This window comes from Clostridium sp. 1001271st1 H5 (genome assembly GCF_005845215.1).
Classification (GTDB): domain Bacteria; phylum Bacillota; class Clostridia; order Lachnospirales; family Lachnospiraceae; genus Enterocloster.
On sequence record NZ_SPHO01000002.1, the window covers coordinates 115,343 to 173,013 of the forward strand.

The window sequence follows — 57,671 nt, forward strand, 5'->3', positions numbered from 1 at the left end:
CGCCGTATTCCCGGGCAGTGGCCGCTGCCCTGTTAAGACCCAGGCCGTGAAGCTGGCCATCCTGTTTGCGGGAAACCAGGGCGCCGTTTCTGACACGGGGAGGCGCTGCTGCCGGGTTGGACAGGTCTATGAAGAGCATTTCCTTTGCCTTCCTCATTTTAAAGAGAATCCAGCCCTGGCCTTCCGGCACTTGGCGGGCTGCTTCGAAGGCATTGTCAAGGAGGTTGGCAAAGAGGCTGCATATATCCTGGTCCTTCATGGGGCGCAAATCAACGGCGTCAGCCTGTACGGTAAACCCTATATGGAACTGGCTGCAGCGGTTCCGGGTATGATTCAGCAGTACATCCAGGGTGGAGGCGCCGGTCCAGATGGAGGGAGACAGGCGTTCCAGGGGAATGCCCAGCTGGCTGATATACTGTTGCGCTTCCTGGTATTTTCCCTCCTTCAGCATGGTATCCATGACCAGAAGGTGGTTCTTCATATCATGGGAAAGGGACTGCTGCTCAGTCTGAAGCTGCTTGACCATCTCATATTCCTGGCGCACCATCTGGTCCTTCAGTTCCAGGATGCTTCTGAGTTCGTGCTCCTTCATGTAATTGGAATAGAAGAGCAGGAGAAAGATGAAGCACAGCACCATGATAAGGCACAGGATATAAAAGCTTACAAGGGACACCGCATAAAACAGATTTACCTGAAACAGCACCACGGTGGTCATACAGATAAAAAATACAAACCAGAGAGTGGATATCATTGGGTCCATGCCCAGCCCGTCCATGGTCCGGACAGAACCCACCAGAATCAGGGAAAGGATGAAAAACGGTACTTTTCCTCTGACGCGGTCCGGCAGAAACAGTCCCACAAATCCGTAGCAAAGCCATGCTTCGATAAAGTCCGAGAGTACTTCAAACATCTGATATATGGATTGATACCATTGGTTCATCGTCATAGCATTTCCCTCCAATACCTGGTTATGGCCTCCCGCGTCTCCTTCAGCCGGTTCCGGCTGACCGGAAGGACCCTGCCGTTGTCCAGGTAAATCTGCTCGTCCTCCAGCTTATCCACATGGAACAGGTTCACGATATATCCCCGTTCCACCATGAGAAAGCTGCCACTGCCGCCGGTTACTCCGGCTGGAATTGCATTCAGCTCCTCCAATACCTGGGCCAGGGGTTTGCGGACAGGAACCTCACCGCTCCTGGCAGCCATGACAGAGTTTTTCTGTTGCTTATACACATAGAAGATATCCTCCAGAGCTATTTTCTGGACCCGCCTGGGGGATTCAATGATATAAGCATCAGACGAATTCCGCTTCAGAATCTGGACGGCATCCTTAAGGGCCAGGGGCAGACAGGTTTCCATCTCCGTTTTTGGGATGTAACGGAAAACAGACAGCTCATACGCCTTAACCGCATATTGTGTGTGGGAGGTAATAAATATAATCAGGGCCATGGGAAGATGGCGGCGGAGGGATGCGGCCAGGCTCATCCCGTCCCCTTCCGGCATTTCAATGTCCAGCAGCAGAAGGTCAAAGTGCGCGCCTTCCTCCACATCGTAAAGCAGCTGGCCGCTGCTGGTGTAAAAAGATGTCTCCGGCGGCTGGGAAATGTCTCTGGCATGGTTTGTAATAATATGATTCATCTGCTCTACAAAGCAGCGTTCATCGTCACAGACAGCAATTCGTATCATACATGGACTCCTTAATTCCTGACAGCTCGTTTTATGATTTCCCTGCTGATATCCTGTACCTGGCCGGAGCAGGTGTAGGAATCATCGCCGTACAGGAAACGGTGCAGTTCCTCCACATTGGATTCCAGGGTACTGGGAATGACTACGTTTCCGATTTTTCCCAGGCTTGCACCTGTCAGATCAAAGGGAAAACCAGCCGTATCGCTGATGCGGTAATTCTTTAAATTGTATGCAATATCCAGCATCTCATCCTCGCTGAGGCTTGTCATAACCTGGGGCAGTACGGTTCCCACTACCTGGACCAATGTGGCAATATCAGCCTGCCGGGCCTTTTCAAATACCTGTTCAACAACAATCCGCTGCCGCTCGGTCCGTTTAAAGTCAGTGTCCATCATCCTGAGCCGCATATAGGCAACCGACTGGACGCCGTCCAAATGCTGCATGCCGGGTCCGTCCAGATGGGTGGAAGGGATTCCGGTGGTGTCCACGGTTTCTGTGATGAAGGCATTGATATAATAGAATTCCTCCTTGGACAGTTTTATGTCCACGCCGCCCAGCAGGTTGATGGCATCAGCCGCACCTTTCCAGTTAAAGGATACGAAGTCCTCCACCTTCATGTCCAGGTTTGTGTTGATGGCAGATATATTTCCTGAGGGCCCCTGGAGGAAATAGGATTGGTTCAGCTTTCCGTAGCCGCTGTTTGCAGTGTCGTTCATAAGGAAGGTGTCTCGGTATAAGGATACAAGGCGTATTTCCCCTGTATCCCGGTTAATGGAGCACAGCATCTGTACGTCCGCATTACTTTCTTTGCCAAGATTTCCGTTGCGGCTGTCCACGCCAAAGACGGCAATGGTCCAGTATCCGCCCAGTTTTTCCCGGGTCTGTATGTCCAGGTTCTCATTGGTCATGGCAGAGGCCAGCTCCGGTTCGTCCTCCGGCCGGATAATGGTAAGGGAGCCGGCCGTCTTTGTGATATAGAGAAGGCCGGAGCAGAGTGCAAAGAGCAGTGTGGACAGCAGCATGATGCCTGCTTTTTTCAATATGGATTTCCAGTTAAAGTTCATGGGTACAGCTCCTTTCGGTGAGAGTGATGCGGGTTCCCGGTTCGCCGCTGACCTCAGTACTGATGGTTCTATTATAGCATTGAATGGGGAGAAGTGTTGGTTTTGTCCGCCAATGGAAGGATTTGGGGCCTGAATGTGTAATCAGCCATCGGAGGGAAGAGTCCGGAATAACTGTATCTGATATCAAGATATTTGAAATAAACATAAAAATGTTGACAACAAATATGAAACAGCTTATTATAAATCATATACCATTAAAAATTCACGTTAAAGAAGGGGTGTTTGACATGAAAATTGTTGTTCTGGACGGGTACACGGAAAACCCAGGGGACCTTAGCTGGGAAGGGCTTAAGGATTTGGGGGAGCTTACGGTCTATGACAGGACTCCTGTGGGGGATGCGGGAGAAATCATAAAGAGGATTGGCGATGCCCAGGCTGTCTTTACCAACAAGACGCCTCTTACAAAGGAAGTGTTTGAGGCATGCGGCCATATCCGCTTTGTGGGGGTGCTGGCTACCGGATATAATGTGGTGGACTGTGATGCAGCGTCAGCCAGGGGGATTCCTGTATGCAATATCCCTTCCTACGGGACGGATGCAGTTGCCCAGTATACCATTGCACTGCTTTTGGAAATCTGCCATCATATCGGCCATCACAGCCAGGCTGTCCGTGAAGGCAGGTGGGAGAGCTGTCCGGACTGGTGTTTCTGGGATTATCCGCTGATTGAGCTGGCGGGAAAGACCATGGGCATCATAGGATTTGGGCGGATTGGGCAGGGAACGGCCCGCATTGCCCAGGCCCTTGGCATGAAGGTCCTGGCCTATGATGCTTACCGGAATGAGGCCCTGGAAAATGAAAACTGCCGTTACGCTGATTTGGATGAATTGTACCGTATGTCCGATGTGATAGCCCTTCACTGTCCTCTGTTTCCCGATACCGCGGGAATGATTAACAGGGATTCCATTGCAAAGATGAAGGACGGGGTAATCATCCTCAATGACTCCAGAGGCCCTCTGATTGTGGAAGAGGATTTGAAGGAGGCGCTGAATTCCGGCAAAGTGGGGGCTGCCGGCTTGGACGTGGTGTCCACTGAGCCTATCCGGGGAGATAACCCCCTGCTCCAGGCAAGGAACTGCTTTATTACGCCCCATATTGCCTGGGCTCCCAGGGAGAGCAGGCAGCGGCTGATGGACATAGCAGTGTCGAACCTGAAGTCATTTATGGACGGAAGTCCTGTAAATGTTGTGAACAAGCAGGTTACGGGAAAGTAAGATGTGAACAAACAAATGATTGGAAAAGATCTGCAGACGGTAAAATGCATCCGCCTGCAGGTCTTTTTTGTTGTATAAACAGATATTAAATCTTTGAAACAAAAGTAAATATGATTAAAACAAATAAAAAATGTTGATTTTAATAAAAAATAGTGATATTATAATTACATAAAATAGTCAGGAGGGCGAATGATGAAAGCATTGGCAAAGTTTGGCCGTCCCAGTGATTTCGGGACCTACAGGCTGATTGACATTCCGGAGCCGGAATGCGGCGACGATGATATCATCCTGGAAGTAAAGGCAGCTGCAATCTGCGGGGCGGATATGAAGCATTACAAAGTGGATAATGGTTCGGATGAATTCGGCTCTGTCCGCGGCCATGAGTTTGCCGGAGAGATTGTCCGGGTGGGTAAGAATGTGAAGGACTGGAGGCCGGGACAGCGGATTGTATCGGACAATACAGGGCATGTGTGCGGCAGATGCCCGGCCTGCGAACGGGGAGATTATCTTCTTTGTTCGGAAAAGGTTAACCTGGGCCTGGGATACGGGTACAGCGGAGGCTTCACAAAGTACTGCAGGATTCCGGGGGAGATACTTGCCATTCACAAGAGAGCTGTCTGGGAGATTCCCCAGGGGCTTACATATGAGGAAGCGGCTGTGATGGACCCAATCTGTAATGCGTATAAGGCCATTGCCCAGCGTTCCGGCCTCCTGCCGGGAGAGAACGTGGTCATATTCGGAACAGGGCCTCTGGGGCTGTTCTCCGTGCAGATTGCAAAATTAATGGGAGCCCTCCATATTGTGGTGGTCGGCCTGGAGGAGGACGTAAAGGTCCGGTTCGGTGTGGCCAGGCAGCTGGGAGCCACGGCAGTGGTGAACGGTTCCGCTGAGGACGTGGTGGAACGCTGCCGTGAGATATGCGGAGGCCGGGACAGCATCGGTCTGGTGGTGGACTGCGCCGGCGCTAATATATGCCTGAAGCAGGCCATTGAGATGGTGCGCTGCAACGGGGAAATCGTCCGGGTCGGCATGGGATTTAATCCCCTGGGATTTTCCATCAATGATATATCCATGAAGGCGGTATCCATCATCGGACACATGGCGTATGACGCCACCTCATGGAGGAACGCCCTTAACCTTCTGGAGGCCGGCCGGATTCAGGTAAAACCCATGATTACGCACAGGCTGGGCCTTTCCCAGTGGGAGGAAGGGTTTGAGGCCATGGCAAATAAAGAGGCAATCAAGGTCATCCTGACTTATGATTTTGACTGAAGCCGAAAGGACGGGGAGAAATGAAGAATACGGAAGCGATTTTAGTTACGCCCGGAGTCATGCGGATTGAAGAATGCCCTGTGCCGGTTCCGGCAGGGAATGAGGTTCTGATTAAGGTGGAATATGTGGGAATCTGCGGCTCGGATGTGCACGGATTTGAGTGCGGACCCTTCATACCGCCAAAGGACCCTTCGCAGAAAATCGGGCTGGGACATGAGTTTTCAGGCACCGTGGTGTCGGCAGGGGCTGATGTGACACGGTTCAAGGCGGGCGACCGCGTACTATGTGAACCGGGGATTCCCTGCGGCAAATGCGAATACTGTCTGGGGGGACACTATAACCTTTGTCCCCAGGTGGATTTTATGGCAACCCAGCCTAACTACAAAGGCGCCCTTACCAATTACCTGGTGCACCCGGAAAGCTTTACATACCACCTGCCGGACCATATGGACATGGTGGAAGGAGCGCTGGTGGAGCCTGCGGCGGTGGGGATGCATGCGGCGGAGCTGGCCGGGGTAAAGCCCGGAAAAAAGGTCCTTATACTGGGAGCCGGCTGCATTGGGCTCATGACGCTTCAGGCCTGTGTTCTCATGGGAGCGGACCGGATTGTGGTGGTTGACGTAATTGCCGGCCGGCTGGAGAAAGCACTGCAGCTGGGAGCGTGGCATGTGATTGACGGAAGGGAAGAGGATACGGTAGACCGCAGCCGGGAATTGTTGGGCGGGGACGGGGCTGACATTGTCTTTGAGACAGCCGGCAGCAGGGTGACTGCCATGCAGGCACTGGCATCTGTCAGAAGAGGCGGTGAGGTCATGATAGTGGGAACCATACCGGGGGAGACGCCTGTGGACTTCCTTAAAATCAACCGTGAGGTGAAGGTGCAGACCGTTTTCCGGTATGCCAATAATTTCCCCATGACCATCCAGGCCATATCATCAGGAAGATTCGACGTGCTGACCATGGTGACGGATGAATACGCTTATGAGGATGTGCAAAAGGCCTTTGAGGAATCCATAAGCCGCAAAGCGGAAATCATTAAGGGCGTCATTAGAATCAGCGGTTAAACCAGATTGTATTAGGAAAGGAATGAGGTATCAATATGTTAGTATCGACAAAGGACATGTTAGTAAAGGCACAGAAGGAGCACTATGCAGTTGCCAACTTCTGTATATGGAATGTGGAAATGCTCTCTGGCGTTATGAAGGCCTGCGAGAAGCTTCAGTCCCCGGTCATCCTGTCATTTGGAAGCGGATTCCTTGTGAACACGGACATAAACCATTTTGTGAACATGATGCGTTCCTATGCAACTCAGACCTCGCTGCCCTGCTCCATCCACTGGGACCACGGACGCAGCTTTGAGATTGTGAGCCATGCCATTGACATCGGTTATAATTCCCTGATGATAGACGGTTCAGCCTACAGCTTTGAGGAGAACATAAGGATGACAAAGGAAGTGGTGGATAAGTTCCATCCCATGTGCATTCCCGTGGAAGCAGAGCTGGGACATGTGGGCGCTGAGACAGACTATGAAGAGGCGCTGAACCACTATATGTATACGGACCCGTCCCAGGCAGCGGAGTTTGTGGAAAAGACAGGGATTGATTCCCTGGCAGTGGCCATCGGCAACCAGCATGGCGCCTATACGGCTCCGCCAAGGATTAATTTTGAAATCTTGGAAAAGGTCCGCGGGGACGTATCCATACCCCTGGTGCTTCACGGCGCATCCGGCATAGGGGATGAGGACATCCGTCATGCCATAAGCCTGGGAATCACCAAAATCAACATCCATACAGAGCTCTGCGAGGCTGCCGTGTCGGCAATCGAGGCACATGAAAAGGGAGAAGGATATCAGGCCCTTAACATACGTGTCCGGGACGCGGTCCAGAAGCGGGCGGAAGAAAAGATTCTGCTGTTTGGCAGCAACGGAAAGGCGGAGGGATGGTTTGAAAAATAGTGAATGGGGTGAAAGGCAGGGGGATGCGCTGGAGCGCGGGGAATGCTGTGAGGTGGTAATCGTGGGCGCTGCCCATACGGATTTGCAGCTTTATCCGGTGGGAAAGGATGTGCTGGACACTGCATCCTACTCTGTAAAGCAGATGGTGCTTACAGTGGGCGGCGATGCCTTAAATGAGGCCACGGTCATAACACGTCTGGGCCACAGGGTCAGGCTGGTGAGCTGCGTGGGAGACGATGTCATCGGTTCCCTGGTGCTGGAGCATTGCAGAAAGAACAACATTGGCACCGAATACATCAAGGTGGACAGCAGCAAGGTCACTTCCATCAATGTGGGCCTTATACGGGAGGATGGGGAACGGACATTTATTAACAACAAAAGCGGAAGCATCTGGACCTTCTGTCCGGAGGATGTGGAGAAAGAGTCCGTATCCCATGGAAGAATCCTGTCCTTTGCCAGCATTTTCAACAATCCCCTTTTGGATGAGGACCTGATGATTCCTCTTTTTGAGAGGGCCAGGGAAAAGGGCATGTTAATCTGCGCCGATATTGTGGGCTGCAAAAGAGGAGAACGTCTGGAAGACATACAGAAGGCCCTTTCCTACGTGGACTACTTTTTCCCCAACTATGCAGAGGCGGCGGAGATTACCGGCAGGCAGGAGCTGGAAGAGATAGCGGAAACCCTGCTTAACTGCGGGGTCAGGAACGTAATCATCAAGATTGGAAAAAGGGGATGCTACATCAGGAACAGGGAGGAATCCTTTACTGTTCCCGCATTTTCCGGTACGCAGTGCGTGGACACCACAGGCGCTGGCGATAACTTTGCATCGGGCTTCATATGCGGCCTGCTGGAGGGGAAGGGACTTAAGGAGTGCGCACAGTTTGCCAACTGCACTGCTTCGGTATCCGTGGAGTGCGTTGGCGCCACCACGGGAGTGCAGGACAGGAAACAGGTGGAAGCCCGTTATCAGGAATATTTGAAAATGGAGAGATGAGTATGAAGACAATAAAGATAGGTACACTGGATAAGCCGGTATCAAGAATCGGACTGGGCACATGGGCAATTGGCGGCGGTCCTGCCTGGGGCGGGGATAAGTCAAAGGATGAATCCATTGCCACTATCCGGAAATGCCCTGAGCTGGGAGTGAATCTTATTGATACGGCGCCGGGCTATAACTTCGGACAGAGCGAGCGGATCGTGGGGGAGGCCCTGAAGGGCATGGACCGGGAGAAGGCAGTGGTCATGACAAAATTCGGAATTGTCTGGACCAGGGAAGGCGCCCTGTTTAATAAGGTGGGGGATGTCCAGCTCTATAAAAACCTTTCAAGGGAATCCATTCTGGAGGAAATTGATTTGAGCCTGGAGCGTCTGGGAACCAGCTATATTGATATCTATATGTCGCACTGGCAGGCGGTGGAGCCATATTACACCCCGATTTCCGAAACAATGGATTTGTTGGCTGAGCTAAAGGAAAAAGGAAAAATCAGGGCCGTGGGAGCTGCCAATGTGACGGTATCCCAGGTGGAGGAATACATAAAGCACGGAGGTCTTGATATTGTACAGGCGAAATACAGCGTGCTGGACCGGGCTGTGGAGGATGAGCTTCTTCCCCTGTGCAGGGAGAACGGCATTGTGCTGCAGGCCTATTCACCGCTGGAAATGGGGCTTTTAAGCGGAGCCCTGCCCCGGGATTATAAGCCTGTGGGCGCCCAGTGCAATAAAAAATGGTTCCAGCCTGAGAACATGCCCAGGGTTATGGACTTCCTGGACCAGCTGGAGCCAATGTGCAGGAAATATGACTGTGCGGTGGCTGATTTGGCCATGGCATGGGTTCTGGCCCAGGGAGATAAGGTGATTCTTCTGAGCGGCGCCACAACCGAAGAACAGATTAGAAAGAACACCAGGGCGGACGAGCTGGAGCTGGATTCCGGGGATGTGGCGGCCATCAGGGAGATGGCGGAGGCCCTTGATTCATAACTTTCCTTGCAATTCCTGCATGGTTGTTTTATAATGAAATCGAGGAAAACCGTTTATTTATAAGGTTTTTTGCCAGTAAGACATGTGGAGGAACAAAGTGTGGCACAGAAAGGTCGATTAGAACAGATAAGACAGATTGTACGTCTGGAGAAGAAGGTAGTTGTTGCCAATCTGAGCAACCAATTTGGGGTTACTCCGGAGACGATACGGCGTGATTTGGAAAAATTGGAGGAGGAAGGGCTTGTAGTCAGGACGTATGGCGGGGCTGTTTTAAATCAGACAGAATCTTTTGAGAAGATTGATTTTGTGAAACGTTCGGAGACAAATGTTGAGGAGAAAAGGGCAATTGCAGGCATTGTTTCTGAGATGGTTCCCCCTAATGCAAGCATTGGGTGCGATGCCAGTTCAACGGTTATGGAGACGCTTAAGTATCTCGGTGAAAGGGAGGATATCCTGGTCCTGACGAATTCGGTTAAAGTCATCCGGGAGATGGAGAGGAGCCGTTTTGGAATCCTGTCCACGGGCGGGCGCGTTAACCGCCAGTCCTATTCCATGCAGGGCGGCGTTGCCCGGAGCACCATACAGGAATACCATCTGGACATGGTATTTATCAGCTGCAAGGGGATGAGCATGGAAGGCGGGATATTTGACTCCCATGAATTGGAGGCGGATGTGAAGAAGTCCCTGATTGAACGGGGGCATAAGGTCTATCTTCTGGCCGACCACTCCAAGTTTGGCCGTGTGGCGTTTATGAAGCTTACTGACCTGGACCAGATTGATGTGGTGGTCACGGACCAGAAGCCGTCGGATGAATGGATGCGGCTGTTCAGCAGGAATCACGTAGAGGTATACTATCCATAATTGCAGGCTGATTATGTTAATTGAATGAGTTGACAGAGGGCGTTTTTGTGATTTTCACAAAGACGTCCTTTTGTTGTGCGCAAAAATACAAAGAAAAGAAGAAGGGATGGTCGATTTTCTTTTAGAAACAAAGAAAATATACTTAAAAGATAAGTTTAGTCTGAAAAAAATCCGAAAAACATAAAAATATACCACATTAAAATCCTAAAACAAATAAAAAATCTTTGAAACAAACAAAAATGCTTGCTATTTAGAAAAGAATATGGTAATATTGAATAAAATAAATAACAAAACAACAAACAAGGAGGATAACGGTGAATGAGTATGTTCATGCAGGCCTTATTTGAAGGCATTATTAATGGCTCGACCCTGGCGCTGGTAGCCATGGGCATTGCCCTGGTATGGGGGGTTATGGGAATCCTGAGTTTCACCCAGGGTGAATTCCTGATGATTGCAATGTTTTGTTCCTTTTATCTGAATCTGTATTTCGGACTTGACCCAATCGTTTCTCTTCCTATTTGTATGGCAATCATGTTTGGCATTGGCTTCATTGTGTATAAGCTGATTATTGCCAGGGCTTTGAGGGGACCGGTTCTCTCCCAGCGTCTGATTACATTCGCGCTGAGTATGGTGCTGGTGAACCTGGCCCTCCTGCTGTTCAGCGGCGATTTTAAGACCATACCGGAAGTGGCTGTCAGCGGGTCCATTGATTTGGGATTCATGGTGCTGAGCAAACAGAAAATCGTACCATTTGTCATCTCTGTCTGTGTGGCGGGCTTTATGTTCCTGTTCCTCAACAAGACCCGTACCGGAAAAGCCATCCGGGCCACCTCCATGAACAAGACAGCCGCCGGGCTGGTGGGTATCAACCCGGAAAAGACATATGCCCTTGCATTTGGCCTGTCGGCCGCCATAGCAGGAGCAGCGGGATGCGCGCTGACCTACTTTTACTACATTTATCCCAATGTGGGAGCCAATTTCCAGCTGTTCGGATTCATCGCCGTTGTAATGGGAGGCTTCGGAAGTATACCGGGCGCTTTCTTCGGAGGGCTGATTATGGGCCTGGCGGACTCCTTCACAGGCGTTTATATGAACACGGCGTTTAAGTATGTGGGTATCTGCGTGGTGTTCCTGCTGCTGGTTCAGTTCAAACCAAAAGGACTGTTTGGAGGTAAATAAATATGAAAAAGACATTGCGTGATAATAAGAGATGGTTCATAGGATTGGGAATCGGAGTGCTGGCGGCAATTATTTTCCCCCAGGTGGTAAGAATCCGGTTTGTATGGAACCTGCTGTCCCTGATTCTGGTCTGGGCAATCGTGGGAATGGGCTGGAACGTAATCGGAGGATACTGCGGCCAGGTTTCCAACGGACACAGCCTGTTCTACGGCATAGGAGCCTATACGGTGGGACTTTCCGTTTCCTATTTTAAAATCAGCCCCTGGATTTCCATCTGGATTGGGGCGGGGATTTCCATGCTCATTGCCTTTATCGTGGGCAAGCCCCTCCTCAGGCTGAAGGGCCATGTATTCGCCATATCCACCATGGCCCTGGCGGAATGTACCAGAATCATATTTATTAACTGGAAATGGTGCGGAGGCGCTACCGGCGTTTACATCTATTCCAAGGGCGTAAATGAATGGGCCTTCATGCAGTTTAAGAATCCCCTTAACTATTACTATGTGTTCCTTATCTTTACCGTTGCTGTCCTGGTGCTGATTAAATGCCTGGACAAATCCAAGTTTTTCTATTACCTGCGCACCATAAAAGGAAACGAGATGGCGGCGGAAAGCGTTGGCATCAATGCAGCGTCCTATAAAATCAAGGCTTATATGCTCAGCGCGGCCATTGTAAGCATTGGGGGAAGCTTATATGCACAGTTCATTTTATACATAGACCCATCCATGCTTATGACCCTGAATGTCTCGATGATGATTGTGCTTACGGCCGTCATGGGAGGCGTGGGAACGGTCCTGGGACCGGTTCTGGGAGCAATCGTGCTCACCAGCATATCGGAGTACTCCAGGGTGTATCTGGGGCAATACGGAGGACTGGACATGATTCTTTACGGAACACTGGTCATCCTGATTGTTCTCTTTATTCCGGGAGGCATCCTTTCTATCCTGGAGGGAAGATATGAGCGGATAGTCTCTTATCTCAGGAATAAGAAAAAGAGCAGTGTGGCAGGAGGCTGAATATGGGAAAAATAATAGAGATTAAGAATGCTACCAAGCGTTTCGGGGGACTTGTGGCAAATGAGGCGGTTACCTTTGATGTGGAGGAGGGGGAGATTGTGGGTGTGGTGGGACCCAACGGAGCAGGCAAGACCACCCTGTTCAACTCCATAAGCGGCGCCCATACCCTGACGGAAGGCAGTGTTATTTTTAAGGGTAAGGACATCACCAGCATGAAGCCTTATGATATATGCAAGCTGGGAATCGGAAGGACCTTCCAGATTCCGCAGTCCTTAAACGATATGATGGTCTATGAAAATGTTCTGGTGGGAGCCCTGTGCAAGCGGCACAACATTGAGGAGGCCATGGAGCATGTGGACCGGATTCTGGAGCTGTGCGGGATGCTGGATATGAAGTATGTATATGCCGGCAAGCTGAATGTCCCCCAGAAAAAGCGCCTGGAGATTGCAAGGGCCATGGCCACGGACCCGGAGCTTCTGCTGCTGGACGAGACAATGGCGGGCCTGACAGCCACTGAGCGAAAGGATGCAGTCAATCTGATTAAGAAGATTAATACCATGGGCGTCGCCATATTGACCATTGAACATAATATGGACGTGGTCATGAATGTGTCCAGGCGGGTGGTGGTGCTGGTATCGGGCAAGGTACTTGTGGTCGGCTCGCCGGATGAGGTTACATCGAATCAGGAAGTAATCAATGCGTACCTGGGAGGAGGAGCAAAGAAGGATGAGTGATGAGAGGTTATTGGAAGTAGTTGACCTGCAGGCAGGTTATAACGGTATGGCTGTTGTGCACGATGTGTCCTTCAGCGTGCGGGAAGGCGAAATCCTGGCCATCCTTGGTTCAAACGGTTCAGGCAAAACCACTACCCTCAGGGCCATCACAGGAACCATTAAGCCCATGGGCGGCTCCATACGCTATAAAGGAGAGGACATCACGGGCATGCCCCCCTTCAAGCTGGTCAGCAAGGGAATCGCGATGGTGCCTGAAGGCAGAATGCTGTTCGGCGGCATGACGGTGGAGGATAACCTTCTGATGGGAGCCTATTTGAACCAGGATAAGAAGGCCATACAGGAACGTCTGAAGCTGGTCTATGAACTGTTCCCCAGGGTGGAGGAGAGAAAGAAGCAGACGGCCAGCACTCTTTCCGGAGGCGAGCAGCAGATGGTGGCAATTGCCAGGGGGCTGATGTCGGACCCCAAGCTGCTGATACTGGATGAGCCTTCCCTTGGCCTGATGCCCAAGCTGGTGCAGGAGATATTCAAGTTCGTGAAGGAAATTGCGGATATCGGCATCACGGTAATCATTGTGGAACAAAATGCAGTGGATACACTGGCGCTGTGCGATTACGCCTTTGTCATACAGAACGGGGAATCGGTAATCGAAGGCAGGGGAGAGGACCTGCTGAGCAATGAGGATGTAAAACGGGCCTACCTTGGCGGCTGATGCGGCAGGAGGTTTTCACGCAGGAGGGAAGCATATGAAGGATTCCTTGTATGCGGCGGCTGATATCGGGGCCACAGGAATCAAGATGGCGGCGGCTGTGTACGACGGCAGCAGGCTGAGGATAACGGATACATACTCAGAGCCAAACCTTCCCAAGGTGAAGGACGGCCATGAGTTTGCCGACATTGGGCACATGCTTAAGACCATAAGGGACGGACTGGGCTGGTTCGGAGAGAACGGTCAGTTTGTTTCCCTGGGAATCGACACCTACGGAAACGGCTACGGCATACTGGACCGTGAAGGAAAACTGATTCAGGAGCCGTATCATTACCGGGACCGGAGAATCGAAGGAATCATGGACCAGGTCCACCGCTGCTTCACGGACTGGCAGCTATATGAACAGATGGGGAATTATCCGGTAAAAACCAGGGCCCTGTTCCATCTTTACCGGGATGTGCTGGACCATTCGCCCAACATTCAGAGGGGGGAGCGGTTCCTGCCCTTATCCAGTCTGCTGGAATACCTGATAACAGGCCGGGCCGCCACAGAGAGAACCATAGCGTCTGTCCTGTATCTTCTGGAACAGGACGGGGAGCAGTGGAATTATGAGGTATTCAGAAAGCTTGGCATTCCGGAAAAATTATTCGGCCCCCTGTCCGAGCCGGGGACGGGAAAGGGAAGCATAACCCGTTCGTTTGCGGCCGGGGCCGGCATAACAGGTGTGCCGGTGGTCAGTGTGGCCGGCCATGACACGGAATCAGCCCTTATAGCTGCGCCGGGGCTGGATGAGACAAAGGCGTTTGTCAGCCTGGGCACATCCTTTATCTTCGGGGCAAGGGTGGCTGCGCCGGTGGTAAACCGGGAAACCTTCAATGACAGGTTCAAGAACATGAGAGGGGCCGGAGGGACCTACTCACTGTGCAAGGATTTCCCGGGATTCTGGATACTGGAGCGCTGCATGGAGCAGTGGAGGAAACAGGCGCCGGGGCTGGACTACGATGCAGTGTGCATGGCAGCGGCAGGGATAAAGGATAACCGGACCTTTATTGACATAAGCGATGACCGGTTCCGGGTGTCAGGCAGCAATCTGCCGGAAACCATCAGGGAGTACTGCCGGGAGACAGGGCAGAAGTGTGTGGAGGGCATTGGGGAAACCGGCCGGTGCCTGTTTGAGAGCTACGCCCTGTACCTGAAATGGAACATCAGGAGATTGTCGCATATAACAGGGGTGGCATACCGGGAGCTGGTTGCGGTGAACGGGGGAGTAAGGAACAGGCTGCTGATGCAGATGCTGGCGGACGCAGCCGGCATTGCGGTGATGGCGGGAAGCCCACTGGCTTCTGTGGGGGGAAATCTCCTGATGCAGCTGTATGCAGCAGGCGAGGCAGGGTCCCTGTGGGAGCTGGGACAGATTGCATCCGCTACTTGGGAGCCTGTTGTATATGAAAGCAGTCATTCCGGGCATTGGGATGAATGGCTGCAGGAGGTGGAACACAGAGGTTTATTTGGGGGCATGATTACTAAGTGTTCATAAACTAAGTGCTCATAACGAGGAGGAAAAATGATGGACAGTCGAATTAAAACAGAGGTAATGGACGAAATCATGGAGATTGGGGCGTCTATGGAGGACATGGGATTGGTCAATACATTTGAGGGGAACCTTTCCATTAAGGACGGGGACCTGCTCTATATTACGCCCGGCAGGACCAGCAAGAAAAAGCTTACCCATGACAATATCTGCGTGTTTGATGAGAGTACCGGGGAGAAGCTTTGGGGCGGCAGGCCGTCTTCGGAGACTAAGATGCACCGCGGCGCTTATACGGTGAAGGAAGGGCTTCACGGGGTTATCCATTGCCATGCCCCCTATCTGACCGCCCATGCAGTGACCCATGTGCCGCTGGACTTTAAATGTCATCCAGAGCTTCTGTTTCATTTTAAGGATATACCGGTTGCCCCTTATGGGATGCCGGGGTCGGATGAAATCATTGAGAATGCAAGGCCCTATCTGCTTCACAGAAACCTGGTGCTGATGGCTAACCACGGTGTACTGAGCATTGCCTCCAGCCTGGCACTGGCATGCCAGAGGGTGGTTGCGGCTGAAAAGTTTGCAAGGGTTATGTGCATTGCAAGGCAGATTGGAGAACCTGTGGATATCCCTGAGACAGAAATATACCGTCTGCTGGGAAGAGAATTAGAGCTGTAAGCAGGTGGGAATATGATGTATACAAATTTAAACCCCAGGACCATGGGACTGAACCATCATCCGTATGAGGATTTGCTTGCAGCGGCAGGCAGGTGCGGGTTCGGCGGCATCGAGGTCCCTGCCCATGCCTTTGGAAGCGTGGAGAAGGCAAAAGAGGCGGGAAAGGCGCTGGCGGACCGCGGCATGAAGTGGGGGCTGATGATGGGGCCGTGCGACATGTTCCTGGTGGGGGATGAGGAATTCGACAAGGCCCTGGAACAGTGGGCCAGGTGGCTTGAACGGGCCGGGGCAGCGGGGTGCTGCCGGGCATACAACCATTTCTGGCCCGGAAATGATGAACGTGATTTTGAGGAGAATTTTGAATGGCATCACAAACGCCTTCAGAGGATTTATCACATCATGAAGGAGAACGGATTCCAATATGGCCTGGAATTCATGGGAGCCAGGACCGTGTGCAGTAAGTTCCGTTACCCTTTTATACGGACCATCAGCGGCACCATGGCTTTGGCGGACAGTGTAAGCCGCGATATAGGGTTTGTATTTGACTGTATCCACTGGTATACATCCGGAGCCGGGAAGGATGACCTGTATCTGTATCTGAACAATATAGAACGGGTGGTAAACCTGCACCTGGACGACGCGTACCCGGGAAGAGGGCCGGACCAGCAGGAGGACAGGGAGAGGGCTATGCCGAACCAGTGGGGAATCATTGATTCCACGGCCATTGTACGGGCGTTTCATGAGAAGGGCTATGAAGGTCCTGTCATCGTGGAGCCCATGGCCCCCACCACAGAACGTTATGAAACCATGAAATTGGAGGAAGCAGTACAGGAAGCAGCGCTGTGCCTGAATGGGGTATTACAGGAAGCCGGCGTCTTCATATAAGAAAACTATTAAAAACAGGGAGGTTATACAAATGTACAAAAAGATTTTAGCAGCAGCATTAGCAGCGACCATGGTATTGGGACTGGCAGCATGCGGTGGCTCCGCGGGCAGCAGTGCGGCCCCGTCCTCTCAGGCGAAGGAATCGTCTGCGGCGCCCGCAGGCTCCACAGGGGAGAGCACCACGGCACAGGCAGAGGGAACCGATGCGCCCACTGTGATTAAGGTTGGATTCCTTACCCCGCTTTCCGGCAACAATGCAACCTATGGCGCCCAGTGCAAGGCCGCAGGACAGATGATTGCGGATGTAATCAACGAGGAGCATCCGGAGATGGCCATGGCCCTGGCAAAGACAGCCGGAATTCCTGCCCTGGGCGGCGCTAAGATTGAGCTTGTGTTTGCTGATTCCAAGGGAGACCCCACCACCGCCACATCAGAGGCCAAACGTCTGATTACAGAAGAGGGAATTGTGGCGCTTACCGGCCAGTACACCAGCGCTATCACCAAAGCGGTAGCTGTTGTGACGGAAACCTATGGCATCCCCCTTCTGACAGCTGGTTCATCTCCTTCACTGACAACACCGGAGACAGGACTTGAGTGGTATTTCAGGTTTGGTCCCAATGATACATACTATATCCGCGATTCCTTTGAATTCATCAAGCAGCTGAATGAAGACCAGGATGCAGGCCTTAAGACGGTGGCCCTTGTATCTGAGGATACGGAGTTCGGCGCCAATATCAGAATTGAGGAAGAGAGAATGGCCCAGGAATACGGCATTGAGGTGGTTGAGAATATTACATATTCCTCATCTGCAACCAATGTATCATCCGAGGTCATGAAAATCAAGGCAGCCAATCCCGACGTAATCATGATGTCCTCCTATGCTTCCGATGCAATCCTGTATCTGAAGACATTCAAGGAGCAGAATTACGTACCCAAGATGCTGCTGGGACAGCGCGGCGGATTTGTCCAGACTGATTTCCTGGATGCAATGGGCAAGGATACGGAATTTATTTATACCACAGGCGGATGGTCCGCTGACATTGATACGGACACAAGCAGGCAGCTGATTGAGCTTTATAAGCAGTACACACCTGACGGCGCGGACTTAAGCGAAGGCCACTGCAAGGATATGATTAATGTGCTTCTCATTGCCCTGGGCATCAACCAGGCGAAAACCACGGAGCCGGAGGCCCTGAATCAGGCGCTGAGGAACCTGGAAGTGGATACCTCCACCCTGCCGATTCCGTGGAATGCAATCACCATGGATGAATACGGCCAGAATACGTCCGCCAATGCGTTTGTGCTGCAGATGAGGGACGGCAAGTACCAGACCGTTTATCCTTCTGATTATGCAGCAATTGAGCCGGTTCTTCCTATGCCTGCCTGGAATGAAAGATAAGGGGTAACAGACTATGTTGAGAACGCTGGACGAATTATTGCCCAAATATATAGAGGCTGATGCAGCTGTAGGCGCTTTTAACCTTGCCCTTTTTCCGGACACAAGGGTCCTGATTGAAGCGGCCGAGGAAATGAATGCCCCTGTCATCCTGCAAATCAGTCCTGTGGTGGCAGAATTTATGGGATATGATTACTGGGGTATGGTTGCGGGGGAAATGGCCCGCAGGTCAACGGCAGACGTGGTCCTGCACCTGGACCATGCCAACAGGGTGGAACCTATCTGGAAAGCCCTGGACGCTGGTTTTTCTTCGGTCATGTTTGACGGCTCCCAGCTTCCCTTTGAGGATAATGTGCGTATCACCAACCAGGTGGTAAAGCGGGCGGAGCGCTACAACGCTTCCGTGGAGGCGGAGATTGGGTCCGTGGCCTATCTTGGAAGGGACAGCCACAAGGACCAGCTTACTGACCCTAAGGAGGCTGCTGCGTTTGCAGATGCCTCGGGCTGCGGCTGCCTGGCCGTATCCGTGGGCACCACCCATATGATGCGCACCCAGACTGCCAATATACAGTATGACCTTCTGGAGAACATTCAGAATGAAGTTAAGGTGCCCCTTGTGATTCACGGCTCCACAGGACTGCCGGACGACCAGCTGATTAAGATGCGCGGATACCACGTGTGCAAGGTCAATATAGGAACAGCCCTCAGGATTGCATTTGACAGGGGACTCAGGGCGGAACTGGCGGAACGGCCCAATGATTATATCTATATAGATCTTCTGAAGAGGCCGCTGGAGGACGAGAAACAGGTAGTCAGGAGAAAAATGGAACTATTAGGCTTTTAATAAAGTGTTTATGGCATCCGGCAGTCAGGCATTCTGGCTGCCGGATATCCATAATGAAAGGTGTGAATGACAATGGTTTTAAAAGACAGGCTGGACCACCTGAGAGGGATTGTCAGGACTGAGAAAAAGGTAAAGGTGACAGAGCTGAGCCAGAGATTCGATGTGACGGAGGAAACCATACGCCGTGATTTGGAACGGCTGGAGCTGGAAGGCCTTATTACGCGGACCCATGGAGGGGCGGTGCTGAAGGTGGAAAATATGTTTGACAGGCTGGGGTATATACACAGGAGCAGGACCAATGTGGAAGAAAAGAAAAAGATTGCGCAGATTGTGGCATCCATCATCCCCATGCAGGCAACGCTTTTTGCCGATGCCAGCTCCACGGTGATGGAAGCCCTTACCCTGATGGCTGACCGGGAGGACATTACCGTACTCACGAATTCCATCCCGGTCTTAAGCTCCCTGAACCAGTCCGGGCTTAACATCATGTCCACCGGAGGAGCAAACAACCGGGTATCCTGCTCCCTCCAGGGAATCATAGCCAGAAGCACCATCATGAATTACCATGTGGATTTTGTCCTGACCAGCTGCAAGGGATTAAAACTGGAGGAGGGCGCCTATGATTCCAGGGAAGGGGAGACTGAGATAAAGCAGCTCATGATTTCCAGAGGGCAGAGAACCATCATGATGGCGGACCATTCCAAGTTTGACAGGACTTCGTTTGTAAAGTACTGTAATTTCCAGCAGATAGACATACTGGTAACGGACAGGCGGCCGGCGGATGAATGGATGGAGCTGTTTGAGGAATATCAGATTCACGTCCTGTATCCGGAGGCGGAGGATGTATATATAAAAGAAACAGGAAACAGCTGATAAATAAGCTGTCCCTGTTCTGATTGGTTTTATTGTGCGCGGAGCTTTTCCACGGCATCCCTGATGCGGCTGCAGGCTTCCACCAGGTTTTCATAGCTGCTTGCATAAGACAGGCGGAGGTATCCTTCTCCGGCCGCGCCAAAGGCAGTTCCGGGAACCAGGGCCACCTTTGCCTCTTCCAGGAGATACTCTGCCATTTCCATGGCGCTTTTTCCCAACTCCTTGATATTGATGAAAAGATAGAAGGCTCCCTTGGGCTTATTGCAGCTTAGTCCGTCAATCCGGTTGATGGCTTCCACCACATAGTCCCGCCGTCTCTGGTACTCGGCCAGCATTTTCTGCACATCCGGTTCAGCCTGTTCAAGGGCGGTGATGCCCGCTTCCTGTACAAAGGAAGACGCGCAGGTGTTGATGTGCTGGTGAAGGCGGACCGATGCGGCAATAATGTCCTTGGGAGCAGCCATATAACCCAGGCGCCATCCTGTCATGGAATATGCTTTGGAAAAGCCGTTCAGGGTTATGGTGCGTTCCTTCATTCCCGGAAGAGATGCGATACTGACATGCTGTTCGCCGTCAAATACCAGTTTTTCATATATCTCATCTGACATGACATACAAATCGTGCCGGATTGCGATGTCCGCCAGCTTTTCCAGGGTTTCCCTTCCAAGGACGCCTCCCGTGGGATTGTTGGGGGAGATAATGACAATCATTTTTGTCCGGTCCGTGATTTTGCTTTCCAGTTCCTCCATGTCAATCTGGTAGTCATTTTCCTGCTTCAGGGTATAGGGCACTGCCTTGGCGCCGAAGTATTCAGGCACATGGATGTAATTGAGCCATACAGGGTCGGGAATCAGGACCTCGTCCCCTTCCGCCAGGTAAGCGCCGAAGGCATCAAAGGTTCCCTCGCCCACGCCCACCGTAATCAGGATTTCGGAAGGGTCGTAATCAATGTGATTCTCTTCCCGGAGTTTTTTGGCAACAGCGGTGCGAAGCTCCATGGAGCCGTAATTTGAGGTGTAGAATACATTTCCTTTTTCCAGGCTCTTATAGGCAGCTTCCTTGATTACCTGGGGCGTATCAAAATCAGGGCGTCCCAGTTCCAGATGGATGACATGTTCTCCGCGGGCATCCATCTGGGTTGCCTTTTCCATTACCACTCTTATGCCGGAAAAGGGCATGTGTTCCATACGTTCGGCAGTTGTAAGCATATATAAACCCTCCAATCATCTGTGAATCATTAACTGATAATTGGATTATAAACGGAAAACATATATATTTCTAATGAATTATTTCAATGTATAATATAGAAAATTTTTATATATAACAGTCACCCCATATCTCCCCCAGATGGAGGGAGGATTTGACCTGGCAGAGGTATTCGCCCAGGGCCTGCTCAAAGTAATCCACGGCTGTCTGGGTGGCGGAGCTGGGAAAGCGGTGTTTGATTTTATAGCATACCCTGTCGGGCGGCGGATTCTTCAGTTCGCTGACATAGAGGCGCCTGTAATGGTACAGCTCATTGATAACGGATTCAGGGGCAATCATCCAGCTCCTCTTATCGGTCCATACGTGATTGAGGAGGGTGATGGTGTCCACGATGATGCGGGGTCTGGAATACCCTGTAAGCCACTGGTCATGCCAGATTTGGAAGTTGGCATCCCAGTTCAGGAACAATTCCAGGGAGGGGTCCAGTTCATCGGTGTGAATCAGCGACTTGCGTATGGCCGGCTGGTCTGACTGCACCAGGTACAGCCGTTCCTGATAAATGCGCTCTGAAAGAATGTTCTTATAGTGCAGGTGGTAGTACACAAACCCGATGTCAATGTCGTGGCGGTCCAGTATGCTGTAGAGCTCCGAGGACTGATGGGTATGGATGTCCAGGTCAATGGGGCAGTCCGATGTCTCCATCTGCCGGTAGAAGCCTGCAAAAAGGGCGATATTCAGGCTGTCCGTGCATCCGATGGACAGCAGGGTGCTGTCCCTGTCCCGGGCCAGTGCCTGGGTTTCCTTCCACAGGGATATGTACCGCTCCGCAATGGATACGAACTCACTGCCTTTGGAGGTGAGCTCAACATTTTTAAATCCCTTTTTGCGGACAATCAGCGGGAACCCCAGCTCCTTTTCAAGGGACTTTAGCCTGTGGCTTACGGTGGGCTGGCTGAGAAACAGGATATCCGCTGTTTTTGTGATGCTTTTTGTGTTGACGATGGTGAGGAAGGTTTCAATTTCAGACAGGTCCATAGGCAGCTCCTTAAATATAGATTTTATTAATATTATATACTAATATTATTCATTTTTCAATCGTTATCACTTGTGTTATCCTAGGCGTGTAGGAAACATTTTCAGGCCAGAAACTGGATGCAGTTTATGACTTACAAAATTATGGAGAGAAGGAGAAGGTATATGGCAAATGTAGGGTGCAGAATCAGAAAAGAGTTTGAGAGGCCGGACAGGAAATTGGTTGAGGCGTTTAAGGATATTCCGGTGGCGAATATTGACGACTGCATGAACCGGATTGGGGCGGTTGATTCCCAGCTGAAGCCCATGAATAAGGCCAGGCTTCTTGGGACCGCATTTACGGTAAAGGCACCGGCAGGGGATAACCTGATGTTCCACAAGGCCCTTGATATGGCAAAGCCGGGAGATGTGCTTGTGATTGCCACATTTGGCAGCCAGAGCAGGTCGCTGTGCGGTGAAATCATGACACGGTACGCCATGTCCAGGGGGCTGGCAGGCTTTGTGGTGGACGGATGTATCCGCGACAGTGCGGAAATCGGGGAGATACCGGATTTTCCGGTATATGCAAAGGGAGTGACGCCCAACGGGCCGTATAAAAATGGACCCGGGGAAATCAATTTCCCTGTATCCTGCGGAAATCAGGTCATCTGCCCGGGAGATATCCTGGTAGGGGACGGGGACGGCCTTTTGGTTATCAAGCCTGAGGAAGCGGCTGGTCTGGCGGAGAGAGCTAAGAAAGTAAGCCAGGATGAGACAAAGCAGTTTGCCAGCATTGCAGCCGGAACCGGCCTGAACCGGGACTGGGTGGACGCAAAACTTGAGAGCATAGGCGTGGAGTACGTGGACTGATTTGTGACTGTGGAGACTGTACAGTTGCATTGATTTAAAAATAGGAGCAGTGATGCTATGAATGGTGCTGTGTTGCGGTTATGCGGAGACTGTGGGGTTACAGTAGAATTTGAGAATGAGATATCCATTGAGACAAACAGAAAAGTTATTGCCCTTAAGTACCGGATTGAGGGGGAGCATGTTCCGGGAATAAGAGAACTGGTCCCGTCATACCGTTCCCTGCTGATTCACTATGACCCTTTAAGGATACCATATGACAAGCTGGAACGCCTGGTGGAGGAATGGACCGGCAGTATGGGGGAGATTGACCTGCCAAAGCCGGTGATAACCGAGATACCGGTCCTCTACGAGGGGGAGGATATCCTGGAGATAGCCAGGATTGAGAAAAAGACAGTGGATGAAATCATAAAAATTCACAGCCAGAGCGATTACTTTGTATATATGCTGGGATTTGCTCCGGGACATCCCTATACGGCCAGGTTTGAGAATCCTTTTTCCTTCAGGCGCAGGGAGAGCCCAAGGGTCCGCATACCCGGGGGCAGCATCGTGGTGCAGCAGGGACTCAGCGATATCATACCCTTTGACCAGCCCTGCGGCTGGAACATCATCGGCATGACCCCCATAAAGGTGTGCGACTACAGGAAGGAAAATCCCTTCCTGCTCAGGGCAGGACAGTGGATTCGCCATATTCCCGTAAGCCGGGCCCGGTATGAGGAGATTAAGGCCCAGGCAGACGCCGGAACCTATGTCTGCCGGACGTACGTGAAGGAGGCGTAGCTTATGGGTATGGTGATTGTGAATCCGGGAATCTATACAACGGTGCAGGACGAAGGAAGGTTCGGATACGAACAGTTTGGGGTATCCCCGGCAGGCCCCATGGATAAACGGTCATTCCATATAGCCAATCTCCTGGTGGGCAATGACATGGGGGAGGCAGGACTGGAAATGACGTTTACTGGGGCGGAAATCCGGTTTACGGGACCGGCTGTCATAGCCCTTGCAGGGGCGGATATGGGTCCTCTGTTTAACGGGGCTCCGGTGTGTATGTACCGGGCGTTTTCGGCAGAGGCGGGAGATGTGCTCAGAATGCAGTCAGCTTCCGGCGGCTGCCGGACCTATCTGGCGGCTGCCGGGGGCCTGGATATTCCTGTGGTAATGGGAAGCAGGTCCACGCTTGTAAAGAACGGAATCGGAGGATACCAGGGGCGGCCTCTGAAAAAGGGGGATGAAATCGGACTCCGGCAGAACCTGGATACCATAGAAAACCTGCCGGCAAGATGGATGCAGGCAGAATACAGCCAGGCTGGATGCCGTCTGGTACGGGTGGTTGAAGGCCCCCAGGATGACTGCTTTACCAGGAAAGGACGGGAGGATTTCTTTGGAGGGACTTATAAGGTGACCGGGGAATCGGACCGCATGGGTTACAGGCTGGAGGGCCCCTGTCCGGAGCATGTGGCGGACGGCAATATTATTTCAGACGGCATTGTCATGGGTTCTGTCCAGGTGCCTACATCAGGACAGCCCATAGTGATGATGGCTGACTGCCAGTCCATTGGCGGCTATGCGAAGATAGCCACTGTCATAACAGCCGACCTGCCTGTAATCGGCCAGTGCAGGGCCGGAGATGAGATACGGTTTGTGCCTGTGGATATTGTGCAGGCACAGCAGGCGTATGCGGCATATTACAGGGAAATGGAACAGCTTAAGGCGAAGCTGGAGACGCCCGTGGCCTACCGCCCGCCCAGGCTGTTTCAGGTAAATGTGGGCGGGACCTCCTTTCAGGTGAAGGTGGAAGAACACAGTTAGGGTCAGCAGCCAGGGGAAGCAGTCAGAATAGAGTCAGGGAGGAGACGGAGCATGTATCAGATTGACTTAAACAGCGATATGGGGGAGAGCTTTGGGGCATATACCATTGGGAATGACGATGAAATCATAAAATACGTCACATCTGCCAATGTTGCCTGCGGCTGGCACGGAGGGGACCCCATGGTTATGGACAGGGTGGTGAAAGCAGCAGCAGAGAGGAATGTGGCTGTGGGCGCCCACCCGGGTTATCCTGACCTCATGGGATTCGGCAGGCGGAAGATGGTATTAAAGCCCTCCGAAATCAAAAACTACGTAAAGTATCAGGTGGGCGCGCTTATGGCCTTTACTGCCGGCTGCGGCATGAAGCTTCAGCATGTGGCCCCCCACGGGGCGCTGGGCAATCTGTGCCAGTATGACAGGGAGGTATCCAGGGCCGTCTGCCAGGCGGTATATGAGATAGACCCGTCCATACGGATTTATTACTGCGCGGGCGCGGTTCTGGGGGAGGAGGCCGGGAAAATGGGCCTTCAGGCCCTGTCGGAAATATTTGCGGACCGGGCCTACATGGATGACCTGTCCCTGGTTCCCAGAGGCACCAAAGGGGCCATGATTACAGATGAGGACGAGGCTATCAGGCGGTGCGTTAAAATGATTAAAGAGGGAAAGGTCACGTCCGTCAATGGAAAGGAACTGGACATAAAGGGGGACACGCTCTGTGTCCACGGGGACGGGGCAAAGGCGCTGGCCTTTGTCAGCAGAATCCGAACAGCGTTTGAAGCAGAAGGTATTCAAATAAACAATTTTATGGGAGGCAGGTCATGAATAAGAACACGTATAATCCATACGAAAATATGCTGGCGGTACTGGATGAGGCGGCATCCAGGCTGGGGTTAAAGGAAGCAGATTACATAACCCTGCGTTATCCGGAGCGGGAAATGATTGTATCCATTCCAGTGAGGATGGATAATGGCGAGATGAAGGTATTTGAAGGATACCGGGTACAGCACAACAGTGCCAGAGGCCCTTATAAGGGGGGAATCCGCTTCCATCAGAACTCGGATTTGGATGAGGTAAAGGCGCTGGCGGCCTGGATGTCATTTAAATGCGCAATCGTCAACATCCCCTACGGCGGGGCAAAGGGAGGAATCAAGGTGGACCCCTCCAAGCTGTCCAGGGATGAGCTGATTCGCCTGACCAGAAGATATACCACCAGGATACTGCCGATTATAGGGCCTGACCAGGATATACCTGCCCCGGATGTAAATACCAACGGCGAGGTAATGGGCTGGATTATGGATACATACAGCATGTTCAAGGGACACAGCGTTCCCGGTGTTGTCACCGGAAAGCCCATTGAGATTGGCGGCTCCATCGGAAGGACGGAAGCAACAGGACGAGGCGTGACCATCATTACCCGCCAGTGCCTGGAGCACCTGGGCATGAGCTACGAGAATTCCACCTATGCCATCCAGGGCATGGGAAATGTAGGAGGCACCGCAGCCCAGATACTGTATGATAAGGGATGCAGGATAGTGGCTGTCAGCGACTATTCCGGCGGTGTTTACAATGAAGACGGACTGGATATCCCTGCTATCCGGGCATTCCTGTCGGACAAGACAAAGGCCCTGATTGATTATGTGTCAGATAATGTGGAACACATAACCAATGACCAGGTTATCACCTGCTGCTGCGATGTGCTGATTCCCGCTGCATTGGAGAACCAGATAACCGGCGATAACGCAGCCGGCGTCCGGGCCAGGGTGATTATTGAAGCAGCCAACGGTCCTACTACCGTGGAAGCGGATAAGATACTGGAGGAAAAAGGCGTGGTGGTTGTGCCGGATATCCTGGCCAATGCAGGCGGCGTGGTTGTATCCTATTTTGAGTGGGTTCAGAATATCCAGAGCATGGCCTGGGATTTGGAGGAAGTGAACCGGACCCTTAAGAAAATTATGAACAAGGCCTATGACGAGGTGGACGCCATGTCAAAGAATAACAAAGTAACCATGCGCATGGGCGCCTATATGGTGGCAATTAACCGCATTTGTACCGCGGGTAAGATGAGAGGCGGGCCCATCTCCATGGCGTAGAAGAAAATCCCCGGACTGGAAATTAAAAAGGAACCCCCTGGAATGGTTTTTTCGGGGGTTCCTTTTTAACTGCTTCGGATTTATCCTGATTAAGACAGCTTCAGCGCCCATTCCCTGCAATCCCACACATCCGTAGCCAGTCCCTCAAAAAATTCAGGTTCATGGCAGATTAAGAGGATGCTGCCCTTATATGCCTTCAGAGCCCGCTTCAGCTCCTCCTTTGCATCCACATCCAGATGGTTGGTGGGCTCGTCAAGAAGAAGTACATTGGACTCGCGGTTAATCAGCTTACACAGCCGGACCTTGGCCTGTTCGCCTCCGCTGAGCACCCTGACCTGGCTTTCAATGTGTTCCGTGGTCAGGCCGCATTTTGCCAGGGCGGAGCGGACCTGGTACTGGGTATAGGCAGGGAATTCCGCCCATATTTCCTGAAGGCAGGTGGTGGTGTTGCCGGGGGCCATCTCCTGCTCAAAGTAGCCGATGGACAGGTAGTCTCCCAGCTCCACGGTGCCGCCAAGGGCAGGCGTAAGGCCCAGGATGCTTTTCAGCAGCGTGGTTTTGCCGATGCCGTTGGCTCCTACCAGCACGATTTTCTGTCCTCTTTCCATCACCAGGTTAAGAGGGCGCGACAGCGGCTCGTCATAGCCAATGATTAAATCCTTTGTCTCAAATATATACTTTCCCGGAGTGCGGGCCTCCAGAAAATGAAATTCCGGCTTGGGTTTTTCCCTGGCAAGTTCAATGACATCCATCTTATCCAGCTTTTTCTGGCGGGACATGGCCATGTTTCTGGTGGCCACCCTGGCCTTGTTCCTGGCCACAAAATCCTCCAGCTCCGCAATCTCCTGCTGTTGGCGCTTATAGGCAGCCTCCAGCTGGGATTTCTTAACCGCGTATACCTCCTGGAATTTGTCATAATCCCCCACATAGCGGTCCAGCCTCTGGTTTTCCATATGGTAAATCAGGTTGATAACACTGTTGAGGAAGGGAATGTCATGGGAAATGAGAATAAAGGCATTCTCATACTCCTGCAGGTAGCGCCTCAGCCAGTCAATATGCTGTACGTCCAGATAGTTGGTAGGCTCGTCCAGAAGCAGGATATCCGGCTTCTCCAGCAGAAGCTTGCCCAGGAGCACCTTTGTGCGCTGGCCGCCGGACAGCTCCGTCACATCCTTGTCCAGGCCAATCTCAGAAAGGCCCAGGGCCCGTCCCACCTCCTCCACCTTGGAATCAATAATATAGAAATCATGGGCCATGAGAAGGTCCTGTATGGTTCCCAGCTCCTCCATCATGGTGTTCATTTCGTCCTCGGCGGCTTCTCCCATCTTATCGCAGATATGGTTCATGTGTTCTTCCATCTCAAAGAGAAATGCGAAGGCGCTCTTTAACACATCCCGTATGGTCATGCCTTTTTCCAGCACTGCGTGCTGGTCCAGATACCCGACCCTTACGTTTTTGGCCCATTCCACCCTGCCCTCATCGGGCATGAGCTTGCCGGTAATAATGTTCATGAAGGTGGATTTGCCTTCCCCGTTGGCTCCGATAAGGCCAATGTGCTCGCCCTTTAACAGGCGGAAGGAGACATCCTGGAAAATGGCCCGGTCCCCAAAGCCATGGCTCAAATGCTCTACGTTTAAAATGCTCATACTGTTGCAGACTCCTTTTATAAAAATCCTTTATTTTACAGGTGCTTCCGTTGGTTTTGTTCAGCAGTATTATTCTACATGACATAATCTGTTCTGACAAGGGAAAAAATAATTCTAAATAAAATGAACCATCTGCCTGCCAACTTTCTCTATATAGCAGGTGCACCGATTAACAAACCCTTCTGGCAGTTAAGCCAAAAGGGATATATAATGGTTCCATATAAGCAGATGGTTCCAAATAAGCAGCGGACGATGGAAGGAGCGGATGGACATGGAGCAGGAGACAGCAGGTCTGGTACGCCGTATGGCGGAAGGAGACAGCCAGGCATTTGACCGGTTGATGGAGCATTATTATCCCAAACTGCTGCGCGTGGCATATCTCATATCCGGAAGTCATGCAGACAGTGAGGATATTGTACAGGAAACCTTTGTGCTGTGCTGGACGAACCGAAAGAAAATCAAAGAACCGGAGTATTTTGGGAACTGGCTTTATAAAACCCTTACCAGGGAAGCCTGGAGGTTTTGCAGGAAAAACAGGAAGGAACAGCCGGTGGAAGAGGTATTTGGGACGGAAGAGCCTGAAACAGCCTCTGTGCTGGAGGAAGTCATGATGCGCTCCCGGGAAAAGGAGCTCTATGAAGCCATAAGGAATCTTCCGGTGAAACAGAGAACAGCCGTAGTCCTGTACTATTTTAACCAGATGTCCACCAGAGAGATTGCGGGTATCATGGGCTGTATGGAGGGAACCGTTAAGTCCAGGCTGTATACGGCCAGGACGAATTTAAAACAGGAGCTGACGGAAGAAAACAAGAGGGTAGGAAGGGAGGTAACCTTATGAACAGACAAGACGGACCGGTGACACAAAAGGAACTGGAAGAGCAGATAAGCCGTACTCTTTGCAGCCGGGCAGAGTCCATACAGGTGACTTCCGCAGATACAGAGAGGATGCGGCGCTCTGTTCACCGGAAAATAGAGGAGGAATCAGGAATGAAGAAATGGAATATGAAGCGGGTATTTGTGGTGGCGGCAGCCATCTGCGTACTGGGTACCATAACAGCGGTTGCTGCCGGAAAGGCGGCATATACAAGCAGCGGAGGCAGTCATCTGGATGATTTTACCTATGATAAGCTGGGGGAGATGGAGACAAAGCTGGGCTTTGCCACCAAGGCCCCTGAGACGTTCGGCAACGGGTACCGGTTTGAACTGGGCATGCCCACCCATGATGAGGCCCATGATGAGGACGGAAATGTGATAAAGTCCACGGAAAGCTTTTCCCTGCAGTACAAAAAGGGCGGAAGCCCGGATATATTTGTCAGTGTACAGGGCTCAGGCTTGTATGAGGAGGAAGGCCGGCCGCACCAGACATTTGACCACAACGGGATTACCCTGAACTACACCAGGGACCAGTACCGTTTTGTTCCCCCGGATTATCAGGTTTCCGAGGAGGAAAAGGCAAGAGAGGCGGCAGGAGAACTCTATATATCATACGGAAGCGATAAGGTGGAGGATAAGGCTGCCCAGAGCATGGTATGGAAGGACGGGGAAAGGGTTTATATCATAACAACCATGGATAATCCCATAACAGCAGAAGAGATGGCTCAGATGGCCGCGGAATTGATAGACAATGAGTAGGTGCGGATAACCAGACAGAAAAGCAGATTAGTAAATGGCCCGGCGTGATTCAGGAAGCATTCCATATCCTGAATCGCGCCGGGCCTTTGCCGGGTCAGCCGTTTCTTTTATTTCCGGCAGGCATCCACAAAGTGTTTGAATATATTGGCGGATACCGCGTCGGTCTGCCACATATACTCGGGGTGCCACTGCAGGGCCAGGAGATAAGGATAATCCGGCATCTCCAGAGCTTCAATAATACCGTCGGGCGCATGGCCGCTGGCTATGAGACAGGGGGCAATTCTGCGCACTGCCTGGTGGTGGGAGCTGTTTACCGCGATTTCCGGTTTCCCTTCTGCGATTTCGTACAGCAGTGTATCCCGGCGCACATTCACATGGTGGGAAGGCAGGCTGCAGGAATAGGGCTGCTTATGGGCAATGGGAAAACCGGTTTCGGCCTGGCTGGGAATGTCCTGGTAGATGTCGCCGCCCAGTCCCACATTAATCATCTGGGCTCCGCGGCAGATTCCCAGCACCGGCTTGCTGGCCTCCATGGCAATCTTCAGAAGGGAGAGTTCCATGGTATCCCGGGCCATGGACACATTGCCGCAGTGCATGTGTGTTTCCTCCTTCAGAAGAAAGGGATGAATGTCCGGACCGCCGGAAAAGAGAAAGCCGTCGCACAGCCCTGACAGCTGTTTTAAGTCTTCCTCCGACGCCTCCAGGGGAAGAAGGACGGACAGGCCTCCTGCTGCTTCAATGGCCCTCAGGTAAGTGGGGCGCACGCTTATGTCGTCGTTTTCTGTATTATGGGAAGGGGTTATGCCGATTACTGGTTTATTCATGGTATTTGGATTCCTCCATGTGTTCTGTGAATAATATATGCTGAATATACGAAAAGAGCCCCTTCCGTCAGGAAGAGGCCCTTATGTAATACTACATTAGCCTTCGGAAATAGCTCCGGTTGGGCAGGTAGCTGCACAGGTTCCGCAGTCGATACAGGTATCCGGGTCGATAACGTACTGGCTGTCTCCCTCAGAAATAGCGCCGACTGGACATTCGCCAGCACAGCTGCCGCAGCTTACACAAGCATCACTAATTACATATGCCATGATAAAATACCTCCTTAATATTTGTCTACATTGTTATTTTATTTTATACTATAACGTCTAATTATTCAAGAGGAAAATCGTTCCTATGCCCGCTAATATTGTATAAATTTAGGAGCAATGGGCCCTTTCATCGCGCATTCCCCGGAGAATGATTTTGCGGGCCTCTGCAGCTTTTGCAGGAGGCAGGGGCGCCGTATCCTCTAAGGGGTAGGGGATTCCCATCTGGCTGTACTTGGCTTTTCCCATGTCGTGATAGGGCAGCACATCCAGCGCCTTTATATTTTTAAGCGTGCCGAGATAGCGTCCCAGGCGGTACAGATATTCCTCCCGGTCCGTGATGCCGGGAACCACCACATGGCGAATCCAGACAGGTATCTGCTTCTTTTCCAGGTATCCGGCAAAGGCCAGTATGTTGTCCTGGGGCTGGGCGCAAAGCTTTATATGTTCCTCGGGGTCAATATGCTTGATATCCAGGAGAACCAGGTCCGTGGAGGCCAGAAGGCGGTCGAAAAGTGCCATAACTGCCTGCGAACCGGGGTTGAAAGTAATACCTGAGGTATCCAGACAGGTGTGGATTCCTTTTTGCCTGGCCTTCTCAAAAAGCTCTGTTACAAAACCAATCTGCATCAGGGGTTCGCCGCCGCTGACCGTGATGCCGCCTTTTTTATAGAAGGGGCGGGCCTGCTCGTACTGGTTTAATATATCGTCCGCCAGCATGGGCGTGCCTCCCTTGGGGTCCCATGTATCGGGATTATGACAGTAGAGGCATCTCATGGGGCAGCCGCTTAAAAAGATTACCATGCGGATACCGGGGCCGTCCACGGTGCCAAAGCTTTCTATGGAATGTACACGTCCAACCATAAGGCTGCGCTCCTTTCTGAAAACCACAACATGTCATGCAGTGCGGACCAGCCGCGGGTAAAGATATTTAAAATAAGGAAAATGATAAAAGGAAACATGGATGCCGCCCCAGCCGGAAGTGCTTCCTGTTAAGACGGCATCCGGAGTAATTGTCAGACAGGGCTTAGATGGAGCCGTGGAAGGTCCTTGAAATGACCTCGTCCTGCTGCGCTTTTGTCAGCTTGTTAAAATTTACCGCATAGCCGGATACCCTGACTGTGAGCTGGGGATATTTTTCAGGATGGGCCTGTGCATCCAGAAGGGTTTCCTTGCTGAATACATTTACATTCAGATGGTGTCCGCCTTCCTGGGCATAGCCGTCTAACAGGGCCACCAGGTTATCAATTTGTGATTCGCTTGCTTTTACCATAACATTAATCCTCGCTTTCTCAAGAAAATGGTTTATATGCTGTTAATCAGGATTCCTCGATGTCGGCCTCGGAGTCCAGTCCCTCAAAGAGGGTGGGCGCTTCGCAGCCGCCTCCGCAGCCGTTCAGCTCTACTTCCAGGTCGCCCATGAAAATCTGGTCATCCTTGCCCAGAGCGCCGGGAATGATGGAGAAGGTATTGGAGATACCGTCCTGCGCATCCCTGAATGGAAGCTTTGCCACAGATGCCAGGGATGCAACCGCCCCATGGCTGTCCCTGTGGTGCATTGGGTTGGCCCCCGGTGCAAATGGCTGGCCGGCCTTCCGGCCGTCCGGGGTTGCGCCTGTGTTATTTCCATATACCACATTGGAGGTAATGGTAAGGATAGAGGTGGTGGGAATGCCGCCGCGGTAGGTGTGGTTTCCCTTTATATAGCTCATGAAGGTGTGTACCAGGTCTGCTGCCAGCTGGTCTACCCTGTCATCGTTATTTCCATATTTAGGGAAGTCTCCCTCCACGATATAGTCGGTCACAATGCCCTGTTCATTGCGGACAACCCTGACCCTGGCATACTTAATGGCGGACAGGGAGTCTGCCACAACGGAAAGGCCTGCGATGCCGGTTGCGAACCAGCGGGTCACCTTCTTGTCATGGAGCGCCATCTGAAGCCTTTCATAGCAGTATTTATCGTGATTGTAGTGGATGATGTTCAGGGCATTGACATATACCTTGGCCAGCCACTTCATCATATCTTTGTATTTGTCCATTACATCGTCAAAATCCAGATATTCCGTGGTTACGGGGCGGTACTTGGGGCCTACCTGCTTGCCGCTGATTTCATCCACCCCGCCGTTGATGGCGTAGAGCAGGCACTTGGCCAGGTTGGCCCTGGCGCCGAAGAACTGCATTTCCTTGCCGATGCGCATGCTGGATACACAGCAGGCAATGGCATAATCATCGCCATGGGTTACCCTCATCAAATCATCGTTCTCATACTGGATGGAGGAGGACTCAATGGAAGTCTTGGCACAGAACCGCTTAAAGTTCTCAGGAAGCTTTGTGGACCAGAGTACGGTCAGGTTCGGCTCAGGGGCAGTGCCCAGGTTCTGAAGGGTGTGCAGATAACGGAAGGACATCTTGGTCACCATGTGGCGTCCGTCGATTCCGATACCTCCGATGGATTCCGTAACCCATGTGGGGTCCCCGGAGAACAGCTCGTTGTATTCCGGCGTCCTGGCAAATTTTACAAGACGCAGCTTCATAATAAAGTGGTCTACAAATTCCTGAATCTCTTTCTCCGTATAACGTCCTTCCGCCAGGTCGCGCTCAGCGTAGATATCCAGGAAGGTGGAGGTGCGTCCCAGGGACATAGCGGCGCCGTTCTGCTCCTTGACAGCAGCCAGGTAGCCCAGGTAGGTCCACTGTATGGCCTCCTTCACATCGGAAGCCGGCTTTGAAATGTCAAAACCATAGATACGTCCCAGCTCCTTCAGGTCTTCCAGGGCTCGAATCTGCTCAGACAGCTCCTCGCGCTCCCTGATAACATCCGAATACATGATGGTGCGCGTGGAATCCTTTTCTTCCTTTTTTTCCTGAATCAGGGCGTCCACACCGTAAAGGGCAATCCTGCGGTAGTCTCCGATGATGCGTCCGCGTCCATAGGCATCCGGCAGCCCTGTGATGATATGGCTGGAACGGCAGGCCCTCATTTCAGGGGTGTATGCATCAAACACACCGGCATTGTGGGTCTTCCTGTGCTTCATAAAGAATTCCACAATCTCAGGGTCAACCTCATAACCGTTATCCTGGCAGGCCTTCATGGCCATGCGGATACCTCCGTAAGGCTGAAGGGAACGCTTAAAGGGTTTGTCGGTCTGAAAGCCTACAATGGTTTCCTTGTCCTTATTCAAATATCCCGGGCCGTGGGAGGTAATGGTGGAAATGATTTTTGTATCCATATCCAGGACTCCGCCGGCTTCCTGTTCTTTTTTTGACAGTTCCATGACCTGGTCCCACAGCTCTGTGGTATTCTGGGTAGGACCTTCCAGAAACTCATCGTTTCCGTCATAGGGGGTATAGTTTTTCTGTATGAAATCGCGTACATTGATTTCCCGCTGCCATACACCGCCTTTAAATGTGTTCCACTCTGTTCTCATAGATTTTTCCTCCTGTGAAATGCGTGAACCTTTATATAAAAACTATTGTTAACCAATTGTTTCACAGCCATACCGGTCTTACCGGACATCCATAGTCTACTAAAAAAACAGGATTTGTGCTGTTGCTTTTGCAACACTTATTATATTATGCACATTGTATACACGTCAAGAGGGCTTAGTGATAATATTTTTTAACAAGCCTTGATAATTATGGTTAATATGAAAAATATGTATGTCCAGGTTGGACTTGTAAAATGTCGAAAAACGTATTATGATGGTAGAAGCGTGGTAGACCGATAAATTGGGTATACTGATAGCAGAAATATAAGGAGGACACGATAATGGAAATTAGTAAAGACATGCTCATCGGACAGTTAATCCATGTAGATGACAGTATTGCTCCAATCCTGATGCGTGCCGGAATGCATTGCCTTGGCTGACCGGCATCCCAAGGAGAGTCTCTGGAAGAGGCCTGTATGGTACACGGTATTGACTGTGATACACTTGTTTCCCAGATTAACGAAATTCTGGCAGCAAAAGCCTGATGAATATCTGAAACAGTGATTGGAGGAACCTGGCTCAGGGGATATGTGACTGAGCCGGGTTCTTTTTATATTCTATGGTATTGACAGATTGTCTGGGAAATAGTAATATATTAGTATATTAAAATATTTATTTCCGCATAAACGGAAAAACACAAAAGCACTGCACATACAGTTCAAGGAGGAAATTAGTTATGGATATGACATTGCGTTGGTTCGGTGAGGGCGTGGATTCTGTATCTCTGGAGCAAATCAGGCAGATACCGGGTGTGAAGGGCGTGGTTACCACCCTGTATGACATTCCGGCCGGGGAGGTCTGGCCCATGGAGCGCATCCTTCAGATGAAGGAACAGGTGGAGTCCAGGGGATTAAAGGTTCTGGGGATTGAGAGTGTCAATATCCACGATGCAATCAAGGTGGGCACCCCTGACAGGGAGCAGTACATTGCCAACTACATTACTACCCTGGAGCGTCTGGGCCAGGCTGATATCCATGTGGTGTGCTATAATTTCATGCCGGTCTTTGACTGGACCCGTTCCGACCTGGCTAAGGAGCGCCCGGACGGCTCCACGGTGCTGGCTTACAGTCAGAAGGAGATTGACAGGATTGACCCTGAGAACATGTTCCAGTCCATGGGAGAAAAGTCCAATGGATTTGAGCTGCCTGGATGGGAGCCGGAGCGCATGGCCCGCATTAAGGAACTGTTTGACATGTATAAGGATGTGGATGAGGACCGCCTTTTTGACAACCTGGTGTATTTCCTGAAGGCAATCCAGCCTGTATGCGAGAAGTATGATATCAGGATGGCCATTCACCCGGATGACCCAGCGTGGCCCGTGTTTGGACTGGCCAGAATTATTACCGGCAAGGAGCAGCTCCTTAAGCTGATGAAGGCCGTGGATGCAGCCTTTAACGGCGTCACTCTGTGCACTGGCTCCCTGGGAAGCAATCCGGAAAACGACATTCCGGATATCATCCGGTCCTTAAAAGGAAGGATTCCCTTTGCACATGTGCGCAATCTGCAGTATAATGCTCCTGGAGATTTCCAGGAAGCTGCCCATCTCTCAGAAGACGGCAGCATGGATATGTATGAGATAATGAAAGCGCTGTATGACATTGGTTTTGACGGAATCATGCGCCCTGACCACGGAAGGGCTATTTGGGGAGAGGTGTCCATGCCGGGATACGGCCTTTACGACAGGGCCCTGGGAGCATGCTACTTAAATGGTTTGTGGGAGGCCATCCGGAAGCAGAACCGCTAGGACGATGCAGCAGGAAGGGATGGGTGCGGTGAGATTAACCTTTGATGAAATTAAGAGTGAGATAAAGAGGGTGCTGGTCAAATACGGGATGTCTGAGGAAAAGGCGGAGATATGCGCCCGCATACACACGGAGACTACCTATGACGGGGTATATTCTCATGGCACCAACCGGGTGGCCAGGTTTGTGAACTACATTAAGAAAGGCTGGGTGGATGTAAATGCCGTGCCATCCCTGGAGCGGGAATTCGGCGCACTCAGGGTTTACAATGGAAACATGGGCCCCGGCATCCTGAACGCCCTTTACTGCGCGGACCGGGCCATGGAGCTGGCGGACCAGTTTGGCATCGGCATGGTGGGAATCCGCAATACCACTCACTGGATGCGGGGAGGCACCTATGGGCTGTACGCCGCCAGAAAGGGGTATGCGGCAATCATGTGGACCAATACGGAGTCCTGTATGCCCCCGTGGGGCGGAAAGGAATGCCGTCTGGGCAACAATCCCTTTGTCATGGCTGTACCGTCTGCTGGCGGGGGAGAACCTCTCCAGCTGGACATGGCAATGTCCCAGTACTCCTACGGAAAGCTGCAGGTTACGCGGCTGGCCGGGGAAAAGCTGCCGTATCCCGGAGGGTTTGATGAAGAAGGCAAGCTGACGGACGACCCGGGCGCCATTGAGAAGTCCCGCCGTGTGCTTCCTGTGGGGTACTGGAAGGGTTCGGCCTTTTCCTTCATGCTGGATATCCTGGGCTCCGTGCTCACGGACGGCATGGGCGCTGCCGGTATGGACGAGAAAGGCTGCGGCAGCTGCGGCGGCTGTTCCCAGGTCATGATTGTGGTGAATCCGGGCAGGACCACCACGGATGCCCATATGAAGGAAATCATGGATACGGCGGTCCGGTACGTAAAAAGCTCGGCTCCGTCAGAGGAAGGCGGCAGTGTCAGGGCGCCGGGCCAGGGCAGCGCCCGGTTCCATGAGGAGCATGACAGGCTGGGGATTTACGTGGACGATGAGGTCTGGAAGGAGATACAGTCCCTGTAGGTCTTCAGGACTGAGGACTGGTATTAGGAGGTTTTACCCATGAAGATAGAGGAAAAGAGACATGGAGAGACTGCCAGACAGTATGCATACCGGACCCTGAGGGAGAACATTATTTCACTGGAGCTGGAACCGGGAGCGCCTTTTAACGATGTGGAGATGTCGCAGATGATAGGCATCAGCCGCACCCCTGTGCGGGAGGCAGTCATACAGCTCAGTGAGGAATCCAGAATCATTGAAATATTCCCTCAGAGAGGTATGCGCATTGCGCTGATTGATGTGGAGCTGGTGGAGGAGGCGCGTTTTCTCCGTCTGGTACTGGAAAAGGCAGCTGTTGAGCTGGTCTGCCAGCAGGCGGATGAGGAGGACCTGCGGTGGCTGGATGAGAACATCAGACTTCAGGAATTTTATCTGGAGGGAGGCTCATCCCGGAAACTTTTGGAGCTGGACAATGAGATGCACCGGAAGCTGTTTTCCATCTGCCGGAAGGAGCTGACCTATGAGATGTGCCAGAGGCTGGCGATTCACTATGACAGAATCCGCAGCCTGTCCGTGGCAACGGTAAAGGACCATAAGATAATAGAGGACCATAAGAAACTGCTGGAGGCAATACGGCGCCGGGATAAAAATCAGGCGGCGGAGACAATGGACCTCCACCTGAACCGGTGGATGATGAATGAGCAGATGTTCAGAAGCCAGTACCCGGCATATTTTAAGGCAATATAATACCCCTGCGGTCCGCCTGGCCGCAGGGGTGTTTTAACTGTATCCATCTATATATGCAGGCTAGATTTTTGCAAGATTCTGAAGGGCATTATCCTGAATCATGACCTCATAGTGTTCCCTGAAATAGGCTTCACTGGCTGCTTCACCTGACAGCTTGGTGGCATATTCCGCCAATATGTTGCATACCCGGGAGAAATCCAGGTCGCCGCAGTCCAGGCGTTTTACAATCAGATAGTACTGTCTGGTGCCGGGCTTCTTATACAGGGTGTTGACGCCGTTATAGATTCCCCATACGGCCCTGGACGCTTCGCTGATGCGGTCCAGACTGTTGAAACGGAAAATGCGGCTGCTGGCAACAGCGCCGGTATTTTTCTTGGCAGGGGTTTCAGGGGACCTGTCCGTGCTGTCCTCATCTCCAACCTGTTCCACGGAGCCGGGCTCCAGGTAATTCAGGGAATCCGGTGCGCCCTCCAGGAACTCACTGGCTAACTGCGACACAAGAGAATTCTGGTTGTCGTCTGTGAAAGGTGAGAACTTGGCAAAACGGGTATCCAGTTCTTCCGGGTCTTCAATTTTGGTGATGACCAGCATAATGCTTTCGCTGGACAGCGGAATCGCCTCAACCATGAGCGGAATATCCTCCGCTTCAAAGCCGACCTCATTGGAGGCTTTCTGAATCATCTCCCGAAACAGCTTTCTGGCCTTTTCTGTTCCATAGGCCAGTTCAACCAGGTTAATATTGCGCGCGCTTAAATCAAAGCTGGTCAATGTACAGCGAATCTGGTTATCATTGATACGTTCTATCTTCATAGAATCACTTCCTGTTCTGTGTCAAATGTGGTGGCATCTGCTTTGGACCAGGGTGTTTTTGGGTACTTCAGGCCGAAAGTAGACTTCTACACTTTAAATATACTACATTACAGGTGGAAATATCAATCATTTCATAAAAATTTAAAAAATATCAGCCCGCAGGATGCTTTTAAGTTGTATAAATGACATACGGAAAGCCATGGAAGATATAACGACCATAGACAGGTGACATAAAAAAGGGTAAAATTGGAATATGAGATGATATTGTGACAAAGGAGGGGTGGATAAGGAATACCATTTTATTTGGCAAATACCGTCTGCTGCGCAAACTGGGAACCGGACGGACAGGAACCGTATGGCTGGCAGAGCACATTGGCCTGGAGGAATACAGGGCCATTAAGCGCATCTCCAGGAGTGATGCCGACTATGACACCTTCCAAAGGGAAGCATTGGTGTTAAAAGAACTGCGTCATCCGGGGATTCCCATGATTTATGACTTAGAAGAAGATTCCGAATTTTTTTATTTAATCGAGGAGTATCTTGAAGGATATTCTCTATATGCCCTGATTGCAAGTCAGGGTCCTATTCAAGAGGCAGAGGCAGCCCGTTATGGGATGCAGGTCTGCGGGCTTGTGGCTTACATGCACTCTGCATGTGAAATACCCATATTACATTTAGACTTACAACCTAACAATCTGATTATCTGCAACGGCACTGTAAAGCTGATTGATTTTGATCATGCTGCAGGCAGCCGGCGGGCAAACATTGCCTCAAAGCGATTCGGTACGGTGGGATGCGCGGCCCCTGAACAGTATGCTTCTGACCGTTTGTTGGACCAAAGGACCGACATTTATGCCATTGGTGCAGTCCTCCGTTTTATGACAGCGGGAACCCTGAGGGAGGGGACCGGACAGCCTGCCGGACGGTCGGATGCGTTTGAGCGGATTATCAGAACATGTATGGAACCCAATATGGAGAAACGGTACGCTTCCGCCAAGGAGGTGGAGACAGCCCTCCGGGCGCTGTGTACCAGGGAACTGACAGTAGAAAAGAAACACAAGGCGATACCATCTCATATTTTGATACTGACCGGAATGAAGGCTGGTACAGGCACCACGCATTTGGCCCTGGGGCTGGTACATTTCCTGAACAGGCACGGGTACCGGGCTCTTTATGAGGAGCATAACGATTCGCAGGCAGTGGCCGCCATGGCCGGGAGGACAGGTATGCGCCCGGACTGCTTTGGAATCTATGCCATGAACGGCTGTTTCTTAAGGCCGCGGTACGGACCTTGCGTGAAGCTGGATGAAGGGACAGGATTTGACGTCATAGTAAAAGACTATGGAACGGACTGGCAGCAGGCGGAACTGGAATTAAAGGCGTCAAAGGCGGATTTATTAGGGACAGGCAGCGCCGGTATCTGGGAGGGGCCGTACATCCGGCATTACATAACCTGGATGAACCGGGTTTGGGCCGGCCGGTGCGGCGGAAACCGCGGTTTTATAATGCGCGGAACGCGGACCGTATGCCAAAAGGAATTAAGGGCCGCGGCCAAATCAGACAGGGCCCTAAAAGGAATAAAGCTGTTTGTCTCGCCGGATTATGGAAATCCTTTCCGGCAGAAACGGGAAGAAGAGGCTTTCTTTCAGTCGCTCTGGTCTGCCGTGACCGGCAGCGGCAGGGAACAGGGCGGAGCAAGAGGCTGGTTAGAGAGATGGGATTTTATAAAAGAAATCTTTTTAAACACAGCCGCGAACCTGCAAAAGGGTGCAGGGTCATCGGAATCACAGGAACAGGACGGGGAACCGGGGTGACCCATCTCTGCATCCTGACGGCCAATTATATGGCCAGTGCCCTGCAGCGCAGGACTGCGGTGATTGAGTGGAATGACCACGGCGGATGGAAAACCATGAAGGATATATGCCGGAGTCATATCGGAAAGCAGGCAGATTCTGCGGATTACAGATACAAGATTTTCGGGGTTACATATTATATGCAGGGAGGCCCCCGCGTGCTGGCGTCCTGCCTGGACGGAACCTATGATGAAATCATAATTGATTTTGGGGAATTAAGACCGTCCATCCGGGCGGAGTGGCTCAGATGCGAAGTGAGGATTATCATGGCTGCGCTGAGTGAGTGGAAACTGGAGGCATTTTTGGAGCTTTTATCAGAGGAGGAAGGACCCAGGACAGGGTGGATATATACGGCTGCCTTTGGCAGTGAGGACACCAGAAAACAGATAGAGAGACGGTTTGGGATTTCTTTGGTCAGGGTTCCTCTTTCAGTAGATGCATTTTCAGTGGATTACGCCGCCATGCAGTGGTTTGAGAGAATTTTGTGAAGAAAAAAGAGACAGAGGGAACCGGCGCGCAAGCGTATGTCACGGAAACAACTCCTTGGTGCCGCCGGCCGGCTGTCCCGTGGTAATGGGGAGGACTTATCAGTATGATAAGAAGTGCCGAATATGGAGACCGGAAGAAACATCAGAGAACCTATCTGGACGGATTGAAGAGATACAAGAACAAAGGGGTTCGGATAACCATTGACGGAGTCGAGTGCCCGGAAAAGGAATGGGAAAAGATATTCGAGATGGGAGAAGACGGGGGCTTTTACATGGGCGACTATGTGGGCGCCGAGCAGGGCTGTCTGAAGGAAATCAGATTTGACAAAGTGTATCTCAGTGACCCTCCCAAAGAGAAAAAAAGCCAGGATTCATAAACAAGGCAGATAACAAAAGCAGATAACAAAAGCAGATAATAAAAGCAGACAACAAAAGCCCGGCCCATGCGCGGCCAAGAGTACCGTCTCAGCCTGTGCAGCCAAAGCAGGCAGCGCATACCGGGCTTTTGTTCCTGTTTCCTCCTTAATGACTGTAAATTGTAAGCAATTAATTGGTACATACACTCTATTTTGTGGTAGAATAAATACAATCATTAGGAAACTGGAGGACAGGATGAGCAGAAGAAGAAAAGGTCACGGCTGCGGAATCACGGTGCTGGTTCTGCTGTTCATATTTATCCTGGCAGGCGGTGGTCTGGGATTGCTTTTTGCCAGGAAATACATGCCCAGCAGTGAGTTGGCGGATAAGAGCAGGATATTTGGGATTAAGGGCAGTCAGGTGGCCCTTATTTTGGATAACCAGGTGCAGGAGGCCAAGGGAATCTATGAGGATGGCCAGGTGTACCTGCCGGTGGATTGGGTGAATGAATATCTGAACCAGCGTTTCTACTGGGACGAGGGCGAAAAACTGCTTGTGTACGCACTGCCCGATTCCATTGTATATGCGGACGAGAGTACGCAGGGCGAAAAGGGCCCTCTCTTTAAGGTTACAGATAGTGGGATGTATCTGTCCCTGGGCGTTGTGGTGAATTATACGGATATCCGTACGCAGGCTTTTGCCACAAGCCAGATTAAGAGGGTGTTCATCGACACCTCCTGGCAGCCCTATGACACAGCCGTACTGAAAAAGGCAGGCCAGGTAAGGGTGAAGGGCGGCGTCAAGAGCCAGATTATCACAGAGGCAGCTGCCGGGGAGACGGTGGATGTGCTGGAGACTCTGGAAAAGTGGTCCAGAGTCAGGACCTCGGATGGTTATATCGGATATGTGGAGAACCGGAAACTGGAGCCGGGAGAGCAGGTTGTGCCTGTCAGCACCTTTGAGGCGCCTGTGTATACCAGCATTTCCATGGATGGCAAGGTGAGGCTGGGATTCCATCAGGTCACGCGGCAGGAGGGAAACAGCACCCTTGAGGACTATGCCTCCGATGCCAAAGGGATGAATGTGATTGTGCCCACCTGGTTCAATGTGGTGTCCAGTGATGGAACCTATACGTCGCTGGCCAGTAAGGATTATGTGGATAAGGCCCACGATATGGGACTGAAGGTGTGGGCCATGGTTGAGAATGTAAGTACAGAGGAAAGTGTCAAGAACCTTAACACAAAGACCCTGATGTCCTCCACCAGCACCAGAAAAAAGCTCATTGAAAAACTGATGAATGAGGCGGATACCTACGGCTTTGACGGCTTCAATCTGGATTTTGAGAGCCTGAAGGCAGAGGCAGGACCCCACTATGTCCAGTTTATACGGGAAATGTCGGTTGCCTGCCGCAATAAAGGACTTGTACTGTCTGTGGACAACTATGTACCTTCTTCCTACACCGCGTTTTATAACAGGAAGGAGCAGGGAATCGTGGCTGATTATGTGATTGTTATGGGATATGACGAACACTATGCAGGGGGAGAAGCAGGCTCCGTGTCTTCCATTCCTTATGTGAGGGAGGGGATTGAGAATACCCTGAAGGAGGTCCCGAAGGAAAAGGTTATCAATGCAGTCCCCTTCTATACCAGGGTATGGACTGTGAATGAGGGAAAGACCTCGTCCAAGGCATACGGCATATCAGATGCCAGGAAGTGGGTGGAGGAGAACCAGGTGGAGCTTACATGGGATAAGCTCTTGGGGCAGTATTACGGTGAGACGGTGAGCGGAAGCGGCCAGCAGTATATATGGATGGAGGAAGAAGACTCCATGAAGCTTAAGATTGACCTGATTAATGAGTTTGACCTGGCAGGGGTTGCCTGCTGGAAACTGGGATTTGAGCCAGCGGACATATGGGATATCGTGTCTGAGGTTAAATAAACGAAATGGGTGACACCGGAGGAAGGAAATGAGAGGAAGAGCAAGGATAACGGGAATCATGACAGCGGTCATAATGGCCGGAGTCATGGCGGGGTGCAGCGTACAGACTGGAAAACAGGCGGACGCCACCGCCGGAAAACAGCAGACAAAGGAAACGGTACAGGAAAAAGTTCAGGAAACAGAGCTGCAAAAGCCCACCCATCCTGCGCCCTCAGAGATACAGCCTTTTCCGGATGTTGAGAAGGAGACAAAAGCAGAACCGCTGATTGGAGGAAAACGCATCATCCTTATGACGGATATACATTATCTGGCGGAATCCCTGACAGACCAGGGGGATATGTTCCGGTCCATGGTGGAGCACGGCGACGGAAAACTGACCAATTACGTATGGGAGATAACCGATGCAGCCCTGGAGGAAATCAAGCTTCTGAGCCCGGATGTCCTGATTATCAGCGGGGACTTAAGTCTTCAGGGGGAAAAGAAAAGCCATGAGGAGCTGGCGGAAAAGCTGGATGAAGTGGAGAAGGCCGGTATCACGGTGGTAGTCATACCGGGCAACCATGACATTAACAATCCCAGCGCCTCGGTGTATTCCGGAGGAGACCGGTATCCGGCAGAGCCTACCACGCCCGAGGATTTTGAACGCATCTATAAGGAGTTCGGATACTCAGAGGCCAGCAGCAGGGATACGGATTCCCTCAGCTACACCTATGACCTGGGACCCTCCATGCGCCTTCTCATGCTGGATACCTGTCAGTATGAACCCCGCAACAAGGTCGGGGGAATGATAAAGACAGAGACATATGAGTGGATAAAGAAGCAGCTTGAGCAGGCTGACCAGGACAGCGTGATTCTTCTGCCTGTGGCTCATCACAACCTGCTGGAAGAGAGCAAGGTATATGCGGATGACTGCACCATTGAGCACAGTGAGGAGCTGATACAGATGCTGGAAGGGGACAATATCCCTCTGTTTCTCAGCGGACACCTGCATGTGCAGCATTTTATGAGGAATAATGATATCGGCATCTATGAGGTGGTAACCAGCTCCCTGTCCACGCCTCCCTGCCAGTACGGCGTGCTGGATTATATGGAAGACGAGACATTTTATTACTATACACGCAAGGTAAATATGGAAAAGTGGGCCAGGAAAAACAAGAGCACGGATGAGAACCTGCTGAATTTCAATACATACAGCCCTCCTGTGCTCAAGCAGATATTCTATAACCAGGCCTACGATGCCATGAAGGATTCTGCGGAGGAGGAGACGGGAAGCATATTTGTGAAGCTGACCGAATCAGAGAAGCAGCAGATGGCCAAGGTATACGGGGACCTCAATGCTGCCTGCTACGGAGGCAGGGCATATGAGGTGGTAAAGGAGGCTGTGAAGCAGCCCGGATACGCCATGTGGAAGGAGTACTGCTATCCCAGTATCCTGTATGAATACCTGGAATATATCATAGAGGACGCGGTGCAGGATTATAACGTTCTGAGTATGGAGTAAAATCAGGTTCATTTTCATCAGGCGGGTGAATATACTGGAATAAAGGTTATCAGGGAGCGCCCATTGATGAAGCATTCAGCATGGCAGACAGTGATGGGGATTCTGCTGCTTTGTATCGTGGCACTGATATCATGGCAGGCAGGGACATTGGTGGCTGTCCATAATCAGGCAGCAGAGGCAGACAAGGCAAAGCCAGTGGTGGTTATTGACGCCGGACACGGAGGCAGTGACCCGGGTAAGGTGGGGATAAATGGTCAGCTGGAAAAGGATATTAACCTGAAGATATCAGAGCAGCTGAAAGCATATCTTGAGGCCTCCGACGTAAAGGTGGTCCTCACCAGGGATTCAGACCAGGGGCTGTACAGCTCCGGGGACAGCCATAAGAAGATGGCGGACATGAGAAAACGGTGTGAAATCATAAATGAGGCAGCACCGGATTTGGTGGTAAGCATTCACCAGAACAGCTACCATGAGGAGTATGTATCCGGAGGCCAGGTTTTTTACTATAAGACATCGGAGAAGGGGAAATATCTGGCAGAAATTTTGCAGAAACGCTTCGACTATGTGCTGGGAGAGGCCAACAAGAGGATGGCCAAGGCCAATGACAATTATTATCTCCTGCTTCATGTAAAGGAGCCTATCGTCATAGTGGAATGCGGATTCCTGAGCAATGGAAAGGAAGCCAAACGACTGGAGGATGAGGAATACCAGGACAGGATGGCCTGGACCATACATATGGGAATCATGGAATACCTTAATACCGTAAAACAGAAGAAATAAAGCCAAAGGGGCTGCCGTGGATTTTGATAATCCGGGCAGCCCTTAAAAAATGCCTATTACTGTGGATGGAATTTAAAAAGTGAACGCAAGGGCGCGATGTTAAGGGGGACCTTTCCTGTCTGGAAGGAGGTATGGTATTGGTATAATATTTCAATATGCAGCTTATGCACCTGAAGGCAATAAAAAAAGCGCGAGACGGGATTCGAACCCGCGGCCCCCACCTTGGCAAGGTGGTGCTCCACCCCTGAGCCACTCGCGCATACTAGAATGATATTACTTTGACGTGGTATAGTCTATCATATTTCTGCTGATAAATCAAGAGGTTTTTGCCAGGTTTTTTGGGCCGCTTGCTTGAAACCTGATTAAAATTTATCCGGAAAGGCAGCACATGCAATTCCTGTCTTTCCGGACGGTTCCCCATCTATTTTGTTATCTGGCTGCACTTTTTACCTTTGAGGTGCCTCAATTCTGCTGCAGGTAGCTCCTTCGATGAATGAAGCCTCGATGATTTTGGACACAGGCTCCTCCGGCGGATTGACTACCAGCTCAAACAGTTCAAGGGATATCTCCCTCAGATTTTGCTGCACAGTGGTTATCTGGGGCTGATGGAGATTGCTGATAACATTATCAAATCCTACAATGGACATGTCCGCCGGAATCTTTAATCCCAGGGAATATGCTGCATTCAAAGCTCCCAGGGCGATGATGTCATTACAGCAGATGATTGCCGTTGGGGCGGCTGGAAGGGAGAGGAAGTAGTTGAGCGCCTGGCTTCCGGCCTGAAGGGTCAACTGTGGGTTTCTGTCATAAATGTATTCCTGGATAACGGGAAGGCCCTTTCCCGTCATTGTCTCTATGTAACCATTCTGTCTGGAGATTACGGAATCCATGGGTGTGCCGCAGCCGACAAATGCAATTTTCCTGTGACCCAGATTGTAAAGGTAGTCCACAATGGGCTGCATCATCTGCCTGTTATTGGAACGCACACTGGAAAACTTGCCATGTGTTTTCCGGTCCAGGAACGCAATTGGAATATGAATTTTGCAGGCTTCAAAAATATCGGAGTCAACGCCTTCTGTCAGGATTATACCTGCGCACCGGTTGGCAAGACAGAAATAAAGATATTTCTTTTCCAGCTCAGGGCTGCTGCCGGTATCGCAGATAAGGAGCATATAGTTGTGTTCCAGACATATCTGGTTCAGCTCTTTAATCAGGCTGATAAAAAAAGGGTTCTCCATATCATATATAAATACGGCAATGGTATTGCTTGTCTTGGAAAAGATTTTTTTGACAGGCTGATTCGGTATATAGTTATATTCCTCAATTATTTTCTGCACTTTCTCCCTGACTTTTTCAGATGTCATTTCTGGATTGTTGATGACACGCGACACAGTTGCAGTAGATACTCCTGCCAGTTTTGCAATGTCCCTGATTCCAATGTATCCGCTGTTTTCCGAACGGCCTTCCTTGTTCATACGGTTTCTCCTCCTGGTTTTGAAGGGTGAAACTTGTTTCATAAATAAGAAAATAAGTTTCATCCAACCATATCATATTATAGTTGAAATAAAAATAATTGTAAATATGAAAAAAATGTAACAGTTTTACTTGAAACGAAAGAGCAATACATAGAACATAAGATAGAGCGAGAAATAATTGCTAAAAAAAGAGAAAAAAATATAATATTGTATGAAAAATGCACAAATATAATATTGACAACAGGGTTATAAAGTGCTATATTGAAAATGTAACAAGTTACATACACGATGTGAATGTGAGGGGCGGAACATGAATACAAGAATAGAAAGATTGAGAAAACGGTTATTTGATGCAGACCCGCGTATTTGTCCGGAGCGGTGTACCTATTTTACGGAGTCTATGAAGAAATCAGAGGGAAAACCAATTGCACTGCGGCGTTCCCAGGCATTTTATGATGTACTGGCCCGTATGACGGTTTATGTGAATGAAGATGAGCTGATTGTAGGAAATCAGGCGCAGTGGCCAAAGGCATCTCCGATTTATCCGGAGTATTCCACAGACTGGCTGGAAGCAGAATTAAATGGTTCACCCTTTTTCCCGGATAAAAGACCTGGCGATAAGTTTTACTATACGCAGGAAGATAAAGACAAAATATTAGAATGCGTAAAATATTGGAAAGGTAAATCCCTGTATGAAAATCTGAGAAAAACGCTTCCGGATAAAATCAACCAGGCCTGGGATGCCAATGTGATTGATGATACATGGGTTTCAGCAGCCGGCCTGGGCAATGTTATTGTGGATTATAAAGGCGTGGTGGACAAAGGCTTGTCCGATGTCATGAAACGGATAGAGAATAAGCTTAAGCGTCTGGACCCAAGAGAACCAGGCAATACAAGAAAAAGATGGTTTCTTGAGGCTGCCCTTCAGGGTAATCAGGCGGTGGTGATGTTTTCCAACCGTATTGCTGATTGCTGCAAAGAACAGGCAGAACAGGAGACAAACGCAGCACGCAGAGAGGAGCTTCTTAAACTGGAAGATATATGCAGGAATGTTCCACTGAATCCTGCCAGGACCTTCCATGAGGCAGTCCAGGCCATCTACATGATTCTCCTGGCGGTTCATCTGGAATCCAACGGCCATGCCATATCCCTGGGGCGTTTTGATCAATATGTATATCCCTACTATAAAAAGGATTTGGAGGAAGGCAGAATCACAAGGGAAGAGGCCCTGGAGATAGTTGAGTGCTTTTTCATCAAATGCAATGAACTTAACAAGCTCAGAAGCTGGCCGGATACAGAATTTTTTCTGGGATACCAGATGTTCATCAATCTTGCCATTGCAGGACAGACAGTGGATGGTAAGGACGCTTCCAATGAAGTTTCCCACCTGTGTGTGGAAGCATGTGAGAATGTAAGACTGTTTACACCGTCTGTATCCATTAAGTGGTTCGAGGGAACCAGTGATGCGTTCATGATGAAGGCGCTTAAGGCAGCGGAGCGGCATCAGGGCGGCCAGCCGGCATTTTATAATGACAAGGCATTTATCAGAACCCTTGAGAATATGGGAATCGCCGAGGAAGACAGGGTGGATTGGGTTCCGGATGGATGTATTGAGGCCTCTATTCCCGGAAAGTGGGATTTTGCGGCCAAAGGTCCATGGCTGAATGTGGAGAAGGTGTTGGAAATCACGCTGCATGACGGCACAGACCCCAAGACCGGATACCACTTTGTGGATTTGGAAAAATCTGCAGGGGATTGTGGCAGCGTAAGGGAGCTGATGGAATTATATAAGCAGACCCTGGATTATTTTATGGGGCTGCAGGTGGAGACAGAGCATATTAATGATGAAATCCACATACAGCAGGATATCAATGCATTCCGCTCCTCCCTCGTATATGACTGTATCGAGAGGGCCATGGACCTTGTGGAAGGCGGCTCTGTTTACTCAGCGGACGGAGGGCCTACAGCAGGTACCATCAGCGCAGGCGACTCTCTGGCGGCATTGGATGAGATTGTATTTAACCAGAAGCTTCTGACCATGGAACAGGTACTTCACGCTATGAACACAAACTATGAGGATATGGACACAGTGCCCTCCGGACCGGAAATCAGAGCCATACTGGTAAATAAGGCACCTAAATTTGGAAATGATGATGAGAGGGCTGACAAGTGGGTGGTGGAGCTGGAGGATTACATTGGTTCCAGCTACAGGTATAAATATAGAAGCTCAAAGTATGGAAAAGGACCGGTCCCCTGCTGCTATTCCTACAGTCAAAGCCCTGTGACCGGTAATATTGCCTTTGGAAAGAGCATTGGGGCCACGCCGGACGGGCGCAAGGACGGACAGCCGGTTAACAACGGCATTTCTCCCGCCAATGGTTCGGAGAAAAATGGAGCTACGGCAGCCTGCAATTCCGTCATGAAATTGCCCAGCATATGGTTCCAGAAGGGCGCTATATTCAATATGCGTCTGTCCAAGGGAGCTCTGGATACCGATGAGAATAAAGAAAAGGTAATTGCCATGATTAAGGTTCTGTTTGAAAACTACGGACAGCAGATTCAGTTTAATGTGGTGGATAACAAAGTGTTTAAGGAAGCAATGGAGCATCCGGATGAATATAAGGATTTGATGGTCAGGGTTTCCGGTTACAGTGCGTTGTTTACATCTCTGTCCCCTGAGTGCCAGATGGATGTAATAAGCAGGGCAGAGCTGGAATTATAGCCGTTAACACGCTCCAGGCAGCAAATAGTAAATAGGGGGAATAAGGAAAATGAGGGTTTGCAATGTATTCAACATAGAACGTTTTGCAACAGAGGATGGCCGCGGTATCCGTACCGTAGTATTTTTAAAGGGCTGTTCCCTGCGGTGCAGATGGTGTGCAAACCCTGAATCCCAGAGAGCGGGGACAGAGGTCCTGGTTAAGGCAAATGCCTGCATAGAGTGCGGAAGATGCAGGGTCCTGTGTCCTGAGAAGGCCATAAGTTATATGGAAGGTTACGGATATATTACGGACCAGAGTAAATGCAGGCAATGCGGCGTCTGCGTCAGGGAGTGCTATGCAGACGCCAGGGAGATGATGGGGAGGAGATACAGCGAGGAGGAGCTTCTTGCGGAAATATTGAAGGACCGCCAATATTATGGAATGTCAGGCGGCGGTGTTACGTTCAGCGGAGGAGAGCCTTTGTACTACAGCGAAGTCATAGGGGCCATTGGGGAGCAGATGCATTTGAGGGGTTATAACACCCTGGTTGAAACATGCGGTCATGTCCCTCAGGAGGCGCTTGAAGACATAAACGGGCGTGTCGATGCGGTTTATTATGATTTTAAACAGATTGATTCTGAAAAACATAAAGAATTGACAGGTGTGGATAATACCTTGATACTCAGCAACCTGGAGTGGCTGTGCGGGCACTACCATGGGGAATTGTCGGTCAGATATCCCTATATTCCGGGCTGCAATGACGATGAGGCGTCCATCAATGGTTTTTTCAAGTACATAAAAGGTTTGAAGCATATATCTGAGATTGTATTTCTTCCCTATCACAGGCTGGGTCTTCCGAAATACCAGGGGTTAGGAAGAAAATATGAGATGGGCAATATGCCATCCCTTAAGAAAGCAGACTTATCATTCCTGGTACAGTGGGCAGGAGAATATGGTTTGGAGATTAATATCCGATAGGAGGCAGGGGTGTTGATGAAGCGGAATATGGTAGCGTTTGACTGTGGCAATTCGTCATGCAGGGTTATCCTGGGGGTGTATGACGGGGAGCAGATAGCCGCAGAGGTTATTACCCAGATACCAAATTACATGGTCAGGGTACATCAGTATTTCTATTGGGACATACTGATGATTTACCAGAAACTGTTGGAGGGGCTAAAGGAGGCGGTAAAACGGGCCGGAACCATCCACTCAATCGGTATCTGTACATGGGGAGTGGATTTCGGACTGTTTGACAGGCAGGGATTTATGATTCAGAATCCGCTGTCATACAGGAACAGCATAGGGGCCGAGGTTATGGAACAGATGCCTGACGAACAGAGAACATATCTGTTCAGGCAGACTGGTATCCTGTGCGATAAGATTAATTCGGTTAATATGATAAAGGGAATGATGGAGAAGATGCCGTCGGTATTTTCCAACGGCCACAAGCTTCTCATGATACCGGATATTTTAAATTATCTCTTTACTGGCTGCATGGTAAACGAGCCCAGCGAGTTATCCACAACCCAGCTGATGGATGCCAAGAAAAGGCAGCTGAGTGAAGACGTGTTGGGGGAGATGGGAATACCTTCCGGCTTATTTGCTCCAATTGGCAAACACGGCACGCCAATTGGCATGCTTCATTCCGGGGTAAAGGAAATACTGGGTATATCCTATGATGTTCCGGTTATCTGCGTGCCGTCCCATGATACGGCTGCTGCTGTACTGGCAATTCCGGCAGAGGAAGAAGAGTTTTTATTTGTCAGCACAGGAACCTGGGCGCTTATTGGTATGGAGCTGGAGGAGCCCATTATAAATGATGCGGTGAGAATAAGATGCCTGACCAATGAAATAGGGGCATTTAATAAAATAACCCTGCTGCAGAACAGCGCCGGAATGTTTATCATCCAGCGCATTAAGGAAGAGTATGAGGAGGAAAACGGGGCTATAGGCTGGGAGGAGCTTAATGGTCTTGGAGACCGGTATGGGGGAACGGTTCCTCTGTTTCCGGTCAACGATGCCAGGTTTTTTAATCCGGTACATATGGCGGATGCGATATGGGATTATCTTGTAAAGACCGGTCAGGTTTCCGGAGAAAAAGACTGGGCGGCAATCATATGCAGTTTCCAGAATTCCATGGCCCTGAGCTTTGCGTCAGTGATACAAGGCCTGGAGGAAATAAGCGGAAAGAAAAAAGATACTGTTTATATGGTAGGCGGCGGCTCCCGGAATGTCAGGTTATGCCAGATGACGGCAGATGCCACGGGCAAGAAAGTGGTGACAGGGGGGAAGGAAAGTACTTCCCTGGGAAATCTGGGAGCCCAGATAAAGTACTTTGAGCCTGAGATGACAGTGAGGGAAATCAGGAACCTTATTGGAAGGGGCATTGAGAAAACAACGTATTGCCGCAGAAAAGATTCCGGTGAGGCATTGAAGCGGTATCAAAAACTAGAAGGATAAGGGGGCCTGTCCATGGACGGATGTATATTGAGGATGTGCGGGATTAACAAAAGCTTTTTTGGTGTTCCCGTGCTGAAAAATGCGCAGCTGGAGGTACTTCCCGGGGAGGTTCACGTCCTTTTGGGGGAAAATGGAGCAGGTAAATCCACACTGATTAAAATTCTGTCAGGGGCATACGGACGGGAAGGCGGTGACATCGTGCTGGACGGCAGGGAGCTGGCGCCCATGACGCCGAAGGAGGCTCTGGATGCCGGTATCAGCGTGATTTACCAGGAGTTCAATCTGGTGCCGGATTTGCCTGTATATGAAAATATATTCATTGGAAAAGAATATGGCCGGGGGCTTCTTGTGGACCACAAGCGGGCTATAAAAGAGGCAGAGGGATATATGAGGCGGGTCGGCCTGGAGGTCAGCCCTAAGACGCTGGTCCGTGAACTAAGTGTGGCCCAGAAACAGCTGGTGGAGATAGCCAAAGCCATATCCAATCATGTAAAGGTTCTGGTTCTGGATGAGCCCACAGCGGCCATCACGGACAAAGAGACAAACATGCTCTTCGGAATCATCCGTGAACTTCAGAAGGAAAAAATCGGAATTATCTATATTTCCCACCGTATGAGCGAGCTGTTCGAAATCGGGGACAGGTGCACGGTTATGCGTGACGGAGAATATATAGGAACCGTGGAATTGTCTGAAACCACAGAGGACGAGCTGACAAAGATGATGGTGGGACGCACGGTTAGTTTTGAAAAGATTGCCAATGAAGCGGTTGACATGAACCAGGTGGTGCTGAAGGTTGAAAATCTGGGATATAAGGATTTCCTGAAGGACATATCATTTGAGCTGCATAAAGGCGAGATACTGGGATTTGCAGGTTTGGTGGGCGCGGGCCGGACAGAAGTGGCAAAGTGTATGATAGGCGCTTACAGAAAAAACAGTGGTACGGTTACATATAAGGGTGAAACCTTGTCCAATAGCCTGTCCAAAAATATCGAAAAGGGAATCGTCTATCTGAGCGAGGACAGGAAGGATGAGGGACTGGTTCTCATGCATTCTGTCATGGATAACATTGCATTACCCAATTTAAAGCAGCTTGCCAAGCCGTTCATCCGGAAAAAGGAGATGGCGGAACGCGCTAAGTATTACATTAAGAGTCTGCGGATTAAAACCCATACGCATCTGACAGAAGCAAAGAACCTGTCCGGCGGTAACCAGCAAAAGGTGGTTATTGCAAAATGGCTGTATTCCAATGCAGATGTATATATATTCGATGAGCCCACAAGGGGAATTGATGTTGGGGCCCGTGATGAAATATATAATATCATGTATGACCTGGTCAGCCAGGGGGCCTCTATTATCATGATATCCTCCGACCTTGTGGAGGTGCTTAAAATGTGCGACCGGGTTGCCGTTATGAGGGAGGGTGTCCTGGAGGCCATATTGGACAATACCCCGGATTTGACGCAGGAAACCATATTAAAATATGCGATGCAGGGAGGAATATAGGTATGGAGAGTTACAAAGAGGGTGTTAAGGCAAAGCTGCCGGCATTGACTTTATATCTCGGACTGATTGTTATTTTTATTGTATTTGCTGTAATCTGCAGCATGATGGGGAAGAACTTCCTGACCCTTAATAATATGTTCAATATCATTACGCAGGCCAGCATCATTTCCATAATTGCAATCGGGGCTTCCCTTGTTATTGTCACCGGCGGCATTGATTTGAGCGTTGGGTCCATTGTGGGGTTTGTGGGTATATTTGGAGGACTGATTCTGAAAGCAGGCATGCCTCTGGTTGCCATGGGGGTTTTGTGTATAGCGGCAGGTGCTGCCTTTGGTCTGGCCAATGGATGTCTGGTCAGTTACGGAAAGGTGCCGCCGTTTATAGTGACGCTGGGGGCCATGCAGATTGCCAGGGGCCTTGCGCTTCTGATTAATGGGGGGCAGCCCATATCCAGTTTCCCCAAGGGACTGGGAAGCCTGATGGCCTCCAAGGTGCTGGGTACAGTTCCGGTGTCTGTTATCTATGTGTTTGTGTTCTACGCAGTCATTATCTTTGTCATGGCATATACAAAGTTTGGAAGACATGTTTATTCCGCAGGAGGCAATATCTGCGCTGCCAGGCTTTCAGGAATCAATGTAAACAGGACCGTGCTCATGGTGTATGTCTTAAGCGGCGTATTTGCTGCCATTGGAGGCATCATGCTTTTGTCCCGTCTTACATATGCAGACCCTAATGCAGGCTCAGGCTATGAAATGAACGCGATTGCTTCCGCTGTTATCGGAGGAATCTCCTTATCAGGCGGGAAAGGAAAGATAGGGAATACCCTGGTGGGAGCCATCATCCTCAGCACCCTGACCTGCGGGCTCCAGATAATGAACGTTGCCACCTATTATCAGACCATTGTCACGGGAATCGTTATCATAGCAGCAGTGTTTGCTGATAAAAAGAAAGAGCGCCAGAGCGAATAGAAGAGCAAAATACAAAACGTATTTGCAAATAAAGGAGGAAATTGATTATGAAGCGAAACATGACGGCAGCAGTGATGGCATTGGCAATGAGTACGGTTATGACGGCAGCGGCGCTAAGCGGCTGCGGCCAAACTCCAAAGGAGACAGTGCCTGAGACAACCAAAGCGCAGACAGAAGCCCAGACCGCTGAGACAACCGGGGAGAGCGGAAAGGACGGGGAGAGCAGCACTGGGGCTGCATCAGGCAGCTATGAGGATAAGACCATTGGATTTGTGGGTATGACCTTAAACAACGAATATCATATCACCCTTGCCAACGGCGCCAAAGTGGAGGCAGAGGCAAAGGGTGTGAAGATTGAGGTTCAGGCCGGAGACCAGCATGCCAGCGCAGATGCGCAGCTTGGTATTATTGAGAATATGATAGCCAACAAGGTGGACGGAATTCTTCTGGTTCCCAGTTCTTCAGACGGTCTGGAATCCGCCCTTACAAAATGTAAGGAAGCAAACATTCCTATCATTAATCTGGATACAAAGCTGACGGATGAAAGCCTTGCCAATGTTGGTCTTGACATTCCGTTTTATGGAACCAACAATTACGAAGGCGCCAAACTGGCGGGAGAATATGTTGCGAAGAACTTTGAGCAGGGTACAAAGACAGCCATACTTAAGGGGATTGAGGGACAGACCAATGCAGCGGACCGCTACAATGGATTTTTAGAGGGAGCCGGGGACACGGTGACCATTGTGGCTGAACAGACAGCAAACTGGGAAGTGGACCAGGGATACACGGCTGCCCAGAATATCATAAGTGCCAATCCGGATGTGGAACTTTTCTTCTGCTGCAACGATAATATGGGGATTGGAGCATTGAGAGCCATTAAGGAAGCCAATATGCAGGAGCAGATTCAAATCATTGGATTCGACGCTGTCAGCGAAGCTCTGAACCTGGTGGAAAATGGGGAGTTCCTGGCAACCGTGGCACAGTATCCGGCTGAAATGGGAAAACTGGGCGTGGACAACATGTTGAAACTATTTGACGGCGGCGAGGCAGAATCCTATATTGACACCGGAACGGAAGTGATTACCAAGGACAATGTAGGCGAGTTTAAGGATTATTTAAAGACGTTTGAGTAGGAATAAGTCGGAATAAATTAGGGCTGCCTTCCGGCAGCAGAATGAGAGGCGGAAATGGATTTTAAAAAATGTATCGTAGAGAGCGGAAAGAAACTGGAGAATTCAGGACTTACTGTTGAGACATGGGGAAACATCAGTATACGCGACCCTGAAACAGGATTGGTGTACCTGACGCCCAGCGCCATGAAGTACAGTACGATTGTGGAAGACGATGTTGTGGTCTGCAGGCTGGATGGGACAATTGTGGAGGGTCACAGAAAACCAACCATTGAGACAGGGCTTCACCTGGCCATATACAGAAGCAGAGAAGAGGTAAATGCAGTCATCCATACCCATCCCATGTATTCCATGGTATATGCCACCCAGGGTAAGGATATTCCTCTTATCATAGACGAGGCGGCCCAGGCCATGGGAGACATCTGTAGATGCACCCAGTATGCATTGCCGGGGTCAGAGGAGCTGGCTTCGGAATGTGAAAAGGCGCTGGGAAAAGAGGCTAACTCTTGTCTTCTGCACTCCCATGGAGCTGTCTGCGTAGGCGAGAACATGGACGCGGCATTTAAAGTGGCCGCTGTTCTGGAGGCCACGGCCAGGATTCTGTACATGATTGAAGCTACAGGAGGAAAGCCTGCAGGTATAACGCCTGAAAATGTAGCAGTAATGAAGGACTTTGCAAAAAATCACTATGGTCAGGGTAAATAAAGGTTATAGGAAAAAGAACGCAAAAGGCAACCGTATATCGCTGTTGCCTTTTGCTGCGCTATGAATATCGAATAAACAAAAAAAGCCCGTACAAGGCTTTTACATAAAAAGCAGGTGATGGGAATCGAACCCACGTATCTAGCTTGGAAGGCTAGTGTTCTACCATTGAACTACACCTGCATAATGACCATGACACCACATGGTCAATGCCCAAAGTCGGAATCGAACCAACGACACGAGGATTTTCAGTCCTCTGCTCTACCAACTGAGCTATCTGGGCATTTGCCTGTCCGGAACAAACAGGAGGTTTCCTGTTATACAAGGTTCCTTCAGCGACATCAACAATTTTACAGGATTTCTCTGATATTGTCAAGATGAAATTTGAGTAAAATTATGTTTTCTCATTCCTTTCTCATCCCTTTCTTATCCGCTATGGTGCGCTAATGCAGATTGCCAAAGTATTTTGAGTAATATATACTTATTTAGAAAGAAAAGGAATAATGAGGTTACTATATGAAAGAAAATATTTGCTGTGTGACATACGGTGAACTTAGTTTTCTGGTAAACAATGTAATCAGTAAGCTGGAGGATACCTGTGATTTCCAGATTGTAGAGGGGCTTAGAGAAGAAACCTTAGAGAAGATAGATAAAGCAATTCTGGATGGGGCGGAGGTAATTATAGCCGGAGGAGCCAATGCGCAGGTGATTCGGGGTTATTTTAATATTCCTGT

General features: G+C 50.5%; 55 protein-coding genes and 3 tRNA genes (2 of these 58 running past the window's edge). 42 read left to right on the forward strand and 16 right to left on the reverse strand.

The genetic code is table 11. The annotated features are described in order from the left end of the window. The 3 genes in view from FGS84_RS03765 to FGS84_RS03775 are tightly spaced (at most 11 nt apart) and all read right to left on the reverse strand, a layout consistent with a single transcriptional unit that may run on beyond the window. Positions 1–946: the 5' portion of a sensor histidine kinase gene (locus tag FGS84_RS03765; protein WP_138306347.1), read on the reverse strand. 89 nt of this gene lie to the left of the window's left edge; the window shows 946 of its 1,035 coding nt (coding positions 1–946); the start codon lies at positions 944–946; its stop codon lies beyond the left edge, outside the window. Further along, positions 943–1,686 carry a LytTR family DNA-binding domain-containing protein gene (locus FGS84_RS03770; protein ID WP_138306348.1) on the reverse strand — a complete coding sequence of 248 codons (744 nt, stop codon included), beginning with the start codon at positions 1,684–1,686 and terminating at the stop codon, positions 943–945. Before FGS84_RS03770 ends, FGS84_RS03765 begins: the two co-directional genes overlap by 4 nt. Before the next feature lie 11 nt (positions 1,687–1,697). After that, positions 1,698–2,750, reverse strand: coding sequence for an LCP family protein (locus FGS84_RS03775; protein ID WP_138306349.1), 1,053 nt, complete (start codon positions 2,748–2,750; stop codon positions 1,698–1,700). Positions 2,751–3,037: 287 nt separating this feature from the next. Here FGS84_RS03775 and FGS84_RS03780 point away from each other — a divergent pair, with 287 nt between their 5' ends. The 17 genes from FGS84_RS03780 (at position 3,038) to FGS84_RS03860 (ending at position 19,927) form a co-directional block, all read left to right on the forward strand. Then, on the forward strand, positions 3,038–4,021 hold the full coding sequence (locus FGS84_RS03780; RefSeq protein WP_138306350.1) for a D-2-hydroxyacid dehydrogenase: 984 nt from the start codon (positions 3,038–3,040) through the stop codon (positions 4,019–4,021). A gap of 189 nt (positions 4,022–4,210) precedes the next feature. Further along, positions 4,211–5,293, forward strand: coding sequence for a zinc-binding dehydrogenase (locus FGS84_RS03785; RefSeq protein WP_330641106.1), 1,083 nt, complete (start codon positions 4,211–4,213; stop codon positions 5,291–5,293). Positions 5,294–5,313: 20 nt separating this feature from the next. Beyond that, positions 5,314–6,357: an NAD(P)-dependent alcohol dehydrogenase gene (locus tag FGS84_RS03790; RefSeq protein ID WP_138306351.1), complete on the forward strand. Its 1,044-nt coding sequence runs from the start codon at positions 5,314–5,316 to the stop codon at positions 6,355–6,357. A 35-nt stretch (positions 6,358–6,392) separates the two neighbouring features. Continuing rightward, positions 6,393–7,247 (forward strand): class II fructose-bisphosphate aldolase, encoded by an 855-nt coding sequence (locus FGS84_RS03795; RefSeq protein WP_138306352.1) that lies wholly within the window; start codon positions 6,393–6,395, stop codon positions 7,245–7,247. Further along, positions 7,237–8,241, forward strand: a complete 1,005-nt coding sequence (locus FGS84_RS03800) for a sugar kinase (RefSeq protein WP_330641105.1) — start codon at positions 7,237–7,239, stop codon at positions 8,239–8,241. The genes FGS84_RS03795 and FGS84_RS03800 overlap by 11 nt, the downstream gene beginning before the upstream one ends. Before the next feature lie 2 nt (positions 8,242–8,243). Continuing rightward, entirely contained in the window at positions 8,244–9,224 is a 981-nt protein-coding gene (locus FGS84_RS03805) for an aldo/keto reductase (protein WP_138306353.1), read from the forward strand. A 99-nt stretch (positions 9,225–9,323) separates the two neighbouring features. Next, a complete protein-coding gene (locus FGS84_RS03810; protein ID WP_138306354.1) occupies positions 9,324–10,085 on the forward strand; it encodes a DeoR/GlpR family DNA-binding transcription regulator in 762 nt (253 codons plus the stop codon). A gap of 318 nt (positions 10,086–10,403) precedes the next feature. Next, positions 10,404–11,264 (forward strand): branched-chain amino acid ABC transporter permease, encoded by an 861-nt coding sequence (locus FGS84_RS03815; protein ID WP_138306355.1) that lies wholly within the window; start codon positions 10,404–10,406, stop codon positions 11,262–11,264. Between the two features lie 2 nt (positions 11,265–11,266). After that, entirely contained in the window at positions 11,267–12,280 is a 1,014-nt protein-coding gene (locus FGS84_RS03820; RefSeq protein WP_138306356.1) for a branched-chain amino acid ABC transporter permease, read from the forward strand. Positions 12,281–12,282: 2 nt separating this feature from the next. Then, positions 12,283–13,014, forward strand: coding sequence for an ABC transporter ATP-binding protein (locus tag FGS84_RS03825; protein WP_138306357.1), 732 nt, complete (start codon positions 12,283–12,285; stop codon positions 13,012–13,014). Further along, the gene (locus FGS84_RS03830; protein ID WP_138306358.1) at positions 13,007–13,726 is read left to right on the forward strand and encodes an ABC transporter ATP-binding protein; all 720 of its coding nucleotides are present in this window, start codon (positions 13,007–13,009) and stop codon (positions 13,724–13,726) included. Before FGS84_RS03825 ends, FGS84_RS03830 begins: the two co-directional genes overlap by 8 nt. 34 nt (positions 13,727–13,760) lie before the next feature. Next, entirely contained in the window at positions 13,761–15,260 is a 1,500-nt protein-coding gene (locus FGS84_RS03835; RefSeq protein WP_138306359.1) for an FGGY-family carbohydrate kinase, read from the forward strand. Positions 15,261–15,287: 27 nt separating this feature from the next. Further along, a complete protein-coding gene (locus FGS84_RS03840) occupies positions 15,288–15,929 on the forward strand; it encodes a class II aldolase/adducin family protein (RefSeq protein ID WP_138306360.1) in 642 nt (213 codons plus the stop codon). Positions 15,930–15,941: 12 nt separating this feature from the next. Then, positions 15,942–16,814 carry a sugar phosphate isomerase/epimerase gene (locus tag FGS84_RS03845; RefSeq protein WP_138306361.1) on the forward strand — a complete coding sequence of 291 codons (873 nt, stop codon included), beginning with the start codon at positions 15,942–15,944 and terminating at the stop codon, positions 16,812–16,814. A 31-nt stretch (positions 16,815–16,845) separates the two neighbouring features. After that, complete coding sequence (locus FGS84_RS03850; RefSeq protein WP_138306362.1) at positions 16,846–18,213, forward strand: ABC transporter substrate-binding protein; 1,368 nt, start codon at positions 16,846–16,848, stop codon at positions 18,211–18,213. A gap of 13 nt (positions 18,214–18,226) precedes the next feature. Next, entirely contained in the window at positions 18,227–19,054 is an 828-nt protein-coding gene (locus FGS84_RS03855; RefSeq protein WP_138306363.1) for a class II fructose-bisphosphate aldolase, read from the forward strand. A 72-nt stretch (positions 19,055–19,126) separates the two neighbouring features. Continuing rightward, positions 19,127–19,927, forward strand: a complete 801-nt coding sequence (locus tag FGS84_RS03860; protein ID WP_227147401.1) for a DeoR/GlpR family DNA-binding transcription regulator — start codon at positions 19,127–19,129, stop codon at positions 19,925–19,927. Positions 19,928–19,956: 29 nt separating this feature from the next. On the opposite strand, the gene FGS84_RS03865 is transcribed toward FGS84_RS03860, so the two are convergent. Together FGS84_RS03865 and FGS84_RS03870 are read right to left on the reverse strand one after the other, a co-directional pair. Further along, the gene (locus FGS84_RS03865) at positions 19,957–21,135 is read right to left on the reverse strand and encodes a pyridoxal phosphate-dependent aminotransferase (RefSeq protein ID WP_138306365.1); all 1,179 of its coding nucleotides are present in this window, start codon (positions 21,133–21,135) and stop codon (positions 19,957–19,959) included. 106 nt (positions 21,136–21,241) lie between these two features. Then, positions 21,242–22,168: a LysR family transcriptional regulator gene (locus tag FGS84_RS03870; RefSeq protein ID WP_138306366.1), complete on the reverse strand. Its 927-nt coding sequence runs from the start codon at positions 22,166–22,168 to the stop codon at positions 21,242–21,244. Between the two features lie 162 nt (positions 22,169–22,330). Between FGS84_RS03870 and FGS84_RS03875 the strand changes: the two genes are divergently transcribed. The 5 genes from FGS84_RS03875 to FGS84_RS03895 are packed head-to-tail and all read left to right on the forward strand — an operon-like array spanning position 22,331 to position 26,910. Next, positions 22,331–23,014 carry an RraA family protein gene (locus FGS84_RS03875; protein WP_138306367.1) on the forward strand — a complete coding sequence of 228 codons (684 nt, stop codon included), beginning with the start codon at positions 22,331–22,333 and terminating at the stop codon, positions 23,012–23,014. 57 nt (positions 23,015–23,071) lie between these two features. Next, positions 23,072–23,791, forward strand: a complete 720-nt coding sequence (locus FGS84_RS03880; RefSeq protein WP_138306368.1) for an allophanate hydrolase subunit 1 — start codon at positions 23,072–23,074, stop codon at positions 23,789–23,791. A gap of 3 nt (positions 23,792–23,794) precedes the next feature. Continuing rightward, the gene (locus FGS84_RS03885; RefSeq protein WP_138306369.1) at positions 23,795–24,820 is read left to right on the forward strand and encodes a biotin-dependent carboxyltransferase family protein; all 1,026 of its coding nucleotides are present in this window, start codon (positions 23,795–23,797) and stop codon (positions 24,818–24,820) included. Between the two features lie 51 nt (positions 24,821–24,871). After that, complete coding sequence (locus FGS84_RS03890; RefSeq protein ID WP_138306370.1) at positions 24,872–25,642, forward strand: 5-oxoprolinase subunit PxpA; 771 nt, start codon at positions 24,872–24,874, stop codon at positions 25,640–25,642. Then, on the forward strand, positions 25,639–26,910 hold the full coding sequence (locus tag FGS84_RS03895) for a Glu/Leu/Phe/Val dehydrogenase (RefSeq protein ID WP_138306371.1): 1,272 nt from the start codon (positions 25,639–25,641) through the stop codon (positions 26,908–26,910). The genes FGS84_RS03890 and FGS84_RS03895 overlap by 4 nt, the downstream gene beginning before the upstream one ends. An 89-nt stretch (positions 26,911–26,999) precedes the next feature. On the opposite strand, the gene FGS84_RS03900 is transcribed toward FGS84_RS03895, so the two are convergent. Beyond that, complete coding sequence (locus tag FGS84_RS03900) at positions 27,000–28,556, reverse strand: ABC-F family ATP-binding cassette domain-containing protein (protein ID WP_138306372.1); 1,557 nt, start codon at positions 28,554–28,556, stop codon at positions 27,000–27,002. Between the two features lie 271 nt (positions 28,557–28,827). Between FGS84_RS03900 and FGS84_RS03905 the strand changes: the two genes are divergently transcribed. Further along, entirely contained in the window at positions 28,828–29,394 is a 567-nt protein-coding gene (locus FGS84_RS03905; RefSeq protein ID WP_138306373.1) for an RNA polymerase sigma factor, read from the forward strand. Then, positions 29,391–30,188, forward strand: coding sequence for a hypothetical protein (locus FGS84_RS03910; RefSeq protein ID WP_138306374.1), 798 nt, complete (start codon positions 29,391–29,393; stop codon positions 30,186–30,188). The genes FGS84_RS03905 and FGS84_RS03910 overlap by 4 nt, the downstream gene beginning before the upstream one ends. A gap of 107 nt (positions 30,189–30,295) precedes the next feature. Here FGS84_RS03910 and FGS84_RS03915 read toward each other — a convergent pair whose 3' ends face one another. The 5 genes from FGS84_RS03915 to pflB all read right to left on the reverse strand — a co-directional run bounded on the left by FGS84_RS03915 (position 30,296) and on the right by pflB (position 34,704). Continuing rightward, positions 30,296–31,012 (reverse strand): gamma-glutamyl-gamma-aminobutyrate hydrolase family protein, encoded by a 717-nt coding sequence (locus tag FGS84_RS03915; RefSeq protein WP_138306375.1) that lies wholly within the window; start codon positions 31,010–31,012, stop codon positions 30,296–30,298. A 96-nt stretch (positions 31,013–31,108) separates the two neighbouring features. Next, positions 31,109–31,279, reverse strand: a complete 171-nt coding sequence (locus FGS84_RS03920) for a 4Fe-4S binding protein (RefSeq protein WP_138306376.1) — start codon at positions 31,277–31,279, stop codon at positions 31,109–31,111. 108 nt (positions 31,280–31,387) lie between these two features. After that, a complete protein-coding gene (gene pflA, locus FGS84_RS03925; protein WP_138306377.1) occupies positions 31,388–32,140 on the reverse strand; it encodes a pyruvate formate-lyase-activating protein in 753 nt (250 codons plus the stop codon). Between the two features lie 163 nt (positions 32,141–32,303). Continuing rightward, positions 32,304–32,558: an autonomous glycyl radical cofactor GrcA3 gene (gene grcA3 / locus FGS84_RS03930; RefSeq protein WP_279232796.1), complete on the reverse strand. Its 255-nt coding sequence runs from the start codon at positions 32,556–32,558 to the stop codon at positions 32,304–32,306. Between the two features lie 37 nt (positions 32,559–32,595). Beyond that, positions 32,596–34,704 (reverse strand): formate C-acetyltransferase, encoded by a 2,109-nt coding sequence (gene pflB, locus FGS84_RS03935; protein ID WP_138306378.1) that lies wholly within the window; start codon positions 34,702–34,704, stop codon positions 32,596–32,598. A 338-nt stretch (positions 34,705–35,042) separates the two neighbouring features. Here pflB and FGS84_RS03940 point away from each other — a divergent pair, with 338 nt between their 5' ends. From FGS84_RS03940 to FGS84_RS03955, 4 genes are all read left to right on the forward strand, one after another. Beyond that, positions 35,043–35,249 carry a DUF1858 domain-containing protein gene (locus FGS84_RS03940; RefSeq protein WP_347563790.1) on the forward strand — a complete coding sequence of 69 codons (207 nt, stop codon included), beginning with the start codon at positions 35,043–35,045 and terminating at the stop codon, positions 35,247–35,249. A gap of 191 nt (positions 35,250–35,440) precedes the next feature. Then, entirely contained in the window at positions 35,441–36,508 is a 1,068-nt protein-coding gene (gene uxuA, locus FGS84_RS03945) for a mannonate dehydratase (protein ID WP_138306380.1), read from the forward strand. Positions 36,509–36,536: 28 nt separating this feature from the next. Beyond that, positions 36,537–37,547 carry a 3-dehydro-L-gulonate 2-dehydrogenase gene (yiaK, locus tag FGS84_RS03950; protein WP_347563781.1) on the forward strand — a complete coding sequence of 337 codons (1,011 nt, stop codon included), beginning with the start codon at positions 36,537–36,539 and terminating at the stop codon, positions 37,545–37,547. Positions 37,548–37,586: 39 nt separating this feature from the next. Then, a complete protein-coding gene (locus tag FGS84_RS03955; RefSeq protein ID WP_138306382.1) occupies positions 37,587–38,270 on the forward strand; it encodes a GntR family transcriptional regulator in 684 nt (227 codons plus the stop codon). A 60-nt stretch (positions 38,271–38,330) separates the two neighbouring features. Here the strand turns inward: FGS84_RS03955 and FGS84_RS03960 are convergent, their stop codons facing one another. After that, entirely contained in the window at positions 38,331–39,080 is a 750-nt protein-coding gene (locus FGS84_RS03960) for an adaptor protein MecA (protein ID WP_138306383.1), read from the reverse strand. Positions 39,081–39,346: 266 nt separating this feature from the next. Between FGS84_RS03960 and FGS84_RS03965 the strand changes: the two genes are divergently transcribed. The 6 genes from FGS84_RS03965 (at position 39,347) to FGS84_RS03990 (ending at position 45,997) form a co-directional block, all read left to right on the forward strand. Continuing rightward, entirely contained in the window at positions 39,347–40,894 is a 1,548-nt protein-coding gene (locus tag FGS84_RS03965) for a serine/threonine-protein kinase (protein ID WP_243129850.1), read from the forward strand. Continuing rightward, entirely contained in the window at positions 40,795–41,421 is a 627-nt protein-coding gene (locus tag FGS84_RS03970) for a hypothetical protein (protein ID WP_243129851.1), read from the forward strand. The genes FGS84_RS03965 and FGS84_RS03970 overlap by 100 nt, the downstream gene beginning before the upstream one ends. 104 nt (positions 41,422–41,525) lie before the next feature. Then, positions 41,526–41,798: a hypothetical protein gene (locus FGS84_RS03975; protein WP_138306384.1), complete on the forward strand. Its 273-nt coding sequence runs from the start codon at positions 41,526–41,528 to the stop codon at positions 41,796–41,798. 235 nt (positions 41,799–42,033) lie between these two features. Then, a complete protein-coding gene (locus FGS84_RS03980; protein ID WP_138306385.1) occupies positions 42,034–43,716 on the forward strand; it encodes a glycosyl hydrolase family 18 protein in 1,683 nt (560 codons plus the stop codon). 28 nt (positions 43,717–43,744) lie between these two features. Continuing rightward, the gene (locus FGS84_RS03985) at positions 43,745–45,217 is read left to right on the forward strand and encodes a metallophosphoesterase (protein ID WP_138306386.1); all 1,473 of its coding nucleotides are present in this window, start codon (positions 43,745–43,747) and stop codon (positions 45,215–45,217) included. Between the two features lie 66 nt (positions 45,218–45,283). After that, on the forward strand, positions 45,284–45,997 hold the full coding sequence (locus FGS84_RS03990) for an N-acetylmuramoyl-L-alanine amidase (RefSeq protein ID WP_138306387.1): 714 nt from the start codon (positions 45,284–45,286) through the stop codon (positions 45,995–45,997). Between the two features lie 187 nt (positions 45,998–46,184). Here the strand turns inward: FGS84_RS03990 and FGS84_RS03995 are convergent. Next, positions 46,185–46,256 (reverse strand) — tRNA-Gly (locus FGS84_RS03995). 187 nt (positions 46,257–46,443) lie between these two features. Continuing rightward, complete coding sequence (locus FGS84_RS04000; protein WP_138306388.1) at positions 46,444–47,472, reverse strand: LacI family DNA-binding transcriptional regulator; 1,029 nt, start codon at positions 47,470–47,472, stop codon at positions 46,444–46,446. Positions 47,473–47,782: 310 nt separating this feature from the next. Here FGS84_RS04000 and FGS84_RS04005 point away from each other — a divergent pair, with 310 nt between their 5' ends. The 7 genes from FGS84_RS04005 to FGS84_RS04035 are packed head-to-tail and all read left to right on the forward strand — an operon-like array spanning position 47,783 to position 56,940. Continuing rightward, the gene (locus tag FGS84_RS04005; RefSeq protein ID WP_138306389.1) at positions 47,783–50,194 is read left to right on the forward strand and encodes a pyruvate formate lyase family protein; all 2,412 of its coding nucleotides are present in this window, start codon (positions 47,783–47,785) and stop codon (positions 50,192–50,194) included. Positions 50,195–50,243: 49 nt separating this feature from the next. Next, a complete protein-coding gene (locus FGS84_RS04010) occupies positions 50,244–51,152 on the forward strand; it encodes a glycyl-radical enzyme activating protein (RefSeq protein WP_138306390.1) in 909 nt (302 codons plus the stop codon). Positions 51,153–51,167: 15 nt separating this feature from the next. After that, positions 51,168–52,634: a rhamnulokinase family protein gene (locus tag FGS84_RS04015; protein ID WP_171042544.1), complete on the forward strand. Its 1,467-nt coding sequence runs from the start codon at positions 51,168–51,170 to the stop codon at positions 52,632–52,634. A 12-nt stretch (positions 52,635–52,646) separates the two neighbouring features. Next, positions 52,647–54,137, forward strand: coding sequence for a sugar ABC transporter ATP-binding protein (locus FGS84_RS04020; RefSeq protein WP_138306392.1), 1,491 nt, complete (start codon positions 52,647–52,649; stop codon positions 54,135–54,137). Between the two features lie 2 nt (positions 54,138–54,139). Then, positions 54,140–55,105 carry an ABC transporter permease gene (locus FGS84_RS04025; RefSeq protein WP_138306393.1) on the forward strand — a complete coding sequence of 322 codons (966 nt, stop codon included), beginning with the start codon at positions 54,140–54,142 and terminating at the stop codon, positions 55,103–55,105. A gap of 47 nt (positions 55,106–55,152) precedes the next feature. Continuing rightward, the gene (locus FGS84_RS04030; RefSeq protein WP_138306394.1) at positions 55,153–56,238 is read left to right on the forward strand and encodes a sugar ABC transporter substrate-binding protein; all 1,086 of its coding nucleotides are present in this window, start codon (positions 55,153–55,155) and stop codon (positions 56,236–56,238) included. A 54-nt stretch (positions 56,239–56,292) separates the two neighbouring features. Continuing rightward, on the forward strand, positions 56,293–56,940 hold the full coding sequence (locus FGS84_RS04035; protein ID WP_138306395.1) for a class II aldolase/adducin family protein: 648 nt from the start codon (positions 56,293–56,295) through the stop codon (positions 56,938–56,940). Between the two features lie 109 nt (positions 56,941–57,049). Here FGS84_RS04035 and FGS84_RS04040 read toward each other — a convergent pair. Then, positions 57,050–57,120 (reverse strand) — tRNA-Gly (locus FGS84_RS04040). 27 nt (positions 57,121–57,147) lie between these two features. After that, positions 57,148–57,220, reverse strand: a tRNA-Phe gene (locus tag FGS84_RS04045). Between the two features lie 233 nt (positions 57,221–57,453). Between FGS84_RS04045 and FGS84_RS04050 the strand changes: the two genes are divergently transcribed. Further along, on the forward strand, positions 57,454–57,671 hold the 5' portion of the coding sequence (locus FGS84_RS04050) for a sigma 54-interacting transcriptional regulator (protein ID WP_138306396.1). The gene runs 1,663 nt beyond the window's last position; 218 of the gene's 1,881 nt are visible here — the first part of the coding sequence; it begins with the start codon at positions 57,454–57,456; its stop codon lies beyond the right edge, outside the window.

Coding starts and splice junctions, on each gene's coding strand:
- FGS84_RS03770 (WP_138306348.1), bottom strand. CDS start 1,686: ATGATACGAATTGCTGTCTGTGACGATGAACGCTGCTTTGTAGAGCAG.
- FGS84_RS03775 (WP_138306349.1), bottom strand. CDS start 2,750: ATGAACTTTAACTGGAAATCCATATTGAAAAAAGCAGGCATCATGCTG.
- FGS84_RS03780 (WP_138306350.1), top strand. CDS start 3,038: ATGAAAATTGTTGTTCTGGACGGGTACACGGAAAACCCAGGGGACCTT.
- FGS84_RS03785 (WP_330641106.1), top strand. CDS start 4,211: ATGATGAAAGCATTGGCAAAGTTTGGCCGTCCCAGTGATTTCGGGACC.
- FGS84_RS03790 (WP_138306351.1), top strand. CDS start 5,314: ATGAAGAATACGGAAGCGATTTTAGTTACGCCCGGAGTCATGCGGATT.
- FGS84_RS03795 (WP_138306352.1), top strand. CDS start 6,393: ATGTTAGTATCGACAAAGGACATGTTAGTAAAGGCACAGAAGGAGCAC.
- FGS84_RS03805 (WP_138306353.1), top strand. CDS start 8,244: ATGAAGACAATAAAGATAGGTACACTGGATAAGCCGGTATCAAGAATC.
- FGS84_RS03815 (WP_138306355.1), top strand. CDS start 10,404: ATGAGTATGTTCATGCAGGCCTTATTTGAAGGCATTATTAATGGCTCG.
- FGS84_RS03820 (WP_138306356.1), top strand. CDS start 11,267: ATGAAAAAGACATTGCGTGATAATAAGAGATGGTTCATAGGATTGGGA.
- FGS84_RS03825 (WP_138306357.1), top strand. CDS start 12,283: ATGGGAAAAATAATAGAGATTAAGAATGCTACCAAGCGTTTCGGGGGA.
- FGS84_RS03830 (WP_138306358.1), top strand. CDS start 13,007: ATGAGTGATGAGAGGTTATTGGAAGTAGTTGACCTGCAGGCAGGTTAT.
- FGS84_RS03835 (WP_138306359.1), top strand. CDS start 13,761: ATGAAGGATTCCTTGTATGCGGCGGCTGATATCGGGGCCACAGGAATC.
- FGS84_RS03840 (WP_138306360.1), top strand. CDS start 15,288: ATGATGGACAGTCGAATTAAAACAGAGGTAATGGACGAAATCATGGAG.
- FGS84_RS03845 (WP_138306361.1), top strand. CDS start 15,942: ATGATGTATACAAATTTAAACCCCAGGACCATGGGACTGAACCATCAT.
- FGS84_RS03850 (WP_138306362.1), top strand. CDS start 16,846: ATGTACAAAAAGATTTTAGCAGCAGCATTAGCAGCGACCATGGTATTG.
- FGS84_RS03855 (WP_138306363.1), top strand. CDS start 18,227: ATGTTGAGAACGCTGGACGAATTATTGCCCAAATATATAGAGGCTGAT.
- FGS84_RS03860 (WP_227147401.1), top strand. CDS start 19,127: ATGGTTTTAAAAGACAGGCTGGACCACCTGAGAGGGATTGTCAGGACT.
- FGS84_RS03865 (WP_138306365.1), bottom strand. CDS start 21,135: ATGCTTACAACTGCCGAACGTATGGAACACATGCCCTTTTCCGGCATA.
- FGS84_RS03870 (WP_138306366.1), bottom strand. CDS start 22,168: ATGGACCTGTCTGAAATTGAAACCTTCCTCACCATCGTCAACACAAAA.
- FGS84_RS03875 (WP_138306367.1), top strand. CDS start 22,331: ATGGCAAATGTAGGGTGCAGAATCAGAAAAGAGTTTGAGAGGCCGGAC.
- FGS84_RS03880 (WP_138306368.1), top strand. CDS start 23,072: ATGAATGGTGCTGTGTTGCGGTTATGCGGAGACTGTGGGGTTACAGTA.
- FGS84_RS03885 (WP_138306369.1), top strand. CDS start 23,795: ATGGGTATGGTGATTGTGAATCCGGGAATCTATACAACGGTGCAGGAC.
- FGS84_RS03890 (WP_138306370.1), top strand. CDS start 24,872: ATGTATCAGATTGACTTAAACAGCGATATGGGGGAGAGCTTTGGGGCA.
- FGS84_RS03895 (WP_138306371.1), top strand. CDS start 25,639: ATGAATAAGAACACGTATAATCCATACGAAAATATGCTGGCGGTACTG.
- FGS84_RS03900 (WP_138306372.1), bottom strand. CDS start 28,556: ATGAGCATTTTAAACGTAGAGCATTTGAGCCATGGCTTTGGGGACCGG.
- FGS84_RS03905 (WP_138306373.1), top strand. CDS start 28,828: ATGGAGCAGGAGACAGCAGGTCTGGTACGCCGTATGGCGGAAGGAGAC.
- FGS84_RS03910 (WP_138306374.1), top strand. CDS start 29,391: ATGAACAGACAAGACGGACCGGTGACACAAAAGGAACTGGAAGAGCAG.
- FGS84_RS03915 (WP_138306375.1), bottom strand. CDS start 31,012: ATGAATAAACCAGTAATCGGCATAACCCCTTCCCATAATACAGAAAAC.
- FGS84_RS03920 (WP_138306376.1), bottom strand. CDS start 31,279: ATGGCATATGTAATTAGTGATGCTTGTGTAAGCTGCGGCAGCTGTGCT.
- pflA (WP_138306377.1), bottom strand. CDS start 32,140: ATGGTTGGACGTGTACATTCCATAGAAAGCTTTGGCACCGTGGACGGC.
- pflB (WP_138306378.1), bottom strand. CDS start 34,704: ATGAGAACAGAGTGGAACACATTTAAAGGCGGTGTATGGCAGCGGGAA.
- uxuA (WP_138306380.1), top strand. CDS start 35,441: ATGGATATGACATTGCGTTGGTTCGGTGAGGGCGTGGATTCTGTATCT.
- FGS84_RS03955 (WP_138306382.1), top strand. CDS start 37,587: ATGAAGATAGAGGAAAAGAGACATGGAGAGACTGCCAGACAGTATGCA.
- FGS84_RS03960 (WP_138306383.1), bottom strand. CDS start 39,080: ATGAAGATAGAACGTATCAATGATAACCAGATTCGCTGTACATTGACC.
- FGS84_RS03970 (WP_243129851.1), top strand. CDS start 40,795: ATGGGATTTTATAAAAGAAATCTTTTTAAACACAGCCGCGAACCTGCA.
- FGS84_RS03975 (WP_138306384.1), top strand. CDS start 41,526: ATGATAAGAAGTGCCGAATATGGAGACCGGAAGAAACATCAGAGAACC.
- FGS84_RS03980 (WP_138306385.1), top strand. CDS start 42,034: ATGAGCAGAAGAAGAAAAGGTCACGGCTGCGGAATCACGGTGCTGGTT.
- FGS84_RS03985 (WP_138306386.1), top strand. CDS start 43,745: ATGAGAGGAAGAGCAAGGATAACGGGAATCATGACAGCGGTCATAATG.
- FGS84_RS03990 (WP_138306387.1), top strand. CDS start 45,284: ATGAAGCATTCAGCATGGCAGACAGTGATGGGGATTCTGCTGCTTTGT.
- FGS84_RS04000 (WP_138306388.1), bottom strand. CDS start 47,472: ATGAACAAGGAAGGCCGTTCGGAAAACAGCGGATACATTGGAATCAGG.
- FGS84_RS04005 (WP_138306389.1), top strand. CDS start 47,783: ATGAATACAAGAATAGAAAGATTGAGAAAACGGTTATTTGATGCAGAC.
- FGS84_RS04010 (WP_138306390.1), top strand. CDS start 50,244: ATGAGGGTTTGCAATGTATTCAACATAGAACGTTTTGCAACAGAGGAT.
- FGS84_RS04015 (WP_171042544.1), top strand. CDS start 51,168: ATGAAGCGGAATATGGTAGCGTTTGACTGTGGCAATTCGTCATGCAGG.
- FGS84_RS04020 (WP_138306392.1), top strand. CDS start 52,647: ATGGACGGATGTATATTGAGGATGTGCGGGATTAACAAAAGCTTTTTT.
- FGS84_RS04025 (WP_138306393.1), top strand. CDS start 54,140: ATGGAGAGTTACAAAGAGGGTGTTAAGGCAAAGCTGCCGGCATTGACT.
- FGS84_RS04030 (WP_138306394.1), top strand. CDS start 55,153: ATGAAGCGAAACATGACGGCAGCAGTGATGGCATTGGCAATGAGTACG.
- FGS84_RS04035 (WP_138306395.1), top strand. CDS start 56,293: ATGGATTTTAAAAAATGTATCGTAGAGAGCGGAAAGAAACTGGAGAAT.